Origin of the sequence: Bacillus sp. EAC (assembly GCF_002156875.1) — a bacterium.
GTDB lineage: Bacteria > Bacillota > Bacilli > Bacillales > Bacillaceae_G > Gottfriedia.
The window spans coordinates 1-57671 of record NZ_NCSY01000009.1 but is presented as its reverse complement, the minus strand read 5'-3'; the positions used below and the strand labels follow the sequence as shown (position 1 = coordinate 57671).

Below are 57671 nucleotides of genomic sequence, written 5' to 3'. Positions count from 1 at the left end.
ATAGAGAGAAATAAAGGTGTAAATTATGATAGAGATAAAAACTTCTACATTAAGTGATGGAGAATTTAATCGTGGCGTTTTTGCAAAACGTGACATTGCAAAAGGTGAACTATTACATGAGGCTCCAGTTATTGCTTATCCAAACGATCAACATGAACACATTGAGAAAACATTGCTTGCTGACTATGCATTTGAATATGGTATAAATCATACTGCAATGCTTTTAGGTTATGGTATGCTATTTAACCATTCATATGATGCAAATGCAACTTACGAAATTAATTTTGATAATCACACTTTCGACTTCTATGCTTATAAAGACATAAAAGCAGGAGAAGAAATTCTTATTAATTACAATGGTGATATCGATAATACCGATCCACTTTGGTTTGATAAGGATTATGAAGAAAGAAAAGAAGATGACGAAACCAATTAATTCAAATGAATTAATTGGTTTTTTTGCTAAGGTCTAGCAATAATTAATCTAAGTGCACATGTAAAACTTAGTTTTGTTCGATAATCTCCAAATTTTCGATCCCACTCGCCAGATTTTAAGTCGTCTTCTAAATTTTTAACGAGTCTTTCTTCTACACCTTCCTGTAAAAATCCCCAAGCAGATTGAGAATTTCGAATTTCTTTAGATAGAAACGCCTCTGGTCTACCGTAAAAAGCTTCTTGAAATCCATCTATACAATCCAAAGGTACCGGTATTTGTATCACTTCACAATTTCCACCAATTGATTCAGTAATATAGTCAATTTTGGGATATCTTAATTTCTCAACTTCAATTAGTTCAGGAAAATATTGAGCATTCCAAAAATGCTCTAATCTATCAGGATCAAAGGTTAAAATAATTACTTGATCTCTGGTTACCCTTCTAAGTTCATTTAATCCTTTTTTTATATCTGGCCAATGATGAATGGTGACCATAGCCATCGAAGCATCAAAAGAATTATCGTCAAATGGTAGTGAATCGGCTTTCCCATTTATTGCTGGCACTTTATTCATTTGTTGTCTCTGTGATCTCATAACGACTGAAGGTTCAACAGCTACAACATATTTATCCACAGGTTCGTATGACCCTGCACCTGCTCCAACATTTAAAACGGTTTTGGCAGCGCCAAGTGCATCATAAACATATTTAGCAATTCTAGGATCAGTTTTTCGATGACCTGAATAATCCTGTCCCTGTTTATCATAGTTAAAAGTTGGATTTTTAATTTCCATATAAACTCCCTTCCCTTTAAACTAAAATGAAAATGTAATGTAAAGCATTTCTCCAATACCATTTATTTAGTTTTATAACTGTATGACATCAGTAGCATCATACCACATAAAAATTTAAATATTCTAACATTTGATCTCAAAAATAAAAACCAAAATCATTGATTTTGGTTTTTAAAGGTTGATTGCACCATAAACTAACGCGCCAAGTACAATAATTGCAGGATGAACCTTTAATTTTTCCATTAGAAAAAATGTACATGCTGCTATAAAAATGACTTGTATCATACCAGATTGATGAATCGAATCATCGAAAGATTCAAACGTAAGTAATCCTAATAAAACGACGATTGTTGGCTTTACATACGAGGTCATTCGTTTAACTCGAATTGATTCTCGATTTTTATAAAGAATCCCCATTAATACGATCATTAAAATTAAAGAAGGAACAACTGTCGCTAAAACAGCAATAAATGAACCAAATACTCCACCAACTTTATAACCGATAAAACCTGCCATTTTAGTAGCAATAGGCCCTGGTAACGAGTTTCCCATCGCAAAAGCTTCATGAAACTCTTGCTGTGTTAACCAATGATGTCTGCTAACTACGTCATTTTGGATAAGGGGAATTGTTGCTGGCCCGCCACCATAACCTAATAAGTTAGTAATTAAAAATGAAATAAAAATTTTCCAATAAATCATCATACTTTCCCCTTTTTTTGTTGATAATCATTTGAGGAAGTTGATTTTACAGGCTGTAAAATGGCAAATAGTAATAGTGTAGCAATTACGATCCCAGGATGAATATGTAAAAATCGAATCAGTACAAGTCCCACAATTAGATGAATAATGATCGTTGGAGTTTTTAGTCCACTTTTTGCACTTTTATAAAATTGCCATGTTAATACGCCAAGCATTACGCCTACAACTGGGACAATTGATTCTTTCATCCCATTCACCCATTTTATATCCTTAAATGAAGATAATGAAGTTAATAAAATGATCATTAAGATTATTGTTGGTAAAACGGTCGCAATAATCGCTGTAATCATGCCAAGAATTCCACCAACTCGGTATCCAATATACCCCGCTAATTTTGTATTAATTGGACCTGGAAGCATATTTCCTATTGCTAATACTTCAGTAAATTCTTCACCTTTCATCCAATCAAATGTGTCCACCACTTCTTTGTAGATTAAAGGAATAGTTGACGGTCCGCCACCATAACCAAGCATACTACTACGAAAAAATGCTATAAATATATCCTTTTGTTTCATTCAATCAAGTCCTTTTCAAATTTACCAACTAGCGATACTACCATCTGTTCTTGATTCTGTACCACCCATTAATACGCCAGTTTCATTATTTTTCCAAATAATTTGTCCTCTTCCAAAACTACCATTATCTGAAGCAATTTTTATCTCATGACCCTTGTTTACTAATTCTTCAACAATTTCATTTGAAAAACTTTGTTCAACTTCAATCGTTTTCCCTTCGATCCATTGCCATCTTGGTGCATCTAGCGCTTCCTGTGGATTTAAATGAAAATCGATACTATTCATAATTACTTGAACATGACCTTGAGGTTGCATATATCCACCCATCACACCAAATGGTCCAATTGCTTCATTATTTTTAGTTAAAAATCCTGGAATAATCGTATGATATGTTTTCTTGCCACCAATTAGTGCATTTGCATCATGTTCATTCAAACTAAAATCATGCCCTCTATTTTGCAATCCAATTCCAGTACCTGGGACAACAATACCAGAGCCAAAGCCCATATAATTACTTTGTATAAATGATACCATGTTACCTTCACCATCAGCAGTTGCAAGGTAAACTGTACCTCCGCTCGATGGTTTCCCTGGATGTGGTAAATTCGCTGTTTCTTTTATCTCTGAATATCTTTCTTTTCCATACTTTTCACTTAACAGTTCTTCAACAGTAACCTTCATATAGTTTGGATCAGTAACATATTCCTTACCGCAAGAGAAGGCTAATTTCATTGCTTCTAATTGTTTATGATATGTAGTAACTGTTTCTTTCTCGATAAATTCATCATTTTTTAAAATATTTAATGCCATTAAAGCTACGATTCCTTGACCGTTAGGTGGTATTTCCCAAACATCGTATCCTCTATAATTTACACTAATTGGATTTACCCATTCTGGTCTAAAATTGGTTAAATCATCCTTCGATAGATAACCACCATATTTATTCGAAGAAGCAACTATTTTATCAGCTATTTCTCCTTGATAAAAAGCTTCTCCATTTGTTTCAGCGATTTTTTCTAATGTATTAGCATGATCCAAAGAAGACCATATTTCACCTACTTCAGGCGCACGACCATTTGGGGCAAACGTTTCAAACCATGATTCAAATTCTTCAGATTTTAGTTCCTTCTTATAGATCTCATATGCCCTTTTCCAAAACTTCCCTAAAGTCGGTGATATCGGGTACCCATTTCGCGCATAGTCAATTGCTGGCTGTAAAACTTCCTTTAATGCTAAATTTCCGAAACGCTTAGATAACTCTACCCAAGCTGCTGGTGCTCCTGGTACGGTAATGGGAATCCAGCCAAATTTAGGCATCTTTTCATATCCTAATGATTTCAATGCTTCAATGGATATATTTTGAGGTGCTGGACCACTTGAATCTAGTCCATATAATTTTTCTTTCATCCATACTAAAGCAAATGCATCTCCACCGATTCCATTTGAAGTAGGTTCGACTACTGTCAAACATGCTGCTGTAGCAATAGCTGCATCCACAGCGTTACCGCCCTTTTTCAAGATATCTAATCCCGCTTGAGCAGCCAAAGGTTGTGATGTAGCAACCATTCCATTTTTAGCGAATACAACATTTCTTTGAGATGTATACTTCGGTTGTAGCAACTTCATTTTCGAAATCATAATGATTCCTCCTATGTTTCAGATGAGTTTTCAGTTGAATAAACACTTATATTTAAACGCATTATTTTTTCCCTTCTATTCACTTCGACAAAATTTGTAATTTTCCCTACTAAATGACTAAAAAATGAGTTTTCTTACTAACTTCATACAGGTATTAAGAAATTAAAAGAGGGCCTCTTATATGAAAGGTCCTCTTTTAGTAATGCTTTTTATTCTGTTGACTTCAAAATATCTAAAATATTATTTCGATCGATTTTCCTCTTTTTTTGTCTTCCAAGTCCGATTACATCTTTCCCAAATTTACTTTGTAATTTATGTAATGTCTCAATTAATGGTTCCTGTTTCGCATCTTTTTCAAACGAAAATAGGTCAAGTTGTTTTGAAACTTCATCTTTAGGATTCAATTGAGATGCCGTCACACCAATGAGGCGTAGTGCTTCACCATTCCAATGTTTCTTCCACAGTTCAATTGCTTCTCTAAATATATCCTTTCCTTCTTGTATTGGCGCGGTTAGTTTTTTACTTCGATTTATCGTTTTTCGATCTCCAAATCTCATTGTAATCGTTAGTGTATCTGCAACTAATCCTTTTTTCTTTAATTTTTCACCAACACGAAGTGAAAGGCTCTCAAACTTTTCAACAATAATTGGCTCTTCAAATAAATCTATTGAAAATGTTGTAGAATGACCGATTGTTTTATAGGAAAGCATTCTGCTAGGATCCACTTCTCGTTCATCAATACCATTTGCTTTATTTCTTAATGAAATCCCATTGATACCAAGTAGTTCATGCAGTTTATCTTCTTGGCATTTGGCTAAGTCTTCAATTGTATAGATACCGATGCCATTCAATTTTTCTTCAGTTTTATTTCCAACTCCATTCATTTCCCCAACTTTTCTTGGCCATAAGATAGTTGGCACATCTCTTTTCCGAAGAACTGTAATGCCAAGTGGCTTTTTCATATCAGATGCCGTTTTTGCAAGAAATTTATTAGGTCCTATTCCAATACTGCAAGGTAAATCTAGTTCGTCTAATAACATCGATTGAATCATTTCGGCTATTTCGATAGGATGCCCCAAATTGGGATCACAATCTGTAATATCGATATACCCTTCATCAATTGATGCAACTTCAACTTTCGGACTAATTGAGCCTAATTTTTCAAAGATTTGTCTAGAAACCTTTCGGTAAGTTTCATGATTAGGGGTTTTAACAATCATCTCAGGGCATTTCTTCCTAGCTTCCCATAACGGCATTGTTGCTCGAATTCCAAATGCACGAGCTTCGTAGCTTGCAGTTACAATGATTCCTCTTCTTTCCTTTTCATTTCCGGCAACAACAACTGGTTTACCTTTTAATGATTGATCATTTGCAATTTCGACTGATGCAAAAAATGAATTCATATCAACGTGTAAAATAACTCTTCCGCTTTTTGGGGCCCATTGATTCATATCTCCACCTCCTATAACTTTAAGACCTAACCAATATTAAATACTCGTATAAGTATAATCCTATCATATTTAGGAAAAGAGATTAAATATGTTGACTATTCATTTAAGATTGAAGTCCTTACTTAAATTGAAGAAAATTGATATCGATACATTAATCCATGCTTAAGAATATAAAATTTAGTTTTTAGTTGATAATAAAAAACCTATTTTATTAAAAAATAGGTTTTTTTATGTATACTTAAATATAGGAACTTTCATTTTAACAAATATAAGTAAAATTCTTTGTATACTAATCGCTTCTCAGGCACATTAAAAAAAGATAAAATAATTTTATCTACTTAAATGTAATTTCATTTGAATTTACAAAATTATAGGAGGTAGTAACAATTGAGTAATGAAAATCAATCTATGTATGAATATATAGGAAAAGAAAAATTAGAAGAGCTTGTGGATACTTTTTATTCATATGTTTCAAAGCATGAAAGACTTGCAATTATTTTCCCAGGTGATTGGGAAGAAACAGCTCGTAAACAAAAACTATTTTTAACACAATTTCTTGGTGGTCCCCAATATTATAGTATGGAACGAGGTCATCCAAGAATGCGTGCTCGCCATATGCCTTTTCCAATAACAATTGAACTAGCTCATGATTGGTTGGATTGCATGGCAAAAGCAATGGATGATGTTGATTTAGACGAAGAAATTAAAGAGCCATTACTTCAGCACTTACGCAATGTTGCATACCATATGGTGAATCAAGAATAACAAATAAGGGGAAAAATTGTGAAAGAGAATCCAATTATTTTATTTGATGGTATTTGTAATTTTTGCAATGGTGCAGTTCAAATGATTATTAAGTACGATCGAAAAGGTATTTTCCGATTTGCGTCACTTCAATCATCTTTTGGTGAACAATTACTATCAACGAAACCAGAACTCAAGAAACTTGATACTGTCATATTGGTTTCAAATGGGAAAATAATGACTGAGTCAACAGCAGCTCTGAATATTTTAAAAGAGCTTGAAGGTTGGCCGAAAGTTTTCTACTTGTTTATTGTGATCCCACTACCTATTCGTAATTTTTTCTATAAATTATTTGCTAAATATCGTTATAAAATGTTTGGAACAAGTGTAACATGTATGATTCCAACAAAAGAAATTAGAAATCGATTCCTATCATGAAAAAGAAACCATTAATCCACTATTTGATTAATGGTTTTTTTTTTATTTTACAAGAATTCTTGTAAGGGCTAGCCCAAGAAAACCCGCTCCCATTCCAATTAACCATCCTGAGTGCGGGTCATTAAACAGTGAACCTAAGCCACCTCCTAGAAACATACAACCAACAAATACAATTCCACCTATACCTGATTTCTTATAATCCAAATAGATCCCCCCTCTCCATAATACATATGCATTGGTTTAAATAATTTACTACTTATTTTAGAACACACTTTAGAATAGATTTTTAAAAACATTATTTCAATTTTTTATTCATCAATTCTAACTTTTCATCTATTCCTATTAATAATTTTTTCATAGATTGAAAATAACTAATAACCATTATAGAAATGAATCCTAAAAAGATCGCCAGAAAAAGATAGCCAAAAACTTTAAACACAACTAATAGTTCCATAATCTCCCACTCCTAATACTATAAGCCCTTCTTACATATTAAATTTCCAAACCAATAATACCTTCTTTTTAAAAGGCTCTTTGTTTTAAAATTGTTGTTTTTGGTTCTTAAAAAAACTTAAATGAAGAAGATGATTGGAACGGAAGGTGCTAGACTCCTGTGGGAGTAGCGGGACAAATGAGACCCCACGGAAAGCAAGCATGCTGAAGTAGAAATCGACGAAATACTTTTTTTATAGCTACAAAGTTTACGAAAACAACCTTTTAAAAACAAGAATTAAAACTAAGTCTAAGCTATAGCCATAATGTCATAATTATTTTATTTATTAGAATTTTATTACCTAATCCTAATAAATCCTTTATAATATGAATTGGGTAATATAAGACTTACTTCATTTTGATTTGAAATTATTTATTTATTATACGAAGGTCTATATTACTTTAGTAAGATTTTAAAACGGAGAGTGATTATTTATGCAGAAACACAGACGACGAAACACACCAGCATTTACAATTTTAGCTTATTTCACTTTAGTTGCAGGTGTATTCTTATTTTGTATTGGTTTATATAATGCAGATATGGAGCTTAATGAAAAAGGATACTATATTGCTGTGATGTTATTAGTTGCAGTAGGATCAATTTTAACGCAAAAGGTTGTTAGAGATAATGCAGAAGATGACGATATTATCGCTGATCAAGATATTCAATTAAAATTAAAATTAGATAGCACAAAAAAAGAAAACCTTTAAACTCAAATAAAATCAAAAAATCGTATCTATTTATGTTAGATACGATTTTTTTTATTCCCAAACTCGTTTTAATTTAAAAAACTCTTGTAAATAACCATATAATGAGACTGGAGACATAATCATTTGGTAAATTAGAATAAAAGAAATAAATCCGACTTTATTTATTCTTATTTTCAAATTCAAATTCTTAAATACATAATGTTTCTGGTACATATAAAGGATCGAATAGCTAATAAAGGTTAACGGTAAGACCAATAAAGTCATTGGACCAACAATCCAATTTATACCAAAGAAAGCTAAAACTAGACCTGGCAACCAACATACAGAATAAACCAAATCTAAATATAACATCATTAAATTAATTCCAGTTAGATACTTTGTATAAACCTGTGGTTGATGCCATGGTTTTATTTCTTTTAAACCTTCTACCATTCCTCTTGCCCATCTAGAACGCTGTTTTGCAAAATGTCCTAAAGTATTCGGTGCATCCGTAAATGCCACTGCCAATGGTTCAAAAAATACTCTCCATTCTTTTTGTAACAACCTCCATGTCAGAACAATATCCTCACCTATTGCGTCTGGCCAGCCATTTACTTCTTTTACACATGAAGTTCTATATAAACTAAACGCACCTTGAGCGACTAAAGTACCTTGATATAATCCTTGTAATCTTTTTATCGAAGCAATGCCTAAGAAATAATCCCATTCTTGGATTTTCGTCCAAAACGTTTCTCTGCTATTTCGAACAAGCATCGAACCTGCAACTGCACATACATCTGATGGGCTACTTTTAATTCGTGAGACTAAATAGCGGATTGCAGAGGGATGAATTAAAGTATCTGCATCTAATGTGATAACGTAAGGTGTTTTCACATGTTCTAACCCAGTATTTAAGGCATGAAATTTTCCAGGTCTAGATTCATGCAAAATTGTGATGTTTGCTTTTAGTTCATTTTTTGCTCTAATGACTTCTTTATCTGTGCCATCAGTTGAATTATTATTTATCACAATGACATGAATATCACCTTTATAATCTTGCTCAGCAACATATTTTATTGTATTAAAAATAGCTCCTTCTTCATTATAAGCAGCTATCAATAATGTTACTGGATCTGTTGGTGACTCATTTTTAAAAGTTGGCTGACGATCAAATAATAAACTAACAACTAAAAATGAACTCATGTAACCTGGTATATATGCGATTCCACTAATGATGAAAATCGAAACAGGCATGGTAACTACATCAGCTAAATCTTCTAACCACGGTAATGACAAATAAATTGAAAAGACTAACCAAGCAAAAGATATAGAATGACTAATCCAAAACTTTTGTTTAACCGATAGATAGTATTTAACTTTTTTATGATTAATTGGTGATAAGTTCGGTTCCACAAGTATCCCCCTTATTTTTATTTGGCCGATTTCGTATTTGTTGTTGCTATTTTAGAATGTGCTTGTTGATTTCAACTCCAGGATGCTCCCTTTCCGTGGGGCTTGAGCTGAGCCTCCTCGGCAAGCCTGCGGGGTCTAAGCTTTCCCGCTACTCCCACAGGAGTCTCGCACCTTCCATTGAAATCAACTTCTCTTTGAAGAATTATGAAACCTAAAAGCAACAATTTTCTAGAAATGAGCCTGTTATTTATATAAGAAAGATGTTAATAGATATCGAACATTATACCACAATAATAACTGAAGAATAACTAACAACTTTTGGATATCAGACTAAAACAATTAATTTAGTCTGAGTTTTAGCAAAAAAAAAAAGAACCAATTAAAAAACATATGATGGTTCTTTTTTTTATTTCCCATAGATTCTGATAGTGAAGGTTATTGATTTCTACTAAAATCTTATCCATTTCCGCGGACGTACTATGGATTAGCATTAATCGTATCTCAGTGTGATGTCTTAGCTAGTTCATTTTTCCGCAAGAAGTCTCGCAAATCTACCTCGATATTATTTCGAAATATTAATATGAATTTCACAGAGCTTTCTCTTTAAACGAAAGTCCTTTTTCAGCTAATGCTTTACGTATTGTTTCTATTCCTTTTTGCCCCATGCCGTGTAGCTTCAAGACTTCTGCTTCAGTTAACTTAGTGAACTGCTCCAATTGTAAGTATCCAGCAGCTGTTAAAGCTCTTATTGCAGGCTGTGATAGGCCCGCTGGTAAATTACTTTCTAGCACTTTATTTGAATCTCCCATTTTTAAATACTCCCTTCAAATCTTTTTTCCCAGATTTTTTAATAATTCTTGGCTAACCACATTAGCAAGTCCTTTTTCATTTCAACTGTAATTGTGTGGTTAACGTCTTTATATGTAAAAAAATCTAACTGATTTTCATTAAATAAATTTTTGTAATGAGATAAAAATTCATTTTGACCGACAATCGGAATGGTTTGGTCATTTTCGCCATGCATAAATAGAATCTTTTGAGTAGGCGATAATTCCTTATATTTCGGATCATAGTGTTTAAATTGAAGTAATTGATCCTTATTCATCATTTCTTTATTATCCAATTTTCTAAAGTCTAACTCAGTTGCGATAAAGGAGCTTGAGCCATTAATATTAATTAACCCAGTGAATTCTAACTTCGAAAAAAACATGCCGCTCGCAATAAAACCGCCCATTGAACTTCCGAATAAAATGATTTCTTCACTCTTTAAATTCAAGTTAAATAAAAGTTCTTTTTGTTCATCAATACTTTCAAATATTGTTTTCCAAAAATATTTTTGTAATACTACTTTATCAAAATGATTTTTCAAAGCACCTCTTGAGTCATGGTATTTGATTTCAGGTATCACGATCGCAAATCCAAGGTTTGATAGTTCTTTTCCAAGTGCAACTTGTGAATCAATAGAGGATCCCCAACCATGAAACATGAGGATCGTTTCTTTCTTTGTTCTTTTTGTAGGTTCAATTTTTAGATAGTTTATTTCCTTATTCATTTTGTTCACCTTTATATAATCATCTTGACTAAATTTTACCATATTTACCCATAAAAAAGACGAAGTAAGTAATTACTTCGTCTTTTTTACTATTACTTAGCTACTTCTTCTACGATTGCAATAACCATTTCAGCTGTTTTTACTAATTCTTTAATAGGCATGCTTTCGTTTGTTGTATGAATTTCTTCATAACCGATTGCTAAGTTAACGATTGGGAATCCGTGACCAGCGAATACATTCGCATCAGATCCGCCACCGCTTTGTTGTAATGCAGGAGTACGACCGATTTTCTCTGCAGCGCGTTTTGCTACTTCTACTACGTGGTCTCCGTCTCCGAATTTAAATCCTGGATACATAATTTGAACTTCGACTTCAGCACGTCCACCCATTTCAGCAGCTGCTTCTTCAAATGCTGCTTTCATTTTTGCTACTTGTGCTTCCATTTTTTCTCCGATTAATGAACGTGCTTCAGCTAAGATGCTCACTTTATCGCAAACAATATTCGTAGCACTTCCACCTTCAAAACGACCAATATTTGCAGTAGTTTCTTCATCAATACGTCCTAGTGGCATTCTAGCAATCGCCTTTGAAGCGATTGTAATTGCTGATACACCTTTTTCAGGAGCAACACCAGCATGAGCAGTTTTACCATAAATTGTTGCAATGACTTTAGCTTGAGTTGGCGCAGCAACAATAATGTTTCCTACTTCCTCATCACTATCTAATGCATATCCAAATTTAGTCGTAATTAATTTTGGATCCATTGCTTTTGCACCATGTAATCCAGATTCTTCACCAACTGAAATAATGAATTGAATTTCACCATGTTCAATATTTTGTTCTTTAATTATTTTTACAGCTTCTAAGAAAGCTGCAATACCAGCCTTATCATCTGCTCCAAGAATAGTTGTACCATCAGTTACGATTTTACCATCAACAATTGAAGGTTTAATTCCTTTACCTGGAGTTACTGTATCCATATGACAAGAGAAGAAAATTCCATCAACACCTTCTTTTGTTGCAGGAATAGTAGCGATTAGATTACCTGCTCCATGACCTGTTACACCCATCGTGTCATCTTCAAAAACATTCATACCAAGAGCTTCTAATTTTTGTTTTAAAACTTTTGAAATTTCAGCTTCAAACTTAGTTTCAGAGTCAACTTGTACTAATTCTAAAAATTCTTCTACTAAACGTTGTTCATTAATCATATGTGTTACGCCTCCGTTTTGAATATGTAAAAAAATGTCTACAAAGGTATATTACCATGTTTTTTAGCTGGGCGCTTTTCATTTTTTGTTTTTAATACTTCTAATGATTGAATAAGCTTTATTCGAGTTAGCCTAGGATCAATTACATCATCAACTAATCCGTATTTCGCAGCTACATATGGATTGGAAAACTTTTCTTTATATTGGTTCATCCATTCAGCTCTTAATTTATCGGGGTTTTTACTTTGACTGATTTCTTTTCCATAAAGTATATTCACCGCTCCAGCTGCACCCATTACAGCAATTTCTGCATTAGGCCATGCAAATACTAAGTCCGCTCCAATTGATTTACTATTTAAAGCAACATAAGCTCCACCAAATGCTTTTCTAGTAATAACAGTTATTTTTGGGACGGTCGCTTCTGAATAAGCATATAAAAGTTTAGCACCATGTCTTATTATGCCTCCATGCTCTTGTTTTACACCAGGGAAAAAACCCGTTACATCAACGAAAGTGATGATTGGTATATTAAAACTATCACAAAACCTAATAAATCTTGCTCCCTTGTCTGCAGAATGAATATCAAGTCCGCCTGCCATTACTTTCGGTTGATTACAAACTAATCCAACCACCTCTCCATTTACCCTTGCAAACCCTACTACCAGATTCTTCGCGAAGTCTTTCTGCACTTCTAAAAATGTATCGTTATCCACGATCATTGTTACGATTTTTTTGACATCATAAGGTCTACTACCATCATCAGGGATAAGCTCTAATAAATCCTCTATATCTTTTTCATTTTGTTCAAATATTGGTGCCTTTTCTTCCCAATGCGAGGGAAGATAGCTAAGTAAATTTCTAACTAAACGTAAAGCTTCTTCCTCGTTTCCCGCTTGAAAATGTGCATTCCCGCTAATCTCATTATGTACTTTCGCACCGCCCAAATCTTCAGCAGAAATTTTTTCACCAGTAACACTTTCAATCACTTTTGGACCAGTTATAAACATTTGACTGCTTTCATTTACCATGATCACAAAATCAGTAATTGCTGGAGAATAAACAGCACCCCCGGCACACGGACCCATTATGACAGATATTTGCGGTACTACACCTGAATAAATCGTATTCCGATAAAACACATGTCCATATCCATCTAAAGATAAAACGCCTTCTTGAATTCGTGCCCCACCTGAATCGTTTAAACCAATTATCGGTGCTTTACATTGAACTGCCATATCCATTAACTGACTTATTTTTTTCGCGTGCATTTCACCTAATGCCCCACCAAAAACAGTAAAATCTTGAGAAAATATGAAAACCTTCCGCCCATCTATTTTTCCATAACCTGTAACAACACCGTCACAAGCACCATTTTGTTCATCCATTCCAAAATCAGTACAACGATGTTGTACAAAGCTGTAAAGTTCTACGAAACTATCTTGATCTAACAGCAGATCGATTCTTTCTCTTGCTGTATATTTTCCTCGTTCATGCTGTTTAGCTATTCGTTCATATCCGCCACCTTGTTCAACTTCAGACTTTTTTTCATATAACTCGTAAATTGAATCGTATTTATTCATCCGAAGACTCTCCTTTTTGAGAAAATTTTTATAATCAATCCGAATCCTTTTGGTTTTTACAGTTTTATATATATGTTTTCGATTATATTTTTCAAACAAATTGTTAAATCATCTTCAATTGTGAACATTACTTGTCCTTTCCTTTAATTCAAATGCATTTCTATCATACTTATGCTAAAATGGGACAAGAATTGAATAACTTTTAGAATTAATTTTTTTCAATATATATTTTATTTGTAAGGTGGTAATTTCAGATGAGAAGAAAAACACAAAAACTCGTTGTGATTATTATGTTAGTTTCGATGCTTGCAACTACATTACTTGCTGGAATTTCTTCGTTTCTTTAATCACAAAAAGGTTTCATCATCAAGACATGTTAATCTTGATAATGAAACCTTTTTTATCGAATTGCACCTTTTTCACGGGCAAGTTCTTCAAATGTTTTAGTTGTCGTTGTAATATACACTTTTGTTCCATAAGGTGTTTTATCATAAAGTTCATTCACATCATTTGTATACATTCTTACACAGCCATTTGAAATATATTTTCCTATTGAAGAAGGATTATTATTTCCATGAATCCCGTATATTGATCCATCTGTATTTAAAGCATCAAAACCTATCCATCTACTTCCTAAAGGATTTTTCGGATCTCCACCAGGTATGTTCTTTTTTTTCCAATATGGAAATTTCGCTTTTAATGTCACATTAAATGTACCTTCCGGTGTTAGATCAGATGTTTTTCCAGTAGCTACTTTCGAAATTTTTTGGATTTTCCCGTCATCAATAAAAGCTAACTGATTAATTTTTTTATTGATAATTATGAATGGCTCACCAACTCTTGGGTTTTGTCCTAATGGCCATAATGGATTAACTACTAAGAAGAATGAGATTACCAGTTTTAGCAAATAAATCTACTCCTTTTTAAGTCGATTAGAGTATTTTTCTTTATATTTAGATTCCATGACTAAAAAACTTTCCATTTCATATATAATCGTTAAGATTGCAGCTCTAGTTTCAAAGTCATCTGATGTTTGGGGTAATGGCATCGATCGAAACATATTGTATATTTCTTCCAATTGATGAAGGGAAATCACTCCACTAACTTTTGGATTAACTGAATAACATAAATCCTTAAAAAAATTTGCTAAAATAGTTGATTGTCCATTACTAACCTTAATTACACTAAGTGTTTCAATCACTCTTTTTAAAACGAATAACTGTCTTTCTCTCATTAATACATAAGCATATTCCTCGTCATCCGAAGATTTAACATAATGATTATCAATATCCAGCTTTGCTATTTTTTTTGCTTCCTCAAGTAATTGAACTGTTTCATCATATTCTACTAAATAACAATTCTTTGTTGGAACGATTAAAAAATGAGAGATTTTCTCAAAAATATAACAAAATTTCGCGTCAATCTTTTCTTTATATGTTTTTATTCGGTCTTCTAAATTAGGCATGTAAAGATTACATAATAGAGCGATACCAATTCCAACTAAAATAATACTGATTTCATTCAGTATAATCTTAAAGGTCATCTTTTCTAAACTATATAAATGGAGCATGATAACTGCACTCGAAATGACCCCTTCTTGTAGATTAAAATAAACTAAACTTGGAATAAAAAATAATAATAATAAGCCAATTCCAACTGGGTTATAGCCTATTAAATGAAAAATAACAACGCAAAAAAGTATGATTAACACGCATGCTGCAAACCTTCTTAAAGCAGTTTCAATTGAACGCCTTTTTGTAGGTTGAATACAAAGTATCGTTAATATCCCTGCAGAAGCGTAGAAATTCAAACCAATTGTTTGTGCTATAAAAATTGCAACAGCACTCCCTAAAGATGTTTTCACTACTCTTGAACCAATTCTAAACATAAGATCACCTATTCTTATGTTCTTACTTTTCCTAAATTTTCATTCTTCCAACCAAAAAATTTTCAACTAATTTCAAAAGGAATTAACCATTTGATTGAATTTCTTTAATAAGTCCTTGCAAAAAAGCTTAATAACTAATAGATTGGTAAAAATAGGATTATTCTAAAAAAAGGTGTGAGACAATGAGTTCAAAATACTGCCATGAATCACGATCAACATTAACCATTCGCGTTTTTCCAACGGATTTAAATAATCATCGAACATTATTTGGTGGCAAAATCCTTGCCGATATGGATATGACTGCATCAATTACCGCTTCAAGACACGCACGTTTAAAATGTGTAACAGCCTCTATTGACCATGTAGACTTTTTACATCCAGTTACTGAAGAAGACTGTATCTCATATGAGTCATTTATTGTATTAACAGGAAGATCATCGATGGTCATATTTGTAAAAGCCATCGCAGAAAATTTAATTACTGGAGATCGACGTGTTGCTGCTACTTCATTCTTAACATTTGTTGGAATGATGAACGATAAAACTGTTTCTGTTCCTTCTATTATTCTTGAAACGGATGAGGAGAGAGAATTGGCAGAAATAGCAAAAGCTAGATTAGAAAATAGAAAAAATAATAAGTTAATAAGTAAAAATATAGAGAATATTATTTCAACAAAGCCTTTAACATTAAGGCAAAATGAAGAGTAAATGATATTTAATCGATTTATATTGGAAAAAGAAAAAACTGAAGAGAATTTCTCTTCAGTTTTTTCTTTACTTCCTACAAGCGATAGAAACGGTTCATTCATTGTTCATACTTTATTAATTTTTGACCAAAGTAACCACCAAGTATTAAGTAAAGAGGTCTTTAATGGGTTAAAATCTGAGTCTTTTTGAAATTGTTTGTACATTCGATTAGTACTATTTTACAAAAGACGAAAACAGGTATAAAATTAGTTCACATAGTAAACAGTTTACATTGTAAACTAATAAAGGAGAATTAGTCATATGGCGGATTTACAAAAATCAATTGAAGTTTACAACTCTTTTTTTTCAGTCGCTAAGCAATTGAAAAGATTAACATACCAGTCCGCAACCGACTTAGGTATCACAGTTCATCAATTAATCATCCTTAATACATTACGCATTAATCCTGGGATTTCGCAAAAAGAACTTACTGAAAAGTTGTTTTTTAATAAGAGTAGAGTGAGTTTACATATCGACACTCTTGTTGATAAAGATCTCGTCAAAAGAGAAGTCTCTGAAATTGACCGTAGAGAGACAAAATTGTATTTAACAACAAATGGTGAGGAAATTTACCAACGCTATCGAGAGGAATCGTCTTCTTATAAGGCTCTAGGGATATCACTTAATCAATTTACTGAAGAAGAAATTGATATGCTTTTACAAATGCACAGTCGAATCGTAAATAAATTATAAAATTTTCTAAAATACTGCAAATTAAATCGAAAAAAATTTTTTCTATAAAGTGAGGTTGAATAGTTATGGTAGGTGGTCCTGGAATGGGTGGCCATGGGTTTGGCAGAATGAGATTCGATGAGAATACTCAAAAGCCTAATATTTCTAAAGCATTGCTTAAAAGAATTTCAAAATATTTTATTCCATATTGGAAACAAACATTATTTGTCATGTTTATTTTATTATTCACTTCGTTGTTAGGAATATTGCCCCCAATCATCATCCAACAAATTGTTGATAAGGCACTTCCAAACAAAGATTTGAACTTATTAATAATGCTAGTTGTAGCCTCTCTAAGTACAACAGTAATTTCGGGTTTACTTGGCGTTTGGCAAAATTATTTAAATTCGTATATATCACAAAACATTGTTTTCGATATGAAAAATCAAATGTACAAACATTTACAACGAATGCCACTACAATTTTTTTCAAGCGTAAAACAAGGTGAAGTAATTACAAGAATGACTAGTGATATTTCAGGTGTTCAAGGTGTATTCAGTAGTACAATTGTAAACTTTGCTAGCAACTTCTTTGTACTTGTTTCAACAGCTGTTACACTTCTAGTTTTTAATTGGAAGCTTGGAATTCTTGGACTAATTATTGTTCCTTTATTTATTTTCCCTACAAGGAAAATGGGTAACGTACGATGGAATATATCAAAGCAGACCCAAGAAAAAATGTCTGAACAAAATAATATTATTCAAGAAACACTTAGTATCAGTGGTTATTTACTCATGAAGCTTTTTACAAGAGAAGAAAAGGAATTTACTAGCTTTAAAACAATTAATGCAGAATCTACAAGTCTACAAATTAAAGAATCCATGGCTGGACGATGGTTCATGATGATACTAACTACATTTACTAGTATTGGACCAATGCTTATCTATTTATATGGTGGCTATCTATTCATTCAAGGAGAAATTACGGTTGGAGCAATTATTGGATTTGTTGCATTACTTAATCGACTTTATGGTCCCGTTGGTCAATTAACAAATTTATATGTAAATATAAAAAGTTCAATCGCATTATTTGATCGCATCTTTGAATACTTCGATATGGATCAAGTGATTGTTGACCCAGTAAATGCATGTAAAATGAACAATTCAAATCTGGATATTGAATTTAAGGACGTCTCATTTTCATATCAAGCAGATAAATCTGCCTTACACAACGTCTCTTTCCTTGCATCTTCCGGAACGATGACCGCTCTCGTAGGGCCAAGTGGTGCAGGTAAAACAACAATTACAAATCTTATTCCACGACTTTACGATTTAAATTCAGGTACGATTAAAATTGGTGGTATTGATATTCGCGATTTTACACTTGAATCTTTAAGGTCTCAAATTGGGTTAGTAACCCAAGATAGTTATTTATTTAACGGTACTATTAAAGAGAATTTACTTTATGCTAAAAACGAAGCGACAGATCAAGAAATTATAGAAGCATGTAAAGCAGCTTATATCCATGATTTTATTATGAAATTACCAGAAGGATACGATACTGTTGTAGGGAATCGTGGCATTAAGCTTTCTGGAGGAGAAAAACAAAGGATATCGATTGCAAGAGTGCTCTTAAAAGACCCAGCTATCATTATTTTAGATGAAGCCACTTCTTCTTTAGATACGGTGTCAGAGTACTATATTCAAAGCGCTATTCAAGTTTTATTGAAAAACAAAACAAGTATAGTCATTGCTCATCGTCTTTCAACGATAATGGCAGCTGATCATATCATTGTCCTACAAAATGGGCAAATTGTAGAAGAAGGTGAACACGAACAACTGCTTATAGAAAATGGACTTTACAGAGATTTATATAATAAGCAATTTGAACGAAAAGCTTCTGTTTAATTCGCCATTATTACCGCTATATTCTATACATCCAATAAATTAATCTAAATTAAAACAAAGGCACATCCTTCTAAAAGTGATGTGCCTTTGTTTTTCAATTATAGTACCTTTTCAAGGAATAGTTTTGCTCTATCCGATTTAGGTTTTGTAAACAATTCAATTGGAGTTGAATCCTCAACTAAGTTTCCTTCATCAAGGAAAAGAATACGATCAGCAACTTCCTTTGCAAATCCCATTTCATGAGTAACAATAACCATTGTCATTCCAGTATGTGCTAATGACTTCATAACTTCTAATACTTCTTTTACCATCTCCGGATCCAACGCTGAAGTAGGTTCATCAAAAAGCATTACTTTCGGTTCCATAGCTAACGCTCTTGCGATTGCAACACGCTGTTTTTGACCACCAGATAATTTTGGAGGATACACATTTGCTTTTTCAATAAGACCTACTTTTACAAGTAATTCTTTTGCTTTCTCTTCTGCCTTAGCTTTACTCAATCCCTTTACATTAATTGGTGCATAAGTAATATTTTCTAATACTGTCATATGTGGAAAAAGGTGAAAATGTTGAAAAACCATTCCTACATTCTCTCGCATTTTCATCATATCATTTTTACTATTAGTGATTTCCATCTCACCCATCCAAATTTGGCCCGATGTAGGAATTTCTAATAAATTCATACATCTTAAAAATGTAGATTTCCCAGATCCAGATGGTCCGATAACCGCAACAACTGAGCCTTCTTCAATAGTAGTTGAAATTCCTTTTAGTACATGGACATTTCCAAAGCTTTTATATAGATTTGAAATTTTAATCATTTGAACGTAATCTCCTTTCTACTGCTTTTCCTAGAAGTGATAGTAGCATAATGATAATATAGTAGATTCCGGCTACAAATATTAGAGGTTCCATGAATGAGTACGTCTCTCCACCGACTAAAAATGCTCTTCTCATTAAGTCTGATGCACCGATTACAGTTACCATTGCAGACTCTTTCGTTAATGTAATAAATTCATTCATCAATGCAGGTAAAATATTTTTAAATGCTTGAGGCAAGATTATTTTTGACATCATTTTACGATAAGGAATTCCTAAGGCTGATGCCGCTTCTTGTTGACCCTTATCAACAGCTAAAATTCCAGCACGTATAATTTCTGAAACATATGCCCCTGAGTTTAACCCGAAAGCTAAAACTGCAGCTGGAAATTTTTCAATATCAAATCCAATAATTTGAGGTAAACCATAATAAATAATCATTAATTGTAATACCATTGGTGTACCACGGAAAATCGATGTATAAAAATCAGCGATTAAAACGATCCACTTTGTACGACTAATTTTCATTAATGCTAATAAAATTGCTAAAACTAAACCTAATAAAATTGAACAAATAACAACAGAAAGTGTTAATTTTAATCCAGTTAATATATATGGAATCGAAGGGACAATTTGCGAAAAATCTAGATTCATAAGATAGTACTCCTTTTATTTATTCGTCTTATTCTGGGTATCCATTCGTATATTCGATTGAAGATATTTAGATAAAAAGCACTGGTTTAAAAACCAATGCCTTTTGTTTCAAATAACTCAAAACCAATTGATTGCTCATATTCTGTTAATGCTTCATCTAATATGTTTAAACCGTCATCAATTTGGCTTTTCGTGACTGTTAAAGGTGGAATCATACGAATTACTTCGCTGTTATTACCACAGAAATAGAATAAAACACCTTTTTCTAAAGCAAGATCAAGAATTTCGAAAAGTGCATCCCCATTTGGTTCTTTTGTACTTGGATTAATAATTTCGATTCCAATCATTAATCCAATTGAACGAATATCTCCAATTACGGGATGTTTTTTCTTTAATTCATGCAGTTTTTCGACTGCATATGCACCTACCTCTTTCGTATTTTCAAGTAGGTTTTCTTCTTTAATTATATCAAGTACCGCTAAAGCAGCTGAACATGCAATTGGATTTCCTCCAAAAGTTGTCCCATGACTTCCTAGTGGCCACTGTTTCATTAATTCATGTGAAGCCACTGTAGCACTTAATGGAATGCCGTTTGCAATTCCTTTTGCAATAGCCATGATATCAGGCGTAACATCAAAAGTTTGCGCTGCGAACCATTCTCCAGTTCGACCAAAACCAGTTTGCACCTCATCAAAGATTAATAGAATATTATGAGCATCACATAATTCACGAATCTTTTTCAACCACGCTTTAGGCGGAACTACATATCCACCCTCTCCCAATACAGGTTCAACGATGACCGCTGCAACTTCTTCAGGAGTAACTTGATGATTTAAAAGGCGTTTAAAGTCTTTTTCTAATTTATTTACTACATATGCTTCTTCATCATACCCTTCTGGACATTCCGATACATCCGCGTAAGGAATTTGATAAGAACCAGATGGCTGTAAAAATTTACGATATTTACTTTTTGATGTTGTCACACTTAACGCTCCCATTGATCGACCATGGAAACATCCGATAAATGAAACAATATATGGACGCTTTGTTACATGCTTCGCTAATTTAATTGCACCTTCAATTGCTTCAGTTCCACTGTTACCAAAAAAGAAACAATCTAAATTTCCAGGAAGGATTTCTGCCAATTGATCTGCTAGTTTTAAAATAGATTCATAAATAATAACTCCAGAAGGCCCATGTGCTAGTGAATCGGCACCATCTTTAATTGCTTGGACTACTTTTGGATGACGATGTCCCACATTTGTAGTTGCAATTCCTGAAGTAAAATCTAAATATTGTTTTCCATCTACTCCGTAGTAATAACAACCTTCTTCCTTCACAACTGGCAAATTAGGATGATCCTTTGACATGCTTGGTGCTAGGCGTAATGGCATTTTTTCAAGTAAATGACTCCAATCGTTATTCATCTTTAAATCCTCCCTATTGACTGAAAATATCTAACATGCAATTAAATTATTTAAGCTCACCAAACCATTTTTTTATCAATTTATCTACTGTTCCGTCTTTCTTTAATTCCGCTAATGCTTTATCAAACTTAGGAGTTAATTTACTGTCCTTTGGAAATGCTACTGCTGATCCTGATTGCTCAAAGAAATCTTCAATTAATAGGCCTTCCATTTGATCAAGCTTGTCAAGATATCCACTTGCAACTGTTTGTTCAATGATTACTGCATCAAATCGTCCAGCCTTCAGCTCTTCTACCATTTCTGGAATTCTGTTACGATCTTCTACTTTAAATCCACCAGTTTTTGCTACTTCTTTTGCCTTCGTCTCTTGAATCGAACCAGCTTGTACACCAATTGTTTTTCCTTTTAAATCTGCTAAACTCTTAATATTTGAATCTTTTTTAACAATTACTTCATTTTGATCAAGGAAATATGAATCAGTGAAGTCTGCATTTTTCGCACGTTCTGGTGTTTTTTTCATACCAGCCATAATAAAATCAACTTTGTCTGCATTCATCGCAGTGATTAATGAAGTAAAATCTATATCTTTAACTTTAATTTTGTATCCTGTCTTTTTCCCTAACGCTTTTGCTAAGTCAACATCAAAACCAATAATTTCATCATTTTTAGTATCAATAAATTCATACGGTTTATAATCCGCACTTGTTCCTAGAATAAGAGTTTTATTATCTGATTTATTACACGCTGATAACATCCCGATTGAAAGTACTGTTGCTGTTAAAACTCCGACTAATTTTTTCACTAATGTTTCCCCCAATTTTTTGTAAAATTCTAACTTCTTACTATTATTATCATTATTAGAAATCGATTAAACAACATGTTTTTTTGAATGAATAATTATTTCATAAAATGAATTTTAACACACACTAATAATTATGCAACCCTATTTAATAAGTTTTTTTCATATTCCCAATAAAAACCCCTACTTTTCAAGGATAGTATTCAAAAATATTTTTTTATTAAATTCATTATTTTTATATATTTATCCAAAATGATGAATATAACCTTTATTATTTGTGAATTCCAAATTTTAAAAAACTTTTCGACAAATCTCGCAAAAATCACACTTTAATTCTTAACAATGTTAAATTCTCTTATAAAATGAAGCGTTTTCATAGTTATACATAAAAAAAGCACCGATTAACTAACGGTACTTTCATCTAAATGAGTACAATATTCATTTATAAATTATATTATTATATTAAAACCTCTTGATCTACCTGTACGCCAATTACATGTTTTCCTTTATAATAAAAGGAATAATGATATGAACTCTCTTCATTTAATAGTATAGGAAGAAAATGTGGAATACACTCTCCTACCCCTTGATTTCGTTTATCTATTACCCATTCTATGTTTTTCCAATCTAAAATTCCTTCATCTGTCTTAATTGGCGTATTAAAAATGAGATCATTCGAAACTTCCGCTAAAAATAAATGCATTCCTCCAAAAAAATGATCATCTTCATGCCAAGTTACTCTTCCTTTATTCATAATCTGATTCATTTCAATGAAAATACCTGTTTCTTCTAAGATTTCTCTTTGGACAGATTCTTTGGTAGATTCACCATCTTCTATTTTTCCACCAACACCATTCCAAATTCCCATTGTAGGGTCTTTTATACGATTTAGCATTAATAATTCATTATTTCGTTTAATAAAGCATAATGTATACTTCAAAAGCGACACATACCTTTCAAATTATTAGTAGTTGACTCAATATAACGTTTATTATGGCATAATTTACTATTAATTTGTCATCTAAAACAACTTTACTAATTATTTAGAATATTTTAAAATTTATTTATAACCACTCGAAAGGAGAATTAAGTGTGGATCAAACAAATATTATCGACTTAAAAAAATATCGAAAATTAAAAAGAAGTAAATCAGCGTCCTTCGCTTTACGAGTACACTATGATGATTCTGCATATGATGAAGCACTCAAGTTGATTATTTTCTCATGTGCTTTCGCATCCATTTCTTTCTTTTTTATATTTTATTATCTACATAAATTTATTAACTAAATAAAGAGTCAAAATAAAAAAGCACAAAATCCTATGAAAACATACATAGAATTTTGTACTTTATTTTTTTAGATTTGATCACAAAATTCTTCAAAATAGCCTTGAAGCTTCTGGATTACTTGCATCGGGTCATGCCCTTCAATTTCATGGCGCTCTACCATCGCTACAAGCTCACCATCTTTTAACAAAGCAAATGAAGGCGATGATGGTGCTTTTCCAGTAAAGTATTCACGAGCTCTTGCAGTTGCTTCTTTATCTTGACCCGCGAAAACTGTTACTAATTGATCTGGTCTTGCATCATAATGAACTGAATGTGCTGCTGCTGGACGTGCTATACCTCCTGCACAACCACAAACAGAGTTTACCATTACTAAAGTTGTACCTTTTTTCGCTAAAGCTTCTTCTACTTCTTCAGGTGATTTTAATTCTGTATAACCAGCTGCCGTAATTTCTTGGCGCGCAGTATGAACCACATCATTCATAAAAAAATTAAAATTCATATTCATTTTATCTTCTCCTTACATACTTTTCTTCATCTTACCAATTGATTGTCACTTAATTCAAGCTTTTGAACTCAAAACAACCAGTAAACCGATGTTATCATTCTATTTTTAGTTTTTTTAAGAAATGTTACTCGAATTTAAAATAACAATTACTAAATAGAGAAATTTTAAAAAGACCGCTTAAATGGCGGTCTTAAGAATTAACAGTTAACTTAGTTTCATTTTGTAAATTGATTTTGTTTCTTTTTTGAAAAAGCCTATTAACAAATATCATCATCGGGAAACTAATAAATGCGATAATACTTATTAATACAAATGCATATCCGCCTTTATTATAACCGAAATAAGAAAGTAAACTACCACCTAATGCTGGACCAAAAACGAAACCTAGTTTAGAAAAGCCCATTGCCCCAAAATATGTTCCTTTTAAGTCTTCTGGAGCTAACTGATCAACGAATACATCAGTAAATGTGAATGCAAATATTTCACCTATTGTAAAAATAATCATAACGATCGCTAAAAAGTAAAAATTAGTAAAAAGTCCAAATCCAGCAACTGATAAACTAACAATAATATTTCCAATCATCATTGATACTGTTGGTGAAAAATTCTTCATTCGGCTTACGATCGGAAATTGTAGCAACACTACTGTAACTGCATTTATAGTCGTTAAATATGCATACATTTTAACACCGTCATGAAACTTTGGTGCATTTGCAAAGTACTGTGACATTGTAGAAAAACTTTGAGAATAACCTAAACCATAAATACAAATTGTCAGGATTGTTAATGCAAAAACAATGTCTTTTCGTAAAATTTTTAACGAGTCTTTCATCGAAACTTTTTGAGTTTGAGTCGAATTACCTTCTCCAATTTTAAATTTAGATAACATATAAAATAATGTAATGCCGTAGAAGAAATACACGATTCCAGAAAAGACAAACGGCATAGTGCTTCTTGAACTTCCTAAATATAGTCCCACTAAAGGTCCAACTGCTACCCCAACATTAATTGCAGCATAACGTAAATTAAACACCAATAATTTGGATTTTTCATCAGTTAAGTCCGAAAGTAGAGCTCTAGAAGATGGCTCAAAAAATGACGAACATATATTTAGAATTGAATTCAGAACAAAAAACCAGGCAAAGCTATCGCCAAATCCAAATCCAACTAACGTAATAGACCAAAGAAATATACTACAAAGTAATATTCGTTTCCGACCTATTCTGTCTGACAACGTACCACCTATAAAACTAAAAAAGACTCCTAAAAAAGATGAAACTGTTAACATAATACCAACCATAACTGGAGATATATGCTTAACAGAAGTTAAATAAATAGCTAAGAACGGCATACTCACTGTGCTTGCAAAACGAACAAATAATGTTCCAATTACGATATTCCATGCCACAGGATGCACTGCAGATAAATTTTTGAACATCTTATTCCCCCCTTTTCTAAGATGTCACATATTTTAAAATTATCTTACAAATATCTGTATTTATCAAGCTTTTTAGTCTAATTACATATTTGTGAATTAGGACATATAAATTTTGTACATACTCTTATATTCTAGGCATTAGTTAATAGAAACGATATAGGAAAAGAGTGGATTTTTTTCACTGATGAGTCAACAAGGTTATTAAACCAATTATTTAACCAAATCTTGTTTAAAATACAATTTAAAGATTAAATCCTAGTTACTTTTACTTGCTCAACTAGAAAATAAAAAATTTAAATAAATAGATAAACAAAAAAAGCGTGATCAAATCACGCCTTTTTATGACAACATTTCAATTTTCTTGTTTTAAAGCCTTCATATTTTTATACATATTGTCTTTAAGAATTCCCATAAATCGATTATTACTGTTATCAATTACATCAAAACCATATTTACTATATAAAGAATGGGCGTCTTTAGTGCCTAACATAAATACTCGAACTGTTGATAATCGATCATACTTCATAATCTCGTCCATAAGCCATTTTGATAGGCCCTGTTTTCGATATTCAGGAAGAATGAATACATCTGCTAGGTAAGCAAATGTTACGCTATCTGAGACTACTCTCGCGAAGCCTACTTGGTTATACTCATTTTCTGTTGGATTACCATTATATACCCCAAAGCAAATTGAGCTTTCAATAAATCGTTCAACGAATTCAAAAGGAATATCATTTGCCCAATATGAATCTTTGTCTAAAAACTGATAGATCAGATTTTTGTCTAATGAGGCTCTATTTGTAGATATGTAAAAACCATTTTGTTCAACTAGCATTCTTTCCACTCCTTCTACATCCTTTATTATTTTCAGAATAATACAATTATACAATTATTTCTATATATTAAATAGTTAAAACAGAATCAATCGAAAAAAAACCTTACTCCATAAATGAAGTAAGGCTTTATTTTTAATTAATATACATTTGTATTTTCTTTAGTAGTATTTTCAAGAATTTCTTTTACTCTTCCTAAGAATTTACCACAAATAAATCCATCGAGTACTCTGTGATCAAGAGATAAACATAAATTTACCATGTCACGTACACCGATCATACCATTAACGACTGCTGGACGTTTTACAATACTTTCAATTTGTAGAATTGCAGCTTGTGGGTAGTTAATAATACCTGCACTTTGTACACTTCCAAATGAACCAGTATTGTTAACAGTGAACGTACCACCTTGCATTTCGTCTGATTTTAATTTACCAGTACGAACTTTAGTAGCTAATTCTGTAATCTCACGCGCAATACCTTTAATTGTCTTTTCATCTGCATTTTTAATTACTGGAACGAATAAAGCATCATCAGTTGCTACAGCTATCGATAAGTTAATATCTTTCTTTTGAATAATCTTATCTCCAGCCCACATTGAGTTAATTTGTGGATAATCTTTTAATGCTTGTGCTACAGCTTTTACAAAGAATGCAAAGAATGTTAATGGGAAACCTTCTTTTTTCTTGAAAGAATCCTTTAAGCTGTTACGGTAATTAACTAAGTTAGTTACATCCACTTCAACCATCATCCACGCATGAGGTGCCTCGTGTTTACTACGTAACATATTAGCTGCGATTGCTTTACGAACACCAGTAACTGGAATTTCGATATCTCCAACTGAAGAAGTAACTGGTACAGATGGAGCAGAAGGTGACTTAACTACTTCTACAGAAGGAGCAGTAGTTTGAGTAGTTACAGGTTGAGCAGTTGTCTCAACAGCTACTGGAGCCGCTGCAGCCTCAGGTACACCATTTGCAATTGCATTTAATACGTCTTTACGTGTAACACGACCGTTAGCACCACTTCCAGGTATTAAAGCAAGATCTAGATTGTTTTCCCCCGCTAAACGAAGTACAGCTGGTGAAAAACGCACTTTACCTGATTCATCAGTTTTTGAGATTGAAACAGGTGCCGCTGCTACTGGTTTTGATACAGGAGCTGATGGCGCTACTGCCGGAGCTGGCGTAGCTTTTTCAACTGTTTTCGTTTCTTCTACTGCAGTTGCTGCAACTTCTCCTGTTGCACCTTCAACTTCAATTGTACAAATAATTTCGCCAACAGCTAAAGTTTCGCCTTCATTTGCGATTAACTCTTTAATTACACCCGAAAATGATGATGGAACTTCCGCATTTACTTTATCTGTCATCACTTCAGCAAGTGGATCGTATTTATTTACATGGTCTCCAACTTTTACTAACCAAGTACTAATCGTACCTTCTGTTACACTTTCACCCAATTGAGGCATTTTAATATTTTCGATCATAAATTATGTCCCCCTTTTTCAAACAGTGCCGTTAAAATGCTGCAAGTTCTCGAGCCGCTTTTTCAACTTTATCAGGATTTACCATAAAGAATTTTTCCATAGTAGGAGAATAAGGCATAGCTGGTACATCTGGTCCAGCTAAACGAGCGATTGGTGCATCTAAATCAAATAAGCAATTTTCTGCAATGATCGCTGCTACCTCACTCATAATACTACCTTCTTTGTTATCTTCAGTTACTAATAAAACTTTACCTGTTTTAGAAGCTGCTTCGATAATCGATTCTTTATCTAATGGATAAATTGTACGTAAGTCTAATACATGTACTGAGATTCCATCTTGAGCTAATTTTTCTGCTGCTTGAAGCGCAAAATGTACACATAAACCGTAAGTGATAATTGTGATATCATCGCCTTCACGTTTTACGTCAGCTTTTCCGATTGGAAGTACGTAATCAGTTTCTGGGACTTCACCTTTAATTAAACGGTAAGCACGCTTATGTTCAAAGAAAATAACTGGATCGTTATCACGAATTGCTGCTTTTAATAATCCTTTTACATCATAAGGAGTAGAAGGCATTACAATTTTCAATCCTGGTTGACCTGCGAAAACTTTTTCAACCGATTGAGAATGATAAAGTGCACCATGTACTCCACCGCCGTAAGGAGCACGAATTGTTATAGGACAAGTCCAATCATTATTTGAACGATATCGAATTCTTGACGCTTCAGAAATAATTTGGTTAACTGCAGGCATAATAAAATCAGCAAATTGCATTTCTGCAACTGGACGTAAACCGTACATCGCAGCACCAATTCCTACACCAGCGATCGCTGATTCTGCTAGAGGTGTATCTAATACTCGATCTTCACCAAACTGATCATAAAGTCCGTGAGTAGCTTTAAATACTCCACCTTTTAATCCAACGTCTTCCCCTAATACAAATACTTTTGGATCGCGTTCCATTTCCTCTTTTAACGCTAAAGTCACTGCATCTATATAAGAAATTACTGCCATATTGTCCTACCCCCTCTTATTTCTCTTCGTAAACAAACTTCAATGCATGCTCAGCTGCAGCATATGGAGCGTTCTCCGCATAGTCTGTTGCTTCATCAACCGTTGCTTTCATTTTAGCATCAAGTGCTTTTTCGATTTCTTCAGTAAGTACTCCAACTTCACGTAAATACGTAGCAAAAGTATATAAGCAATCTTTACTTTTAGCTTCTTCAACTTCTTCACGAGAACGATATATACGATCATCGTCATCACTAGAGTGAGCAGTCAGACGATATGATACAGCTTCAATTAAAGTAGGACCTTCTCCACGACGAGCTCTGTCAACCGCTTCTTTCGTAACACGGTATACTTCTAATGGATCATTTCCATCCACAGTAAATCCTGGCATTCCATATCCAATTGCACGATCAGATACATTTTCACAAGCTAATTGCTTCTCAATTGGTACTGAAATAGCATACTTATTATTTTCACAGAAGAAAATTACTGGTAATTTATGTACCCCAGCAAAGTTAGCACCTTCGTGGAAATCACCTTGGTTAGAAGAACCTTCTCCAAATGAAACCCATGATACGATATCTTTACCTTCCATTTTAGCAGCTAAAGAAACACCTACTGCGTGTGGAACCTGTGTAGTAACTGGAGAAGAACCAGTAACAATACGATTTTTCTTTTGTCCAAAGTGACCCGGCATTTGACGACCACCAGAGTTTGGATCTTCAGCTTTCGCAAAACCCGATAACATTAATTCTGTTGGTGTCATACCAAATTGTAAAACAACACCCATATCACGGTAATATGGTAATACATAATCCTTTGTGTTATCTAAAGCATAAGCTGAACCTACTTGCGCTGCCTCTTGACCTTGACAAGAAATAACGAAAGGAATTTTACCAGCACGATTTAATAACCACATACGCTCATCAAGACGACGTGCTAAAAGCATTGTTTCATACATACTTAAAACATCATCGTTTGTTAATCCAAGTTGGTCATGACGATTTGTAGTTGTAACCTTTTCCATAAATATCCCCCTTTTACCACACATTGTGGAAGCGTTTTAAATCATATTAAAGATCTGAAATGCAGAAAATTTATTCCTACATTTCAGATTATTTTTTTAAGAATGTATAGCTAAGCCTTCAACTGCAAGAGCTGCCTCACCAATCGCTTCTGATAAAGAAGGATGTGGGTGAATTGTTTGAGAAATTTCCCAAGGTGTTGCGTCTAATACACGAGCAAGACCTGCTTCGGAGATCATATCTGTTACGTGTGGACCAATCATGTGAACACCTAATAAGTCATTCGTTTTTTCATCAACAACTAATTTAACAAATCCATCATGTTCCCCATAAACTAATGCTTTACCAATCGCACGGAACGAGAATTTACCAGTTTTCACTGCAAATCCCTGATCTTTAGCTTCACGTTCAGTTAGACCAACAGAAGCAACCTCTGGATTACTATAAACACATTTACTTACCATTGTTGGATCAAGCGTATTTGGAGTATTACCAAAAATATGTTCCACAGCAATAGTACCTTCTCTTGAAGCAACATGTGCTAATTGTAAACCACCAATTACATCTCCAATTGCATAGATATGTGATTCTTTTGTTTGATAATACTTATTCGTTTGAATAAAACCATTTTCAACAACGATATCAGTATTTTCTAAGCCGATACCTTCAACATTTGCTTGACGGCCAACAGAAACTAACATTTTTTCAGCAGAAAACGATTTTTCATTATCTTTGTGTAATGCATTAATTGTTACGCCATCTTCAATCTTTAATGTTTCAGCAAGAACTTTTGCATCAGTAACAAGTTTAATCCCTTTTTTCTTTAATAAACGCGTCATTTCTTTTGAAATATCTTCGTCTTCTAAAGGTAAAACACGAGGGCTATATTCAATTACAGTAACCTCAACACCAAAATCTGCTAACATAGATGCCCATTCAATCCCAATTACACCGCCACCAACAATGATGATTGATTTAGGTAATGATTCCATTTTTAAAGCTTCATCAGATGACATAACATATTCACCATCAATTGTTAGTCCTGGTAAAGACTTTGGTCTTGATCCAGTTGCAACAAGTACATTTTTTGGAATTAACATTTCATTTTCACTGCCATCATTCATTTCTACTGAAATTGTACCAGGCATTGGTGAAAATATTGAAGGTCCTAAAATGCGTCCAAGTCCGCTATAAACATCAATTTTACCTTGCTTCATTAGATGTTCAACACCTTTATGAAGTTGGTCAACGATATTATTTTTACGTTGTTGAACTTTATCGAAGTTTAATGTTACACCAGAAGTTTCAACACCAAATTCTTCACTTTTCTTAGCAGTAGCAAATACTTCTGCACTTCGTAATAAAGCTTTACTTGGGATACAACCTGCATGTAAGCATGTTCCACCAAGTTTGTTCTTTTCTACAACTGCTACTTTTAAACCTAATTGAGAAGCACGAATAGCTGCTACATAGCCACCAGTACCGCCACCGAGTACGACTAAATCATATTCTGTTGCCATGATGATATTCTCCTCACATTTATACTAAAGATTTGACTGCAAATTCACCTGGATAATTTTTGGCTTCTTCTTCATCGCGAAGTACACGTAAAGCACCTTCACATAAAGCTTGAAGTTCATTTTCACCTGGTAACACGATCACACGTGCCATCCATTTAATTCGTTTTGAGATTTCGTTTACAATGAAATCACTATAAGCAATTCCGCCTGTTAAAATGATTGCATCAATATCGCCTTCTAAAACAGCTGCTGCACTACCAATTTCTTTTGCAACTTGATAAGCCATAGCTTCATAAACTAAAGCAGCTTTTTCATCGCCGTTTTCAATCATATTTTCAACTTTTATTGCATCTGCAGTGCCAAGATAACTTACTAACCCACCCTGACCTACAGTCATTTTTTGAACTTCATTAATATAGTAGTCACCAGAGAAACAAAGTTTTATTAAATCACCTACTGGTACTGTTCCAGCTCGTTCAGGACTAAAAGGTCCTTCACCATCTAAACCATTGTTAACGTCTATTACACGCCCCTTCTTATGGGCACCAACACTAACACCGCCACCCATATGGGCTATAATAAGATTTAAATCGTTATATGACTGATCTAGTTGTTTTGATACTTTTCTAGCAACAGCCTTTTGATTTAATGCATGGAAAACACTTCTTCTTTCCATAATTGATAATCCACTAATTCTTGCCACTGGTTCTAATTCATCAACCACTACAGGGTCTACTATAAATGCAGGAATATTTAAACCTTGTGCAATTTCATTTGCAATAATGCCACCTAAATTAGAGGCATGCTGCCCACTAAAACCGTTTCTTAAATCTTCAAGCATTACTTCGTTTACTGCATAAGTACCGCCTTCGATTGGCCTAAGTAACCCGCCCCGACCGCAAACAGCACTTAATTTAGAAATGTTAATTCCTTCTTTGTGTAAAACCTCTAAAATAACATGCTTTCTAAATTCGTATTGATCAATTATTGATGAAAATTGATTTAATTCTTCATCTTCATGGCGTATTGTTTGTTCAAAAATTGATTTTTCATCATCAAATACACCAACCTTAGTGGATGTGCTGCCTGGGTTTATAACTAATATGCGATGCATTGCCAACACTCCTTCTTAATTGAATTAATTTATTTTATATCCGTTCTTTGATTGCCTTATTTCCTTATCTTTATAACTAGAAAGAAAGAGCAGAATATACTCTTTCTTTCTAACTGAAAAATAAAGGATTAAAATGTATACCTTCTATATTTCAAACAATTTTATTTAATTATTTTCTGCTTAAAATGTGATGACCATTGCTTAAAAATTGGCTACGAGATTTTGCCATCGTTGCGATACGCTCTTCTGCTAAGCGGTCAGCAGCTAAATAAGTTGGGATTCCATCACGTTTAGAAATTTCAATAACTTTTGCGATGTTATCATATACACCTTCAACTTTTTTCATTGCACGTTCACGATTGTATCCGTATAATTCGTCAGCTACGTTAATAACTCCACCAGCGTTAATTACGTAATCAGGTGCATAAACAATACCTAATTCGTGAATTAAATCACCATGACGAGTTTCTTTTAATTGGTTATTAGCTGCACCAGCAATAACTTTTGCTTTAATTTGAGGAATCGTTTTATCGTTAATCGTTGCTCCTAAAGCACAAGGTGCATAAATATCACATTGTACACTGTAGATATCATCTGGATCTACTGCTGTCGCACCAAATTCTTCTACTGCACGTTGAACTGATTCTTTATTAATATCAGTTACGATTAATTGTGCGCCTTCTTCATGTAAATATCTGCATAGGTTGAATGCAACATTTCCAACACCTTGAATAGCGATTACTTTTCCTTCTAAGCTGTCAGTTCCAAAAGCTTCTTTTGCAGCAGCTTTCATACCACGGTATACACCAAATGCAGTTACTGGAGATGGATTACCTGAAGAACCGAATGAAGGTGAAATACCTGTTACAAAATCAGTTTCTTCATGGATTAAATCCATATCAGCAACAGTTGTACCAACATCCTCAGCTGTAATATAACGACCATTTAAGCCTTGAATGTAACGACCGAATGCACGGAACATCGCTTCATTTTTATCTTTACGAGGATCACCGATAATTACAGTTTTTCCTCCTCCAAGATTTAATCCAGCAGCAGCATTTTTATATGTCATACCTTTTGCTAAACGTAAAGCATCTTCAATCGCAGCTTCTTCAGACTCATAAGTCCACATTCTTGTTCCGCCTAATGCTGGACCTAAAGTTGTATCATGTATAGCGATAATCGCTTTTAAACCAGATGCTTTATCTTGGCAAAAAACTACTTGTTCATAATCGTAAGTTTCTAAGTATTTGAAGATTTCCATGTTCTAAACAGCTCCCTTTAAATTGTGTTGTGTATGTTTTATGAATTACATATAGCTAAAGCTAATGAATATAATTTAGTCATTGCAGAGTCAGAACGCGACGTTAAAACAATCGGTGCTTTTGCTCCAGCAATAAGTGCAGCAACTTCTGAATTAGCCATAAAGACTAAAGATTTATATAGGATATTTCCTGTTTCAATTGTTGGTACTAATAAGATATCAGCTTGACCAGCTACTTCACCTGTTAACCCTTTATGTTCAGCTGCCTCTATAGAAATAGCATTATCAAGTGCTAATGGACCGTCAACGATACAATTTTTGATTTGACCTCTAGTATTCATTACCGTTAATGAAGCGGCATCAACTGTTGCAGGCATAGCAGGATTTACTACTTCAACAGCTGCTAGTACAGCAACTTTAGGGGTTTCGATTCCTACTTTCCTCGCAATATCGACGCTATTTTCAATAATTTTTACTTTTTGGTCTAATGTAGGCGCGATATTCATCGCAGCATCGGTAACAATAACTGCTTTTTCTCTTCCTGGAACATCAAACATCGCTACATGGGATAAAACACTCTTACTTCTTAAGCCATATTCTTTATTTAATACTTCTTTCAGAAGAATTGATGATGAAAGATTACCTTTCATTACAATTGAAGCATCTCCGGAGCGAACAGCTACTACAGCATTTTTAGCAGCTTCCTGCATCGTATTACAATGAACAATTTTTAATCGTCCATTAAATTTATTATTTGTTAATAAATCTTCATACAATTCGTAAATAGCTTGCTCATTTCCGAAAAGTAAAAAATTTGCTAAGTCATTATCTAATGCTAATGAAACTGCTTCTTTCACTTCAAAATCCTCAGCTACTGCAACAGCTACAGTTTGCATTGAATGACTTTTCGCTCGTAACATTATATCTGTTAAATTCATTGAAAGCCCTTCCTTTCATCCCCCTACACAATATAAAGCAATTACCGTGCCAACTTTCAAAGAGAATTGAACTATTTTTAAAAAATAGTTGAAAAGCCTTACATAACTGAGAATTTAGTACCAAGTCCTAGTAAAAGACGCTAAATACATAATACACTATAATTTTGAAAAGTCATAGTAATTTGTGTGCAGAATTATTCATAGCACGCAAATTATTGCGTGCTATTTTTTGCAGACTCGTATTTTTCTATCTTATAGTAAAGGTTTCTAACTGATAATCCTAGCTCTTTAGCTGTTTTCGTTTTATTTCCATTATTGTTCTTTAAAATCTTCTCGATTATTTCACCTTCAAACATCGAGACCATTTCATCAAGCGAAAGATTTTGAGAAGACTCGATTATAGGCTTATCTATTATTTGCGGAGCTTTTGTCCCATTTGTCTGTTCTTGTTTCACCTGTGTAATGGCTGATAAGTGTTCAGGAAGTATTTGTTTTTCATGGAATTTCATAAAGATTACTGCTCGTCCTAAGACATTTTCTAATTCTCTTACATTTCCTGGCCAATTATATAATTTCAAACTTTTTACAGCAGATGAGGAAATCCCCTCAACATTTCGACCATAATCCTGATTAATTTTAGCGAGTAATCTTTCCCCGATTGGTAATATATCTTCTACTCGTTCACGCAATGCAGGTATTAGTATTGGTAGTTTATTTAAACGATAATAGAGATCTTCGCGAAACTTCCCTTCAACGATCGCTTCTTCCAAGTGTACATTTGTAGCAGCAATCACCCTCACATTGATTGGAATTGATTTCGTACCACCAACTCGTCTTATTTCTTTTTCTTGTAAGACCCTTAATAGTTTGGCTTGCATTGCAGGTGATAATTCTCCGATTTCATCTAAGAAAATACTACCATTGTTCGCTTCCTCGAATAGCCCTCTTTTACCGCCACGCTTAGCTCCAGAGAATGCTCCTTCTTCATAACCAAATAATTCACTTTCCAATAACGATTCAGAAATAGCTGCACAGTTCACTCGAACGAATTTATTATATTTCCGATCACTTTCATTGTGAATTGCATGAGCAAACAACTCTTTTCCAGTTCCTGATTCTCCACGCAACAATACAGTTGCCGGTGTACTTGCAGCCAACTTTGCCTGCATGATTGCAAGTTGGATACCTTCTGACTCACCAGCAATATCTTCAAATGAATATTTAGCTTCTAATGTTCGGATAATTTGCCTTGCCCTGTGGAGTTCATTTGTCAGTTGTGATATTTCAGAAACATCGTGAATTACACCAACGCTACCTTTTAACTTACCATCAACTATTACAGGCGCAACATTTACAAGTACATCTCTATTTTGCTTACCAACTTTCATTCGGACACCACGGACGGCTTGCTTTGTTTTCAAAACTTTCAAATGGACACTTTCACCTTCAGAAATATCAATTGTCGCATGCTTTCCTATTACTTGATCAGTTGATAACCCAGTCAATCTTGTATATGCAGGATTAATAATGATCCCATTTCCTTTTTCGTCTACAACCGAAATCGCTTCATCAGAACTTTGAATAACCGCTTCAAGCATACTATAAACTTCTTTTAAGTTCGTCACTTCTTCAGCTAAATTTAATACTTCTGTATCATCCTTAAAAACAGATATTGCTCCTTCAAGTTCTCCGTCCTCACGAAAAATCGGAATTCGAGTTGTGAAAATTTTACTACCATTTAGTAAAATATGTTCTTGGTTTATTTCCTTCTTTTTTGTTTGAAGTACTCGAGGCAATTTACTTGTAGGTACGACTTCTAAGATATCTCTACCAATTGCATCTTCTTTATTCGTTTGAAGTATACTTTCTGCGGATCGATTAAATAGTAGGATTTTCCCCCATTTATCTACAACAATCATCCCATCATGTGTATTATCCAAAATTAATTCTTGCTGCCTATTTTTATTACTCAGAATATGAAATAGCGATTCTTTTTCTTGCACTAGTTCGGCAATAATCCTTGCAACTGTACCTGGAATGGCAAGTGTATGCTTTGGTTTATGTACGATTAACTCCTGATGTAATATCTCATCCCCAGTAGTGTTGAAAATCACATCAATATCATCAGTTAATATTTCTTTCCAATCGTTTAATACAGGTATATGTAAATTTTTAGCAATTTCATTCCCTTGTGCTTCAATTCTACTATCTACTACAGCTACAATATTAAATAAATCTGAATGAGAAAGCAGTTTCAATACAGCAGTACCACCGGCTCCCATCCCTACAATCATTACATTTTGTTTCATTTAGTTCACCTACTAAATTCAGCTTATTTCTAATCATCGAATAATTATATAAACATTTTTCCCTTTTCGTCTATTTCTAAAGTCTTGACAACACTTTTCTTGTATAAGATTATGAATGAAGAGAGAATATCGAAAATGATTATTCATGCACATAAAATCGGGGGTAAAAATAATATGAAAGAATCTTTTACTCGAATGCTTGCATTCGTTGTTATAGTTATACCTATAGCTTTAGCAGTTATCGGAATAAAATTACTTCGTGATACAATGTTTCTAATCCATTCATTTGGTATTCCTAATATTCCATTACAAGGTTTTATCGGTCTAATTTCATTAGCAGTAGGATTTTATTTAGTTGGAAGCTTCGTTTTATTCAGAGACCGAAAACACGAAAAAGTTCAAGGTCGTTTCATGAAACGCAAAGTTTAAAATAATCCCATTAGAATGACATGTTAAAAGTGCTTACAAAATGCGTAAGCACTTTTTATTTTTAAGCATTGTTAAATTACTTTTTATTCAGCCTATACCTTTAAACTTTCTCTTACTTGAAATGCTACTTCTGGATAATCCGTAATAATTGCAGTACAATTGTCCATTATTAACCGTTTCATTACACTAGGATCGTTTACTGTATATGGTCGAACTGCAATATTTTTATCAAGTGTTTGTTTAATTAGTCCATCTGTAATGATTCGATAATTTGGATGAATTGCTTTCGCCTTATTATCTTCAGCAATTTTCCATGGTTCTTTTTTTCTCTTATTATAAAGGACAGCCGTTTCTATATCAGGAGCCATCAAATAAAATTTAAGCATACTTTTATGATTAAAAGACGATAACACAATTCTTTTTTCCATTTCAAACGAACGAATTAAATTAATCACTCGCTCTTCTAGTCCATGGTATTCTATTTTATCATTCTTTAACTCAACATTGATACTAAATGTATTTCCCTTTGCCCATTCAAATACTTCACGTAAAGTAGGAATCACACAATTACTAAATTGTCCCTTGAATTTATAACTTGCATCAAACTGTTTAATTTCCGCTAATGTAAAATCCTTTACGAAACCTTTTCCATTCGTTGTTCGATTAATTGTTTCATCATGTATAACAACAATTTCACCATCTTTTGTTAAATGGACATCTAGTTCGATTCCATCTGCTCCAAGTTTTTCGCACGCCATGAAAGAAACCATTGTATTTTCTGGATATGTTCCAGCTGCACCTCTGTGCCCAATAATATCTACCATCTTATTCCTCCTGGAAAAATATGTACTTTCGTCTTTTTATTATTGTATACTAATTTTACGAAACAAAGGAGGGATATTATGCGTCCATTGCAAATTTCGCCAGAAACAGCGATTCTACTTTCTAAAAAATTAAATGTTCCTTTAGAACAAATTATGCATATGCCACAACACATATTAATGAAAAAGTTAATGGAATTAGAAAAACAAGAACCAGAAACAAACAGCGAAGAAAACTAAATGTTTCTTTTAATCCGACAAGAACCCCCTTTAGATTAAGGTGGTTCTTTTTAATTGTGTGATTAATTAAAGTATGTTGGTTTTTAAGTAGAATCTTGGTTGATTTCCACTTCAGGATGCTTGCCTTTTCCGCGGGGCGAGCGTTGAGCCTCCTCGGCATTAAGCCTGCGGGGTCACAACTGTCTCGCTTCTCCCACAGGAGTCTTCGCACCTACCGTTCCGATCAACTTATTTTCAGCTTGTTTGGTGGATTCTACTTGATTCCCAATCCAGGATGTTTACTTTCCTAAGGGCGAGCGTTGAGCAATCATTATAAAATGAGCTTATTAAACAAACAGTAATTAAATAATATGCACAAATTAGATTTTTTTAACGATCTCAGACTTTCATAAAACAACGATTTCAAGTAAAATGTAAAGTATTGTAATTAAGACAAGCTTTTAATGGAGGTTAATAATGTTAGCTGATTGGATAATTGGAATAATTATGGGAATGGTTGAAGGTTTAACAGAGTTTTTACCTGTTTCTTCAACTGGTCATATGATATTGGTTGCAGATTTGTTAAATTTTACAGGTGCAAAAGCATCGGTATTTGAAGTAGTTGTACAACTCGGTTCAATTTTGGCTGTTGTAGTAGTTTTTTGGAAAAGATTATGGTCAGTTCTTGGGATTAAATCAGAAGGATACAGACATACAAACTTAAATTTAGGTCACATCTTTATCGGAGCAATTCCTGCTGGTGTTGTAGGTCTTTTATTACATGATTTCATTAAAGATGTTTTATTTTCACCTAAAACAGTAGTTATCGGTTTAGTAGCAGGAGGTATTTTACTTATCGTCGCTGAAAAAGTATCTAAAAATCCAAAATCATCTGATTTAGATCATATTTCATATAAACAAGCTTTTATTATCGGATGTTTTCAAGTATTAGCTCTTTGGCCAGGATTTTCTAGATCAGGTTCAACAATCGCAGGCGGTTTACTTTTCGGCTTAGATCGTAAAACTTCAGCTGAATTTACGTTTATATTGGCAGTACCAATGATGATAGCTGCTAGTGGTTTAGATTTAGTTAAAAACTTGGATATTTTAAGCACATCTGATTTACCTTTATTTGCTTCAGGATTTATCACAGCGTTTGTTGTAGCACTTCTAGCAATCGTTACTTTCTTAAAATTACTAGAACATGTAAAACTGACTGGATTTGCTATTTATCGATTCATTGTCGCGATCGTGTTCACAATCGTTTTTATATTCTAATGAAAAAATAAGTAAGACAGCCTATAACTGTCTTACTTATTTTTTTGCTTTAATGGAGTTAGCTCCCGGTTTTCAAATGAAAAAAGGCTATTCGCACAACGTATACGAATAACCTTTTATATATATAAGTTAGTTAATTATTTTTTAATTGTTGTTTGTTGGCGAAAGCCCTACCTCTCTTTCGCAATTTCGGCTCCAGGGCCGTTCCATTAGGCAGCTTGTTTCACAACAATCTTCACTAACAGACACTACTACAAATTTTAGAAAAGGTCGAAATGGATGACGCGTCATGGAATGCGTCCGATTTTCTTCCAATTTCTCTAGTAATAATATCGTTTTTCTATATGATCAGTGGCGCAGAAAATAGTATACCATATCTAATTTAATAATGCAAAGGGAAATTTTATATGAAGGATCTTTTCAAATGTATTTCAGTAATCGAAATACACAATCCTTCTATTCAATTTCATCAGATTCATCATTTTCATGATAATTCTTTATAAAAACAGTAGTTGTTTCGTAATTACTTGAAAACTCACTCCAATTATTATTTACCATCATCATTAAATTATAACCACTATAGCTTTTGTTCGATTGAGGTACAATCTTTTTAATTTTCCTTAGATGGTTCTGATCATCCAAAAGTAGATAATCCCCTTCATATCCAATCTCTTCATCCATTCCTGACGATCGTATCATAGTATACTTTTTATTATTTTTATTTAAGAGTCCTTTAGTTGTTAAGGTATCAATTTTAGAAAAAAATTCCTTCGCGTTCATTAAATTTTCATACTCACTGTAAGTATCCATTGTATATTTTGAAATATGTACACCATTATCTTCTTTAAATTCACAAGAAAGACATTCTCTGTAATCATATTTAATATATTTGCTATTTGTTTTATCAACAATATGAAAGTTTAGCGATTTAATTTTATCTTTATATAAAATAAAATTAACATCCTCAATTTTCGAATCATTATTCGAGATATTTAATTCTCTTCTAAATTTTTCCCAGTTTTCGTTAAATGATATATTTGTAATCTCCTTTTTATTGATTAACGAAAAATGAGAGACATAAATTAACTTTTGATAGCTTATAAAGACGTAAATAATCATTAAAAGTACAACTAGCCACAATGTTAGTTTCAATTTCCAATTCAATTTATCACTCCTATTATCGATAAACTAATTCTCTAATTATATGAAGTATCATTGAAGAACTATCCTTTCAAATTCAATATAAAAGCAATTCTTCCTGCAAATAGAAAAAATGCTTTTTTAAATAAGGCTCAGTTAGTGACTATGGAATAAAGGCTTCCTTTGAAAAGATTGTTTTTAGTTAGGTTGACATAAAAATAACAATTGATAAATAGTAGAATTTGATTGGGAGCGTAAGGTGCTCGACTCCTGTGGGGGACTTGAGACAGTTGAAACTAAGCGAAGCAAGCATTCTGAAGTGGAAATCATTATTTTTTTAACAGAGATAAAAATAAAAACGTCGTCTAAAAAAGACAACGTTTCTGCGATCATATATAATTGCTATTGCGATAAATATCGATAATTTCTTAAGAAGTTAGTCGCTATAACGAATTTGAATTTCAGTTCTTTCAGCTAGCTTTGTGCTCTAAACGTAATTTATCAGCAACCATTGCGATAAATTCTGAATTAGTTGGTTTTGCTTTAGACATAGAAATTGTGTAGCCAAATAATGTAGAAATGCTATCGATATTTCCACGGCTCCACGCTACTTCAATAGCATGTCGAATCGCACGCTCTACACGACTTGCTGTAGTATTAAACTTTTTAGCGATATCTGGATACAATACTTTCGTAATCGATCCTAATAACTCGATATCATTGTATACCATCGAAATTGCTTCACGTAAGTACATGTATCCTTTAATATGTGCCGGAACACCAATTTCATGGATAATACTTGTGATACTTGCATCTAAGTTACGTGGCTTGTTTTCATAATTAGATACTAATGATGGAGAATTACGTTTTGTGATTGAAGAACCTTTTCCAACAACTTGACGGATATTACTAATTAAATGTTCCATATCAAATGGTTTTAAAATGAAATAAGATGCGCCTAGGTCAACTGCTTTTTTCGTAACATCTTCTTGACCAAACGCTGTTAGCATAATTACATTTGGAATTTTTTCAACAAGTCCACCACGTAAACGATCTAATACTGCTAAACCATCTAAGTGAGGCATAATAATGTCTAACACTAACACATCGGGCTTTTTATCCTTCACTAGAGGTAAACAATCTTGTCCATTAAATGCTACACCTACTACTTCCATATCAGCTTGTGCGTTTATAAAGTTTTCTAACATGATAACAAGCTCTTTATTATCATCAACTAATACTACTTTTATTTTCTCCACAACCGTTCCTCCCTATATCCTCTATAGTGAATTTCATATCTTATTACCGATTATTTCGACAATAAAAATTTATTTCCTGTTTTTATTATAAATTCTGAATATTTTTATTAATATAGATAGTTTTCTTCATTTTCTTCTAGCATTCGACGATTGTATTAAAAACCATTATGTAATAAGTCGAATTTTACATATAATTCATTATATAAAAAATTAAATAGTATGTAAATTTATAATTTTTAATAAAAAGTTACAATAACATTACAAGATTCGTTAAATTTTTAATATAACAAATTTATCTTCTTTAGTTCAACTCAATTTATTTTCTAAAAAATTACTCGCATCTAGGTACATATAAGCTGATATGAATACGTTTTAAAGCTATTTTCATTTAAAACTCTTGTTAAATTTTGATCAAAAAAACCTGAAGAAAACACCTAACAATTTAGTTAGGTGTTTTGTTTTATATGATTATTATTTATGAAGCTTTTTTCAGCTGATAGTCATAAATAGGTACTTTTGCCTCATCTAACATCCACTCTATATGGACACCATATCCACTTGTCGAATCATTTACGAAAACATGTGTAACTGCGCCAATTAATTTTCCATTTTGAATAATTGGCGATCCACTCATACCTTGGACAATTCCACCAGTTTCTTTTAATAAACGTTTATCTGTTACTTTTAAAATTATCCCTTTAGTCGAAGGGAATTTTTGTTGGATACTACTTACAATTTCTATGTCAAAGGATTCCACTTTATTATCGTGAATTACAGTAAGTATTTTGGCTGGTCCTTTTTTAACTTCATTTGATAAAGCTATCGGTAAAGGCTTCGACATAATACCATTATCAATTTTGCTATTTACTTTTCCAAATATACCGAACGGGCTATTTGAAGTAATATTTCCAATCGTACCTCTGTCTAGTGCAAAGTGTGCAATTTTTTCGCCTGGTGAGCCATCAGAACCTTTTTCAATTGATGTAACTGTAGAGTATACGATATGTCCATCTTCTACTTCAATTGCTTTTCTTGTATCACTATCTGAAATGACATGGCCTAATGCGCCATATTTTAATGAATTTGGCTCAATAAAAGTCATCGTACCAATACCAGAAGCAGAATCTCTTATATATAAACCTATTCTATAATTATTTTGTCCTTGATCACGAATAGGTTGTAAAAGTTTTGTATAGTATTTACCTTCTCTTTTCACTGTTATTTTGATTGGTCGACCATTTTTACCTGCTTTTTGAATAAACGGTAATACATCAGACATTTTTTCAATCTGTTTACCATTCATTTTAATAATCATGTCTCCAACCTTGATTCCTGCTATTTCCCCAGGTGATTTTTGACCTTGGTGCGTATTTACTAAATGGTGACCTACAACTAAAACACCCACAGAATTAAGCTTAACTCCGATTGATTGACCACCTGGTATTATTCTTAAATTGTTTAATACTTTTACATCTACTTTTTTAATTGGGATTTCATTAATACCTAGTGCTACATCAATGATATCTCCATGTTTATCATGAGAACTAATCGTAGATGAAAATACATTTTTTTGATTTATATTAAACACGCTAATACCAACTACTATTGAAAGGAGAAGAATAGTTATTATTCGTTGAACATTTACATTTTTCACAAGCGAATCACTCTCCTTAGTGCCAGATTTAATTTTATTTAGTTCATGGCTATATAGTTAATGTTAGCTTCATAAAAGCAAATTATAATTGTAAAAATATGATATCTGTTTGAAGGTATAATGTTGTCTTAGTATGTTTCATTTCCCATTTTCCAATTACTAAATTTTCAATAATTCCCACAAAAAAAAGAGAATATTTAATGAATAATCAAATTCGATTTTTCATTAAATATTCTCGTACTTTTATGAATGTGATTGATACTTAGTTGAAGTTGCTTGTTCAATCAATTCTTTCGCATGTTGAATAGTCACATCTGTTATTTCTACACCTGCAATCATTCTTGCGATTTCATTTATCTTTTGTTCATTTTGTAAAGGAGTAACAGAAGTCTTCGTTCGATTACCAACAATCACTTTGGCGATAAATAAATGCGTGTCAGCCATAGAAGCAACTTGAGGTAAATGAGTGATACATAATACTTGTGAGTTAACTGATACTTTATGGATTTTCTCGGCAATCGCTTGAGCAACTCTACCACTGACACCAGTATCAACTTCGTCAAAAATAATCGATGTAATCCCTTGATGCTTCGTAAAAATACTTTTTAACGCCAGGAACATCCTCGATAATTCTCCTCCAGATGCAACTTTTGCTAAAGGCTTTAACGGTTCACCAGGGTTAGTAGAAATGTAAAACTCCACATGATCAAATCCATCTTTATTAAACCTAATATGTTTGTTCTCAAAATAAGGATCCGTTTCTAAACCTTCTTCAACTGAAAATACAATTTCAAAGGTTGTTTTTTCCATGTAAAGTTCTTTAAGCTCTTTATGTATATCTGCAGTTAATTTTTTAGCTAGTTCTTTTCGTTTATTCGAAAGAATGTTTCCTGACTCAATTAAACGAGTAGTTACATTTTCTAATTCTTTTTCTATTTGTTCAATATGTTTATCTTTATGCTGAATTTTATCAAGCTCTTGCTCAATTCCTTGAGCATAAGTTAATATATCTGCAACACTGTTTCCATATTTTTTCTTCAACATTGAAATTTCACTTAATCGTGTTTCAATTTCATTAAGTCTCATTGGATCATATTCCATTTGTTCAATTGAATCTCTTAAACGATATGAAATATCTTCCAATAAATAAAAACTACTGCTTATTCCTTCATGCATTTCTTTAATATCAGGATCAATTGAAGTAACTGATTCCAAAGAATACATACTCGATCTGACAGAGTCTAATCCAGATCCATCTTGAGATAAACTTTGATAAGCTTCTACAAGTGATTTATAAATACGTTCAAAATTAGCAATTTTATATCTTTCTTCTGTTAGCTGCTCATCTTCATTTTCAATTAGATTTGCATTTTGAATTTCAGTAAGTTGAAATTGAATTAAATCTAACCGGTGTGCCATTTGTTGTTCATTTTCAGTAAGCTGTTTTAACTGCTTTTTTAACGAAACAAACTGATTAAAAACTTCTTTATAATCTACAAACAGAGGCAAAATTTCTTTTTCATCATATTGCTGTAGCATTGCCAAATGATGTTCTTGTTCCATTAAGTCTTGGCTTTCATGTTGTCCATGAATATCGACTAATAGACCACCAATTTCTTTTAAAATTGAAGTTGTGACAAGTTTACCGTTAATACGGCAAATGCTTTTCCCAGACGCAGTGATATCTCTCTTTAAAATCATCATCTCATCTTCAATGTCAAAGCCTAACTCTTCACATCTCGCATAAATCGGGTGGTTTTCATCTTCTATATGAAACAATCCCTCTATCTCTGCTTTTTCAGTGTCATACCTTACAAATTCTGCAGAACCACGTCCTCCAAGTAGCAGACCAATCGCATCAATAATAATTGATTTACCTGCACCAGTTTCACCACTTAAAACAGTTAATCCTTTTTCAAATGAAATTGAAACTTCTTCAATGATTGCAAAATTTTTAATAATTAATTCAGATAACAACAGGTTTCTCTCCTCTTAAAACCATTCACCTATTGAAGCATGTCAATAAATTTTTCTTTTAAATTTTCAGCATCTTCAGGTGAACGACAAATTATTAGAATAGTGTCGTCTCCACAAATTGTACCCATAATTTCTAGCCATTCAAGGTGATCAATTAAAGCTCCAACTGCATTAGCATTACCCGGTAAAGTTTTCATAACAATTAAATGACTAGAACTGTCTATTTTTATGAAAGAGTCAATTAATAATCTTTTCAACTTTTGAAGTGGGTTAAAACGCTGATCTGCAGGCAAGCTATACTTATAGCGACCATCTGATAATGGAACTTTCACTAAATGCAATTCTTTTATATCACGTGATATTGTTGCCTGTGTTACTTTAAAACCTAAGTCACGTAATGATTGTACTAGTTCATCTTGTGTTTCAACTTCATTTTTAGCGATTATTTCACGTATTTTTATATGACGCTGACCTTTATTCATAATACACCTCTTTGCAAATTGCGACAAATATCTTACATATGTAAGATTATCTTATCGAATCTAATAGTTATTGTATACAATTTTTTAACCGTTTCCATAAAATACGATTTTCAAAACTAATTTTTATATCTTTTTTTGATTTTGATTGATTATATTCGGGCGCATTTGTTTCCTAAAAAAGCAATTCAAAATAAAATGAAGACTTTTTAATTAATACGCTCTGTAAAAAAAGATTGTTGATTGGAACGAAATGTTGCTCCCTTTCCGCGAGGCGTGAGATGAGCCTCCTCGAAGCCTGTAGGGTCTCACCTTTCCCGCTACTCCCACAGGAGTCTCGAAAAGCCTATTTAAAAGCAATAATCTTTTAGAAAAGAGTCATTTTTAAAATATCAGCAATTTACATTAACAGAGCCTAATAATATATAAGTAAAAAGGAAACCTTTATGGTTTCCTTCAATCATTTTGCCTTCTTTAATTCAATATGAGCTTCATTTACAATATCTTTTGGTGTACGAACTAGTTCATTATCTCCTGTTTCTTTCGTACCTTCCCAATGAAGATGAATCAAGAATTCAATATTGCCATCTCCACCAGTAATAGGTGAATAGGTTAGTGCTTTAATATCATATCCTTGTCGTAATGAGAAATCGATCATCATTTCGATGACTTCTTCATGTACTTTTGCATCTCGAACAATACCTTTTTTTCCCACTTGTTCTCTACCCGCTTCAAATTGTGGTTTTATTAAAGCTACTACATCACTTGATGAAACTAATAACGTCTTTAAAACCGGTAAAATTAATCTTAATGAGATGAATGATACATCAATCGAAGCAAATTGAGGTAAGCCTTCGATTAAATCTTCAGGTTTAACATATCGAAAATTTGTACGTTCCATGACAATGACTCTTTCGTCTTGTCTCAATTTCCAAGCTAATTGATTATACCCAACATCAAGTGCATAAGATTTCTTTGCTCCATTTTGAAGTGCACAATCTGTAAATCCACCTGTAGACGAACCGATATCAATCATTATTTTATCTTCAACAGTAACATCGAAAGTTTTAAGCGCTTTTTCTAATTTATAGCCACCTCGACTAACATACGGCATTACCTCACCTTTAATTTGAAGAGGATTCTCTATATCAATCTTTTCACCAGGCTTATCTAGTCTTTGTTCATTTGTATACACAAGACCCGCCATTATGGCACGCTTTGCTTTTTCACGTGTTTCGATTAAACCACGTTCAACTAAAAGTACATCTACACGTTCCTTTTTCGCCATTTATATTACATCCTCTTATTTTTTACAAACCATTTCTCGGATTTTCTTAACAGATTCTTCTTTTGTTAAATGGATTTCTGCTAATAGTTTATCTACATCACCATGTTCAACATAGACATCTGGGATTCCAATTCGATCTACTCGTACGTTTTGGTAGTTATTTGAACTTGCAAATTCTAATACCGCACTTCCAAATCCACCTTGTAACATAGCTTCTTCAATCGTTAAGATTGGTTTTCCATCTCTAAATAAATCATGTAGCATTGCAGTATCCATCGGTTTAATGAATCTAGCATTAATCACTTTAACTGAAACATTTTCTTTTTCTAACTCCTCTGCTGCATCAAGAGCCATTTGAATAGTCGTTCCAAATGTTAATATAACTGCATCAGAACCTTCTTTTAAAACTTCCCATGAGCCAATCGGAATTTCTTTTAACTGTTCATCCATTGGCACACCTAAACCATTCCCCCTTGGGAAACGTAAAGCGATAGGACCATCATCATATTTAATGGCAGTATTGACCATATGTTGTCCTTCATTCTCGTCTTTAGGCATCATCAATACAAGATTAGGAATATGACGTAAAAATGCGATATCGAATACACCTTGATGTGTTTCTCCATCAGCACCAACTAAACCAGCACGATCAATCCCGATAAATACATTTAAATTCTGTCTACAAATATCATGTAAAACTTGATCATAAGCTCTTTGAAGGAATGTTGAATAAATCGCTAAAAACGGCTTCATTCCTTGAGTCGCTAAACCAGCTGAAACTGTAGCAGCATGCTGTTCCGCTATACCAACGTCAAAAATGCGATCAGGTAATTGTTGTTGGAAATTTTCTAATTTTGAACCAACAGGCATTGCAGGAGTGATCGCTACAATTCGTTCATCTTTTAATGCTAATTTTAGAACAGTGTCACTTACTAGTTTACTCCAAGCTGGAGGAGCTTTATCCGGCTTAATAAGTTTACCAGATTCCACTTTATAAGGACCTGTACCATGCCACGTACCCACATCATCACTTTCTGCTGGTTTATATCCTTTTCCTTTTTTCGTAAGGACATGTATTAGTACTGGACCTTTTGTTTTCTTAGCATATTCTAAGCTCTCAAATAAGTCCTCATAATTATGTCCGTCCACTGGACCAAAATAAGTAAAGCCCATTTCTTCAAAAAACATACCTTGAGTAACTAAATATTTAAGACTATCTTTAAGTTTCTTTGATGTACTTGATAATTTATCGCCGATACCAGGAATTTTTTTAATTACACCTTCTAATTCACCTTTTGCCCAACGATATTTACCAGTTGTTCTAAGTCTTCCTAGAATACTATGTAATGCACCTACGTTTGGAGCAATAGACATTTCATTATCATTTAAAATGACAATCACATCTTTTTGTTCATGTCCGATATGATTCATAGCTTCTAATGCCATTCCACCTGTTAAAGCACCGTCACCTATAATCGGAATAATGTATTCATTCGTCTTCTTTATATCTCTAGCAATTGCCATTCCCATTGCTGCAGACAACGAAGTAGAACTATGTCCAGTTTCCCAAACATCATGCTCACTTTCAATTCGCTTCGGAAATCCACAAAGTCCCTTGAACTGTCTAAGTGTTGAAAATTCTTTTGCTCGACCCGTTAAAATTTTATGTACATAAGATTGATGCCCAACGTCCCATAGAAATTTATCTTTTGGTGAATTAAAAACTTTATGTAATGCAATCGTTAATTCGACTACTCCTAAGTTAGGCGCAATATGACCACCTGTCTCAGAAAGTTGCTGGATAAGGAACGCACGAATCTCTTCACTTAATTCCTCTAACTCTTCAATCGATTTATTTTTTAAAAAACTTGGATTTTCAATTGTCGTAAGATCCATCTTGGATCACTCACCTTCCTAGATGTTAAATCTATTTAAATAATACATTATTATGTAAACTTATCTATAAATGATTTTACCATACTTGAAGTTAAACGCTAACCTTCGAGCACTAACTCTTAACACCACGTATCATAATACCATGTAAAGTGGAATATGCATCTTATTTTATTTAAAAGCAAAGAAAGCCGCTAGCACATTTGTGTTAACGGCCTACATTTCTGTATATTCTATTAACATCATTGCGATTAAAGTAGTTACATTATACCTAAATGTGCTTATCTATTCAATGCAGATCAATTATATATTACCCAATCAGTGCTTAAAAACTTCGATTTTCAACAAAATCACAGATGGAAATTAGGAAATCATCCTTAATACCACATGCTCGAATGTGTCGTTTTGCATCATTGATAAACGTATGTAATCGTTCCTTTGCACCTTCAACCGTATATAGTTTTACGTATGTCGTTTTATCATTTTCAATATCACTACCGACTGGCTTTCCTAAGACATCTTCATCACCAATTACATCTAAAATATCATCTTGAATTTGGAATGCGATGCCAAGCTTATAGGCAAATTGCGTTAAATGTGATAGTTGTTCAGCTGTAGCTCTTGAAAGAATAGCACCTGCAATTACTGGATACATAAGCATTTTCCCTGTTTTTCTTTCGTGAATAAACTGTAATTCTTCACCAGAAAGTTGTTTTCGTTCGCCTTCCATATCCGCCACTTGTCCTGCAACCATTCCTTCTGGACCTGCAGCAATAGCTAATTCACTAATTAATTGCAATTTAACTTGATCAGAAACACCAACATCATTTATTTCCGTTATTAATTGAAATGCATAAGTTAGCAATCCATCACCAGCTAAAACAGCTAAATCTTCGCCAAATACTTTATGGTTCGTCGGTTTTCCTCTTCGTAAATCGTCGTCATCCATACATGGAAGATCATCATGAATTAATGAATAGGTATGAATCATTTCTAATGCACATGCAGGCTTAATCCCGATTTCCGGATCTTTTCCGAAAGCATCTAATGTTGCAAATAAAAGCAATGGGCGAATACGTTTGCCCCCTCCTTGTAAGGAGTATGCCATCGATTCTTTTAATCTCTCAGGAGCCTTTAGCTTCCCAATGGATTCAATCATTGCTTCACTTACAAGTTTAGTGGAATACTCCATAAATTCTTTAAAGTTACTCATTCTATTCCTCCTCAATTGTAAAAGGAGTTTGTTCACCTTGTTCATTTAAAATGGACGTCATTTGCTTTTCAACTTTAGTTAATTTGTCTTTGCATATTTGTGAAAGTTTGATGCCCTCTTGAAAATACTCTATTGCCTTCTCAAGTGGAACGTCACCTTGTTCAAGTTTCTGAACGATTGTTTCAATCTCTTTTATCGCCTCTTCAAATGATAAAACATTTTGTTCCATATTTATTTCACTGCTCCTTTACTTCAAGTACTTCACAGTTTAATTTTCCATCAGTCATTTGTAATTGGAACCTATCTCCGTCTTTTACTTGTTTGACGGATTTAACTAATTCATTATCTTCTTTATAAGCTAATGAATATCCTCTAGCCATTACTTTTAAAGGACTAAGAGCATCTAGTGTATGGATGGCTTTTTCCATCTCGAACTGTCTTTGTGTAAGCAGGCGCTTAAATTCACTTTGCAATGTCAAATACAATTGATGATGCTTTTGCTTTTCAAGCTGCACCCTATTTCTTGGATGATGAATCAGTAGGGTAGAACTTAACTCTTTGTATTTATTCGAATTTGATTTAATGATTTCATTCATCGACATTTGAAGTTTTTCATACGTCCGATCAAATTCCTCTTGCTTAGGATTTAAAAGGGAATTTGGATATCTAAACACATAAGCATCCTGAACCGTTTTTAATTGAGCCTGTTTACGTTCAAGGATTGTATTCATTGTTTTGTTTAATCTCGCTTCACGTACGGTAAATTGTTCAATGATCTCTCGTTGACTTAAAGAAACTAATTCTGCCGCAGCAGTAGGAGTAGGAGCTCTCAAATCTGCTACATAATCTGCGATTGTCGTATCTGTTTCATGTCCGACTGCTGAAATAATAGGGATTTTAGATTCGAATATCGCCCTAGCGACCTTCTCGTCATTAAATGCCCAAAGTTCCTCAATAGAGCCTCCGCCACGCCCAATGATTAATACATCAATTTCTTTTAATGTATTAGCCGTTTCAATTGATTTAACGACTGACATAGGAGCTTGTTCACCTTGAACAAGTGTGGGGAAAACGACAATCTTACCGATTGGGTATCTTCTTTGAATCGTTGTGATAATGTCTCGAACAGCTGCTCCCGTAGGTGATGTTGCTACCCCAATTACACTAGGAAAAGAAGGAATCTTTTTCTTGAATTTCTGGTCAAAGAGTCCTTCTTCTGATAATTTTTTCTTTAATTGTTCATAAGCAACAAATAGGCCACCTACACCATCAGGTTGCATATCTCTTATGTAAATTTGATAGCTACCAGACCCAGGGTATACAGTTATTTCACCTTGGACAATAACCTGCATACCATCAGTCGGCTGGAAACTAATCGTTGAATTATAGGATTGAAACATGACCGCGGCAATTCTAGCTCCATCATCTTTTAATGTAAAATAATAATGTCCACTAGATGAATGACGTTTAAAATTTGAGATTTCACCACGAAGTAGGATATTTTGCAAATTTCGGTCAGCCTGAAATTTTGCTTTTATATACTTAGTTAATGCGGTTACTGTAACTGGTAGCTTTTCTGTCATGCCTACCCCTTCTTTCATTCATACAAATGCAAACAATTAAAGCTTCATACTCAAGTTATACTTATGTTCAATTTGAGATGCCGCTTTTAATGTATTGTGAAGTAACATTGTAATCGTCATCGGTCCAACTCCACCTGGTACAGGTGTAATGTAACCAGCAATGTTTTTCACATTTTCAAAGTCTACGTCACCACATAATTTACCATTTTCATCTCTGTTCATTCCAACATCAATTACGATGGCACCCTCTTTTACAAAATCAGTTGTGATTAATTTAGCGACTCCGATAGCTACAATTAATATATCAGCTTGCTTTGTAATATTTTTTAGATCTGTTGTATGTGAATGTGTATAAGTAACAGTGGCATTTTCATTCAAAAATAATTGACCTACTGGTTTCCCTACTATATTACTACGTCCAATAACAACAACGTGTTTTCCATTAATCGGGATATTTATATTTTCAATTAATTTTAATATCCCAAAAGGAGTACATGGTAGTAGAGCATCTTGATTTGTCATCATTCTTCCGATATTTATTGGATGAAATCCGTCAACGTCTTTTAATGGCGAAATGGTTTCAATTACTTTCGTCTCTGAAATATGTTCAGGTAAAGGCAATTGTACTAAAATCCCGTGAATCTGCTGATCGTCATTAAGTCTTTTTACAATCGTTAATAATTCATCTTCAGATATAGTATCTTCTAGTTCAATTACTTCAGAATACATACCTAGTTCATTACATGCTTTATGTTTTGAATTAACATATGTCCTTGAGGCAGAATCCTCTCCAACTAACACAACAGCTAAACCAGGTATCACACCTTGATTTCTTAATTCGGTTACGCCTTGTTTTAATTCCTCACGTATTGAAATTGAAACTTCTTTCCCATTAATTAATGCTGCTACCATTTTAGTTTCCCCCTATGCATATAAACACTTTATCTATTTAGAATTTTGATAATACCGCATTGATAAATTTACTTGAATCATCGTCTCCGTAAATTTTTGCAATTTCAATTGCTTCGTTGATTGATACACTTTTAGGAACATCCTCTAAATAGTCCATTTCAACTAAAGCGATTCGAAGTATATTTCGATCAACATTGCCTAAACGATCAATTGTCCAGCTTTCAATATTAGAAGATAATTTTTGGTCTATTTCATTTTTGTGATTAACAAAGTTTGATATGATTGACTCTAAAAATAAATCTTCCTTTTCATCAGCTTCTTCTAATACATGTTGTAATGCATCTGAAGCATTTGCTTCTCCTAAATCCATTTGAAATAAAGCTTGTAATGCAAGTTCCCTTGCTTTTCTACGTTTCATCAAAATAATAAACTCCTTTAAGCTAATTTAACAATTCGTTGCATAGGTATAACGAATTCTAATTTTTGTATAGTAACACGTTATTTTACCATTTTTTTTTACAAGTTCCAACGATGTATCTATTAACTATTGTTTTTATTATTATTAACGTTTCTAAGCAAACTCCATACTTTTTAAAGCATTTTCTACATTTTAACTTAAAATCTAAAAAAATAATAGTTTAATGTATGTGTTTTTAGTACTTTTTTTTATTTTTTTATACATTACTCACTTAAACATCGGCAAAACACGAACATTAAATTATCTGATTAGGCAAAAAACAGTGCACTTCAAACAAAATATAATCTTATTTTTTTCCAAAACATTAAAAACATAAGCCTTTTTAGTAAACATATTGGATACGTAGAAAAAGTTATTCGTGTCTTTCCGTTCAATGTTGTTCTTTTTCAATAGAACTGGTGGTCATCTTCCTTTAGCTCTACGCAAGAAAGTTTTTACTTCTACTGAAGTACCTAAAGAAGATTCACATCTTCCATTGTAGATCCAAATGTAAAAGACTCTGATATCATATAATGTAGATTTTCAAAAAAATTGATAAAAAAGAGCTAGAAAAAAAAGAGAGTTCCAATAAATTGGATACTCTCTTTTAAATAAATCATTTTAAAGTTCAATTGGAGCTTCTTGTTCAGCTTTCGTATCGAATTGAACACCTACAACGTGAACATTAACTTCAGATAATTCAAGACCAGTCATTGTTAGTAAAGCTTGACGAATATTGTCTTGTACATTACCTGCAACAGTTGGAATTGATTTACCAAATTTAACTAGAATATACACATCAATTGTAATTCGATCATCTGATAAATCTACTCGAACACCTTTACCATGATATTTCTTACCAATAATTTCAGAAATACCAGATGCAAGGTTTCCACGCATACTAGAAACGCCCTCAACCTCAGCAGCTGCTATACCAGCAATAACTTCAATTACTTCAGGAGCAATTTCAACTCTACCTAAAGTTGCGCTACCCATTTCTAACATTTGATTATCATTCATGTAGATCCCTCCACTTTATCTTTTAGTCACAAGCTCATGTTCCTCAAGGAATTTAGTATTATACTTCCCTTTAACGAAGATTTCATTTTGCAGTAAATTTAAATGGAATGGTATTGTTGTGTGAATTCCTTCAACTACAAATTCTTCCAGTGCTCTTATCATTATAGCAATTGCTTCGTCTCTTGTCTTGCCGTGAACGATAACTTTTGCAATCATTGAGTCATAATATGGCGGAATTGTGTATCCGGTATAAACTGCAGAATCAACACGAACATTAGGACCACCTGGTGGTAAATACGTAATAATTTTACCAGGAGAAGGCATAAAGTTTTTATCTGGGTTTTCAGCATTAATACGACACTCAATTGACCAACCTTTTAAAGAAACGTCTGCTTGTGTAATCTTTAATGGATGGCCTTTTGCTATTAATAATTGTTGTTTAATTAAATCAACACCAGAAATATATTCAGTAACAGGATGTTCAACCTGAATACGTGTATTCATTTCCATGAAGAAGAAATTTTTAGTATGCGGCTCATAAATGAACTCAACTGTACCAGCACCCCAGTAGTTTACAGCTTCAGCTGCCTTAACTGCTGCAAGACCCATTTTTTCACGAGTAGCATCATCTAAAACTGGAGATGGCGCTTCTTCAACTAATTTTTGTAAACGTCGTTGAATTGTACAATCACGTTCACCTAAATGAATCGTATTGCCATGCTCATCAGCTAATACTTGAATTTCAACATGTCTAAAATCTTCAATGTATCTTTCAAGATAAACACCAGGATTACCGAAAGCAGTTTGTGCTTCTTGTTGAGTAATCTGGATACCTTTTTCTAACTCTTTCTCATCTCTTGCTACACGGATACCTTTTCCGCCCCCACCAGCAGTCGCTTTAATGATGACAGGATATCCTATATCAGCAGCAATTTTCTTACCATCTTCAACACTTGCAATAATACCTTGAGATCCCGGTACTACTGGAACTCCAGCTTCTTTCATCGTTTCACGAGCAACATCTTTTGTTCCCATTTTTGAAATCGATTCAGCTGTAGGACCAATAAACTTCACATTACATTCAGTACATAATTCTGCAAAACTAGCATTTTCTGATAAGAAACCATAACCCGGATGAATTCCTTCGCAGCCTGTTAATTTTGCGATACTAATAATGTTAGTCATATTTAAATAACTATCTTTTGATAATTTTGGACCGACACAATAAGCTTCGTCTGCCATTTGTACGTGCAATGCTTCTTTATCGCCTTCAGAATAAATTGCAACTGTTTCAATATTCAATTCTTTGCAAGCTCGAATAATACGAATCGCAATTTCCCCACGATTTGCAATTAAAACCTTTTTCATTTCTTCACCTTCTTAAGTAAAGTACTGTAAATTAATTTCTGTATATTAGTTCTTAACTAAAAATAATGGTTGACCGTATTCAACTAATTGGCCATTTTTAGCTAGTATTTCAACTATTTCTCCATCGATTTCAGCTTCAATTTCATTAAATAGCTTCATTGCTTCAACGATACAAACAATTGAATCACTCTTAATTCGATCACCAACTGCTACATACTCTGCAGAATCTGGTGATGGTGATGCGTAGAACGTACCAACCATTGGAGAAGTAATTTTATGTAAATTACTAGTATCTTCTTTTTCTACTACTGGAGCTGCAGCTTCAACAGCAGGTCTTTCTAATGTTGCAACTGGAGCTGCAACAGGAATAGCTTCTTGATGGATAACTGGAGCAACAGCTTGAGTTACAACTGTTTGTCCGCCTTTTTTAATTTTAACAATTGCACCATTGTTTTCAAATTCAAATTCATTTATTGTCGTTTGGTCAATTAGTTTAATTAATTCTCTTATTTCATGAATTTTCATAAAGTCCACTCCTTAAAAACATATAGTCTAATCTTATAACCTAATACTAAACTTTTCAACAAATTATTTTAGGCAATCGTTTACCATACTAATTTTATCCATTTTTAATGGAAAATAATTAATTTATTCCTTACCAAAAATTAATTCAATTAAACCCACTAATGAACTACTTCTTTATTATAACAGTTATGTAGGAAAAAATAGGAACAAGCAAGCAAAAAATAGCTAAATAATAACTCGATTAAAAGATTTAAACAAAATAAAGCCAGTAGAGAAGCATTCTCTACCGACTTTTTTATCTTTCCTTATAGGATAGATTTTCATCATACTTGTGGGCCCACAGGATGTGGGTCATGCATGCGTTACGACAGGACGTCGTGAATTTAGCATGCCATCCACTTTGACCAAGGCGCTTCCACTTTTCTTATTGTCTAGTTCCACGAGCTAGCTCTTCGGTAATATTCCAATAATCTTTGAAGTGGAAAAATCGCCACTTCAAAGATTATTGGAGATATTCCTCTCAGAGCTGAGCAAGCTCGTTCCACTTTTCTTATTTCGTCATGAAGCTTACTACTACTAGTTTTTCTCCAAGTACACTTCTAGTCATTTGGATAATGTCGTTTGCTTCTTTTTTGCTATGTTTTGTTGATTTAACCGCTACATTTACTTCATTTTCGTTTGAACGTACTAATACATCTTTGTATCCAGCTTCTTTAATCATTGTTTCTACATCAGATTCTAATGCAGTTAGTTTTTCAAGTTCTTTCATATTTGTAAATGCTTGACTTCTTTCTTCTGCAGA

At 33.2% G+C, this 57671-nt stretch carries 58 protein-coding genes and 1 pseudogene; 12 read left to right on the top strand and 47 right to left on the bottom strand.

All coding sequences use genetic code 11. The annotated features are described in order from the left end of the window. The first annotated feature begins 25 nt into the window (after positions 1-25). Positions 26-436 carry an SET domain-containing protein gene (locus B7R65_RS15100; RefSeq protein WP_088043623.1) on the top strand — a complete coding sequence of 137 codons (411 nt, stop codon included), beginning with the start codon at positions 26-28 and terminating at the stop codon, positions 434-436. A gap of 26 nt (positions 437-462) precedes the next feature. On the opposite strand, the gene B7R65_RS15095 is transcribed toward B7R65_RS15100, so the two are convergent. The 5 genes from B7R65_RS15095 to B7R65_RS15075 form a co-directional block, all read right to left on the bottom strand. Further along, positions 463-1227 (bottom strand): class I SAM-dependent methyltransferase, encoded by a 765-nt coding sequence (locus tag B7R65_RS15095; RefSeq protein ID WP_088043622.1) that lies wholly within the window; start codon positions 1225-1227, stop codon positions 463-465. Between the two features lie 171 nt (positions 1228-1398). Beyond that, the gene (locus B7R65_RS15090) at positions 1399-1926 is read right to left on the bottom strand and encodes a chromate transporter (RefSeq protein ID WP_088043621.1); all 528 of its coding nucleotides are present in this window, start codon (positions 1924-1926) and stop codon (positions 1399-1401) included. Further along, positions 1926-2501 carry a chromate transporter gene (locus B7R65_RS15085; RefSeq protein ID WP_088043620.1) on the bottom strand — a complete coding sequence of 192 codons (576 nt, stop codon included), beginning with the start codon at positions 2499-2501 and terminating at the stop codon, positions 1926-1928. The genes B7R65_RS15090 and B7R65_RS15085 overlap by 1 nt, the downstream gene beginning before the upstream one ends. A gap of 21 nt (positions 2502-2522) precedes the next feature. Beyond that, positions 2523-4127 (bottom strand): gamma-glutamyltransferase, encoded by a 1605-nt coding sequence (ggt, locus tag B7R65_RS15080; protein ID WP_088043842.1) that lies wholly within the window; start codon positions 4125-4127, stop codon positions 2523-2525. Between the two features lie 221 nt (positions 4128-4348). Beyond that, the gene (locus tag B7R65_RS15075) at positions 4349-5590 is read right to left on the bottom strand and encodes a DNA polymerase IV (RefSeq protein ID WP_088043619.1); all 1242 of its coding nucleotides are present in this window, start codon (positions 5588-5590) and stop codon (positions 4349-4351) included. 387 nt (positions 5591-5977) lie between these two features. On the opposite strand from B7R65_RS15075, the gene B7R65_RS15070 reads away from it, so the two are divergent. Together B7R65_RS15070 and B7R65_RS15065 are read left to right on the top strand one after the other, a co-directional pair. Then, a complete protein-coding gene (locus tag B7R65_RS15070) occupies positions 5978-6355 on the top strand; it encodes a globin domain-containing protein (protein WP_373419589.1) in 378 nt (125 codons plus the stop codon). 18 nt (positions 6356-6373) lie between these two features. Further along, a complete protein-coding gene (locus tag B7R65_RS15065; RefSeq protein ID WP_256941340.1) occupies positions 6374-6772 on the top strand; it encodes a thiol-disulfide oxidoreductase DCC family protein in 399 nt (132 codons plus the stop codon). Between the two features lie 42 nt (positions 6773-6814). Here B7R65_RS15065 and B7R65_RS21380 read toward each other — a convergent pair whose 3' ends face one another. Both B7R65_RS21380 and B7R65_RS21375 read right to left on the bottom strand, forming a co-directional pair. Beyond that, positions 6815-6976: a hypothetical protein gene (locus B7R65_RS21380; protein WP_179194888.1), complete on the bottom strand. Its 162-nt coding sequence runs from the start codon at positions 6974-6976 to the stop codon at positions 6815-6817. Positions 6977-7067: 91 nt separating this feature from the next. Then, positions 7068-7226, bottom strand: a complete 159-nt coding sequence (locus B7R65_RS21375; RefSeq protein WP_179194892.1) for a hypothetical protein — start codon at positions 7224-7226, stop codon at positions 7068-7070. 473 nt (positions 7227-7699) lie between these two features. On the opposite strand from B7R65_RS21375, the gene B7R65_RS15060 reads away from it, so the two are divergent. After that, positions 7700-7975, top strand: a complete 276-nt coding sequence (locus B7R65_RS15060; protein WP_088043617.1) for a YiaA/YiaB family inner membrane protein — start codon at positions 7700-7702, stop codon at positions 7973-7975. Positions 7976-8026: 51 nt separating this feature from the next. Here B7R65_RS15060 and B7R65_RS15055 read toward each other — a convergent pair whose 3' ends face one another. From B7R65_RS15055 to B7R65_RS15035, 5 genes are all read right to left on the bottom strand, one after another. Further along, positions 8027-9367, bottom strand: coding sequence for a glycosyltransferase family 2 protein (locus B7R65_RS15055; RefSeq protein ID WP_088043616.1), 1341 nt, complete (start codon positions 9365-9367; stop codon positions 8027-8029). A 587-nt stretch (positions 9368-9954) separates the two neighbouring features. Next, on the bottom strand, positions 9955-10176 hold the full coding sequence (locus B7R65_RS15050) for a helix-hairpin-helix domain-containing protein (RefSeq protein ID WP_088043615.1): 222 nt from the start codon (positions 10174-10176) through the stop codon (positions 9955-9957). A 38-nt stretch (positions 10177-10214) separates the two neighbouring features. Continuing rightward, positions 10215-10919, bottom strand: coding sequence for an alpha/beta hydrolase family protein (locus B7R65_RS15045; protein WP_179194891.1), 705 nt, complete (start codon positions 10917-10919; stop codon positions 10215-10217). 92 nt (positions 10920-11011) lie between these two features. Further along, positions 11012-12130, bottom strand: a complete 1119-nt coding sequence (locus B7R65_RS15040; protein WP_088043613.1) for a M20/M25/M40 family metallo-hydrolase — start codon at positions 12128-12130, stop codon at positions 11012-11014. Between the two features lie 38 nt (positions 12131-12168). After that, complete coding sequence (locus B7R65_RS15035) at positions 12169-13710, bottom strand: acyl-CoA carboxylase subunit beta (protein ID WP_088043612.1); 1542 nt, start codon at positions 13708-13710, stop codon at positions 12169-12171. Between the two features lie 254 nt (positions 13711-13964). On the opposite strand from B7R65_RS15035, the gene prli42 reads away from it, so the two are divergent. Then, the gene (gene prli42, locus B7R65_RS21370; protein WP_179194890.1) at positions 13965-14057 is read left to right on the top strand and encodes a stressosome-associated protein Prli42; all 93 of its coding nucleotides are present in this window, start codon (positions 13965-13967) and stop codon (positions 14055-14057) included. A gap of 53 nt (positions 14058-14110) precedes the next feature. On the opposite strand, the gene B7R65_RS15030 is transcribed toward prli42, so the two are convergent. Together B7R65_RS15030 and B7R65_RS15025 are read right to left on the bottom strand one after the other, a co-directional pair. Then, positions 14111-14623 carry a L,D-transpeptidase gene (locus B7R65_RS15030; protein WP_088043611.1) on the bottom strand — a complete coding sequence of 171 codons (513 nt, stop codon included), beginning with the start codon at positions 14621-14623 and terminating at the stop codon, positions 14111-14113. Continuing rightward, the gene (locus B7R65_RS15025; protein WP_088043610.1) at positions 14624-15598 is read right to left on the bottom strand and encodes an aromatic acid exporter family protein; all 975 of its coding nucleotides are present in this window, start codon (positions 15596-15598) and stop codon (positions 14624-14626) included. 182 nt (positions 15599-15780) lie between these two features. On the opposite strand from B7R65_RS15025, the gene B7R65_RS15020 reads away from it, so the two are divergent. The 3 genes from B7R65_RS15020 (at position 15781) to B7R65_RS15005 (ending at position 18923) form a co-directional block, all read left to right on the top strand. Then, the gene (locus tag B7R65_RS15020) at positions 15781-16305 is read left to right on the top strand and encodes an acyl-CoA thioesterase (protein ID WP_088043609.1); all 525 of its coding nucleotides are present in this window, start codon (positions 15781-15783) and stop codon (positions 16303-16305) included. Positions 16306-16605: 300 nt separating this feature from the next. After that, on the top strand, positions 16606-17037 hold the full coding sequence (locus B7R65_RS15010) for a MarR family winged helix-turn-helix transcriptional regulator (RefSeq protein WP_088043607.1): 432 nt from the start codon (positions 16606-16608) through the stop codon (positions 17035-17037). 83 nt (positions 17038-17120) lie between these two features. After that, on the top strand, positions 17121-18923 hold the full coding sequence (locus B7R65_RS15005; protein WP_088043840.1) for an ABC transporter ATP-binding protein: 1803 nt from the start codon (positions 17121-17123) through the stop codon (positions 18921-18923). A gap of 98 nt (positions 18924-19021) precedes the next feature. Here B7R65_RS15005 and B7R65_RS15000 read toward each other — a convergent pair whose 3' ends face one another. The 5 genes from B7R65_RS15000 to B7R65_RS14980 form a co-directional block, all read right to left on the bottom strand. After that, positions 19022-19744, bottom strand: a complete 723-nt coding sequence (locus tag B7R65_RS15000; protein WP_088043606.1) for an amino acid ABC transporter ATP-binding protein — start codon at positions 19742-19744, stop codon at positions 19022-19024. Beyond that, positions 19737-20396: an amino acid ABC transporter permease gene (locus B7R65_RS14995; protein WP_088043605.1), complete on the bottom strand. Its 660-nt coding sequence runs from the start codon at positions 20394-20396 to the stop codon at positions 19737-19739. Before B7R65_RS14995 ends, B7R65_RS15000 begins: the two co-directional genes overlap by 8 nt. 86 nt (positions 20397-20482) lie before the next feature. Further along, a complete protein-coding gene (locus tag B7R65_RS14990; RefSeq protein ID WP_088043604.1) occupies positions 20483-21823 on the bottom strand; it encodes an aspartate aminotransferase family protein in 1341 nt (446 codons plus the stop codon). A gap of 46 nt (positions 21824-21869) precedes the next feature. Beyond that, on the bottom strand, positions 21870-22625 hold the full coding sequence (locus B7R65_RS14985) for a transporter substrate-binding domain-containing protein (protein ID WP_088043603.1): 756 nt from the start codon (positions 22623-22625) through the stop codon (positions 21870-21872). 454 nt (positions 22626-23079) lie between these two features. Further along, on the bottom strand, positions 23080-23562 hold the full coding sequence (locus B7R65_RS14980; RefSeq protein ID WP_088043602.1) for an NUDIX hydrolase: 483 nt from the start codon (positions 23560-23562) through the stop codon (positions 23080-23082). 152 nt (positions 23563-23714) lie between these two features. Between B7R65_RS14980 and B7R65_RS14975 the strand changes: the two genes are divergently transcribed. Further along, a complete protein-coding gene (locus tag B7R65_RS14975) occupies positions 23715-23909 on the top strand; it encodes a hypothetical protein (protein ID WP_088043601.1) in 195 nt (64 codons plus the stop codon). 68 nt (positions 23910-23977) lie between these two features. Here the strand turns inward: B7R65_RS14975 and B7R65_RS14970 are convergent, their stop codons facing one another. The 11 genes from B7R65_RS14970 to B7R65_RS14920 form a co-directional block, all read right to left on the bottom strand. Further along, on the bottom strand, positions 23978-24415 hold the full coding sequence (locus B7R65_RS14970) for a BrxA/BrxB family bacilliredoxin (protein WP_088043600.1): 438 nt from the start codon (positions 24413-24415) through the stop codon (positions 23978-23980). Between the two features lie 190 nt (positions 24416-24605). Beyond that, on the bottom strand, positions 24606-25853 hold the full coding sequence (locus B7R65_RS14965) for an MDR family MFS transporter (RefSeq protein ID WP_088043599.1): 1248 nt from the start codon (positions 25851-25853) through the stop codon (positions 24606-24608). Positions 25854-26205: 352 nt separating this feature from the next. Then, a complete protein-coding gene (locus B7R65_RS14960; protein ID WP_088043598.1) occupies positions 26206-26688 on the bottom strand; it encodes a GNAT family N-acetyltransferase in 483 nt (160 codons plus the stop codon). Positions 26689-26825: 137 nt separating this feature from the next. Continuing rightward, positions 26826-28172 (bottom strand): dihydrolipoamide acetyltransferase family protein, encoded by a 1347-nt coding sequence (locus B7R65_RS14955; protein ID WP_088043597.1) that lies wholly within the window; start codon positions 28170-28172, stop codon positions 26826-26828. A 31-nt stretch (positions 28173-28203) separates the two neighbouring features. Then, positions 28204-29187: an alpha-ketoacid dehydrogenase subunit beta gene (locus B7R65_RS14950; protein WP_088043596.1), complete on the bottom strand. Its 984-nt coding sequence runs from the start codon at positions 29185-29187 to the stop codon at positions 28204-28206. Between the two features lie 16 nt (positions 29188-29203). Then, positions 29204-30211, bottom strand: coding sequence for a thiamine pyrophosphate-dependent dehydrogenase E1 component subunit alpha (locus B7R65_RS14945; protein ID WP_088043595.1), 1008 nt, complete (start codon positions 30209-30211; stop codon positions 29204-29206). A 96-nt stretch (positions 30212-30307) separates the two neighbouring features. After that, positions 30308-31729, bottom strand: a complete 1422-nt coding sequence (lpdA, locus tag B7R65_RS14940; protein ID WP_088043594.1) for a dihydrolipoyl dehydrogenase — start codon at positions 31727-31729, stop codon at positions 30308-30310. A 19-nt stretch (positions 31730-31748) separates the two neighbouring features. Then, positions 31749-32849 carry a butyrate kinase gene (gene buk / locus B7R65_RS14935; protein WP_179194889.1) on the bottom strand — a complete coding sequence of 367 codons (1101 nt, stop codon included), beginning with the start codon at positions 32847-32849 and terminating at the stop codon, positions 31749-31751. A gap of 163 nt (positions 32850-33012) precedes the next feature. After that, positions 33013-34107 (bottom strand): branched-chain amino acid dehydrogenase, encoded by a 1095-nt coding sequence (gene bcd, locus B7R65_RS14930; RefSeq protein ID WP_088043592.1) that lies wholly within the window; start codon positions 34105-34107, stop codon positions 33013-33015. Positions 34108-34145: 38 nt separating this feature from the next. Continuing rightward, positions 34146-35045, bottom strand: coding sequence for a phosphate butyryltransferase (gene yqiS, locus B7R65_RS14925; RefSeq protein WP_088043591.1), 900 nt, complete (start codon positions 35043-35045; stop codon positions 34146-34148). A 212-nt stretch (positions 35046-35257) separates the two neighbouring features. Next, positions 35258-37354: a sigma-54 interaction domain-containing protein gene (locus B7R65_RS14920; protein WP_088043590.1), complete on the bottom strand. Its 2097-nt coding sequence runs from the start codon at positions 37352-37354 to the stop codon at positions 35258-35260. Positions 37355-37528: 174 nt separating this feature from the next. Between B7R65_RS14920 and B7R65_RS14915 the strand changes: the two genes are divergently transcribed. Then, the gene (locus B7R65_RS14915; protein WP_088043839.1) at positions 37529-37783 is read left to right on the top strand and encodes a DUF2627 domain-containing protein; all 255 of its coding nucleotides are present in this window, start codon (positions 37529-37531) and stop codon (positions 37781-37783) included. Positions 37784-37875: 92 nt separating this feature from the next. On the opposite strand, the gene B7R65_RS14910 is transcribed toward B7R65_RS14915, so the two are convergent. Further along, complete coding sequence (locus B7R65_RS14910) at positions 37876-38607, bottom strand: glycerophosphodiester phosphodiesterase (protein WP_088043589.1); 732 nt, start codon at positions 38605-38607, stop codon at positions 37876-37878. Between the two features lie 78 nt (positions 38608-38685). On the opposite strand from B7R65_RS14910, the gene B7R65_RS14905 reads away from it, so the two are divergent. Then, on the top strand, positions 38686-38844 hold the full coding sequence (locus tag B7R65_RS14905; RefSeq protein WP_088043588.1) for a YycC family protein: 159 nt from the start codon (positions 38686-38688) through the stop codon (positions 38842-38844). Positions 38845-39300: 456 nt separating this feature from the next. Then, the gene (gene bacA, locus B7R65_RS14900; protein ID WP_088043587.1) at positions 39301-40101 is read left to right on the top strand and encodes an undecaprenyl-diphosphate phosphatase; all 801 of its coding nucleotides are present in this window, start codon (positions 39301-39303) and stop codon (positions 40099-40101) included. A 456-nt stretch (positions 40102-40557) separates the two neighbouring features. Here the strand turns inward: bacA and B7R65_RS14895 are convergent, their stop codons facing one another. The 16 genes and pseudogenes from B7R65_RS14895 to B7R65_RS14820 all read right to left on the bottom strand — a co-directional run. Next, positions 40558-41265 (bottom strand): hypothetical protein, encoded by a 708-nt coding sequence (locus B7R65_RS14895; RefSeq protein ID WP_088043586.1) that lies wholly within the window; start codon positions 41263-41265, stop codon positions 40558-40560. 446 nt (positions 41266-41711) lie between these two features. Continuing rightward, a complete protein-coding gene (gene spo0A / locus B7R65_RS14890; protein WP_088043585.1) occupies positions 41712-42500 on the bottom strand; it encodes a sporulation transcription factor Spo0A in 789 nt (262 codons plus the stop codon). Positions 42501-42975: 475 nt separating this feature from the next. Beyond that, positions 42976-44109, bottom strand: a pseudogene (gene spoIVB / locus B7R65_RS14885) (SpoIVB peptidase); the annotation flags it as partial. A 288-nt stretch (positions 44110-44397) separates the two neighbouring features. Next, positions 44398-46131 (bottom strand): DNA repair protein RecN, encoded by a 1734-nt coding sequence (gene recN / locus B7R65_RS14880; protein ID WP_088043583.1) that lies wholly within the window; start codon positions 46129-46131, stop codon positions 44398-44400. Between the two features lie 29 nt (positions 46132-46160). Then, positions 46161-46613, bottom strand: a complete 453-nt coding sequence (gene ahrC, locus B7R65_RS14875) for a transcriptional regulator AhrC/ArgR (protein WP_088043582.1) — start codon at positions 46611-46613, stop codon at positions 46161-46163. Positions 46614-47070: 457 nt separating this feature from the next. Next, positions 47071-47898: a TlyA family RNA methyltransferase gene (locus B7R65_RS14870; RefSeq protein WP_088043581.1), complete on the bottom strand. Its 828-nt coding sequence runs from the start codon at positions 47896-47898 to the stop codon at positions 47071-47073. 15 nt (positions 47899-47913) lie between these two features. Next, a complete protein-coding gene (dxs, locus tag B7R65_RS14865) occupies positions 47914-49794 on the bottom strand; it encodes a 1-deoxy-D-xylulose-5-phosphate synthase (protein ID WP_088043580.1) in 1881 nt (626 codons plus the stop codon). Positions 49795-50116: 322 nt separating this feature from the next. After that, on the bottom strand, positions 50117-51004 hold the full coding sequence (locus tag B7R65_RS14860) for a polyprenyl synthetase family protein (RefSeq protein ID WP_088043579.1): 888 nt from the start codon (positions 51002-51004) through the stop codon (positions 50117-50119). Between the two features lies 1 nt (position 51005). Next, on the bottom strand, positions 51006-51233 hold the full coding sequence (locus B7R65_RS14855) for an exodeoxyribonuclease VII small subunit (protein WP_088043578.1): 228 nt from the start codon (positions 51231-51233) through the stop codon (positions 51006-51008). A 7-nt stretch (positions 51234-51240) separates the two neighbouring features. After that, positions 51241-52587, bottom strand: coding sequence for an exodeoxyribonuclease VII large subunit (xseA, locus tag B7R65_RS14850; RefSeq protein WP_088043577.1), 1347 nt, complete (start codon positions 52585-52587; stop codon positions 51241-51243). 36 nt (positions 52588-52623) lie between these two features. Beyond that, a complete protein-coding gene (gene folD / locus B7R65_RS14845; protein WP_088043576.1) occupies positions 52624-53499 on the bottom strand; it encodes a bifunctional methylenetetrahydrofolate dehydrogenase/methenyltetrahydrofolate cyclohydrolase FolD in 876 nt (291 codons plus the stop codon). A 37-nt stretch (positions 53500-53536) separates the two neighbouring features. Beyond that, entirely contained in the window at positions 53537-53917 is a 381-nt protein-coding gene (gene nusB, locus B7R65_RS14840) for a transcription antitermination factor NusB (RefSeq protein WP_088043838.1), read from the bottom strand. Between the two features lie 660 nt (positions 53918-54577). Continuing rightward, entirely contained in the window at positions 54578-54976 is a 399-nt protein-coding gene (locus B7R65_RS14835) for an Asp23/Gls24 family envelope stress response protein (protein WP_088043575.1), read from the bottom strand. Positions 54977-54991: 15 nt separating this feature from the next. Then, positions 54992-56344, bottom strand: coding sequence for an acetyl-CoA carboxylase biotin carboxylase subunit (accC, locus tag B7R65_RS14830; protein WP_088043574.1), 1353 nt, complete (start codon positions 56342-56344; stop codon positions 54992-54994). Positions 56345-56389: 45 nt separating this feature from the next. After that, positions 56390-56869 (bottom strand): acetyl-CoA carboxylase biotin carboxyl carrier protein, encoded by a 480-nt coding sequence (gene accB / locus B7R65_RS14825; RefSeq protein WP_088043573.1) that lies wholly within the window; start codon positions 56867-56869, stop codon positions 56390-56392. 550 nt (positions 56870-57419) lie between these two features. Further along, a partial coding sequence (locus B7R65_RS14820) for a SpoIIIAH-like family protein (RefSeq protein ID WP_142288260.1) occupies positions 57420-57671 on the bottom strand: 252 nt, incomplete at its 5' end.

What these genes read in the sequence shown, in the direction of transcription:
- B7R65_RS15100 (WP_088043623.1), top strand. Translation starts at nt 26, where the DNA reads ATGATAGAGATAAAAACTTCTACATTAAGTGATGGAGAATTTAATCGT.
- B7R65_RS15095 (WP_088043622.1), bottom strand. Translation starts at nt 1,227, where the DNA reads ATGGAAATTAAAAATCCAACTTTTAACTATGATAAACAGGGACAGGAT.
- B7R65_RS15090 (WP_088043621.1), bottom strand. Translation starts at nt 1,926, where the DNA reads ATGATTTATTGGAAAATTTTTATTTCATTTTTAATTACTAACTTATTA.
- B7R65_RS15085 (WP_088043620.1), bottom strand. Translation starts at nt 2,501, where the DNA reads ATGAAACAAAAGGATATATTTATAGCATTTTTTCGTAGTAGTATGCTT.
- ggt (WP_088043842.1), bottom strand. Translation starts at nt 4,127, where the DNA reads ATGAAGTTGCTACAACCGAAGTATACATCTCAAAGAAATGTTGTATTC.
- B7R65_RS15075 (WP_088043619.1), bottom strand. Translation starts at nt 5,590, where the DNA reads ATGAATCAATGGGCCCCAAAAAGCGGAAGAGTTATTTTACACGTTGAT.
- B7R65_RS21375 (WP_179194892.1), bottom strand. Translation starts at nt 7,226, where the DNA reads ATGGAACTATTAGTTGTGTTTAAAGTTTTTGGCTATCTTTTTCTGGCG.
- B7R65_RS15060 (WP_088043617.1), top strand. Translation starts at nt 7,700, where the DNA reads ATGCAGAAACACAGACGACGAAACACACCAGCATTTACAATTTTAGCT.
- B7R65_RS15050 (WP_088043615.1), bottom strand. Translation starts at nt 10,176, where the DNA reads ATGGGAGATTCAAATAAAGTGCTAGAAAGTAATTTACCAGCGGGCCTA.
- B7R65_RS15045 (WP_179194891.1), bottom strand. Translation starts at nt 10,919, where the DNA reads ATGAATAAGGAAATAAACTATCTAAAAATTGAACCTACAAAAAGAACA.
- B7R65_RS15040 (WP_088043613.1), bottom strand. Translation starts at nt 12,130, where the DNA reads ATGATTAATGAACAACGTTTAGTAGAAGAATTTTTAGAATTAGTACAA.
- B7R65_RS15035 (WP_088043612.1), bottom strand. Translation starts at nt 13,710, where the DNA reads ATGAATAAATACGATTCAATTTACGAGTTATATGAAAAAAAGTCTGAA.
- prli42 (WP_179194890.1), top strand. Translation starts at nt 13,965, where the DNA reads ATGAGAAGAAAAACACAAAAACTCGTTGTGATTATTATGTTAGTTTCG.
- B7R65_RS15025 (WP_088043610.1), bottom strand. Translation starts at nt 15,598, where the DNA reads ATGTTTAGAATTGGTTCAAGAGTAGTGAAAACATCTTTAGGGAGTGCT.
- B7R65_RS15020 (WP_088043609.1), top strand. Translation starts at nt 15,781, where the DNA reads ATGAGTTCAAAATACTGCCATGAATCACGATCAACATTAACCATTCGC.
- B7R65_RS15010 (WP_088043607.1), top strand. Translation starts at nt 16,606, where the DNA reads ATGGCGGATTTACAAAAATCAATTGAAGTTTACAACTCTTTTTTTTCA.
- B7R65_RS15005 (WP_088043840.1), top strand. Translation starts at nt 17,121, where the DNA reads ATGGGTGGCCATGGGTTTGGCAGAATGAGATTCGATGAGAATACTCAA.
- B7R65_RS15000 (WP_088043606.1), bottom strand. Translation starts at nt 19,744, where the DNA reads ATGATTAAAATTTCAAATCTATATAAAAGCTTTGGAAATGTCCATGTA.
- B7R65_RS14995 (WP_088043605.1), bottom strand. Translation starts at nt 20,396, where the DNA reads ATGAATCTAGATTTTTCGCAAATTGTCCCTTCGATTCCATATATATTA.
- B7R65_RS14990 (WP_088043604.1), bottom strand. Translation starts at nt 21,823, where the DNA reads ATGAATAACGATTGGAGTCATTTACTTGAAAAAATGCCATTACGCCTA.
- B7R65_RS14970 (WP_088043600.1), bottom strand. Translation starts at nt 24,415, where the DNA reads ATGAATATGAATTTTAATTTTTTTATGAATGATGTGGTTCATACTGCG.
- B7R65_RS14965 (WP_088043599.1), bottom strand. Translation starts at nt 25,853, where the DNA reads ATGTTCAAAAATTTATCTGCAGTGCATCCTGTGGCATGGAATATCGTA.
- B7R65_RS14960 (WP_088043598.1), bottom strand. Translation starts at nt 26,688, where the DNA reads ATGCTAGTTGAACAAAATGGTTTTTACATATCTACAAATAGAGCCTCA.
- B7R65_RS14955 (WP_088043597.1), bottom strand. Translation starts at nt 28,172, where the DNA reads ATGATCGAAAATATTAAAATGCCTCAATTGGGTGAAAGTGTAACAGAA.
- B7R65_RS14950 (WP_088043596.1), bottom strand. Translation starts at nt 29,187, where the DNA reads ATGGCAGTAATTTCTTATATAGATGCAGTGACTTTAGCGTTAAAAGAG.
- B7R65_RS14945 (WP_088043595.1), bottom strand. Translation starts at nt 30,211, where the DNA reads ATGGAAAAGGTTACAACTACAAATCGTCATGACCAACTTGGATTAACA.
- lpdA (WP_088043594.1), bottom strand. Translation starts at nt 31,729, where the DNA reads ATGGCAACAGAATATGATTTAGTCGTACTCGGTGGCGGTACTGGTGGC.
- bcd (WP_088043592.1), bottom strand. Translation starts at nt 34,107, where the DNA reads ATGGAAATCTTCAAATACTTAGAAACTTACGATTATGAACAAGTAGTT.
- yqiS (WP_088043591.1), bottom strand. Translation starts at nt 35,045, where the DNA reads ATGAATTTAACAGATATAATGTTACGAGCGAAAAGTCATTCAATGCAA.
- B7R65_RS14920 (WP_088043590.1), bottom strand. Translation starts at nt 37,354, where the DNA reads ATGAAACAAAATGTAATGATTGTAGGGATGGGAGCCGGTGGTACTGCT.
- B7R65_RS14915 (WP_088043839.1), top strand. Translation starts at nt 37,529, where the DNA reads ATGAAAGAATCTTTTACTCGAATGCTTGCATTCGTTGTTATAGTTATA.
- B7R65_RS14910 (WP_088043589.1), bottom strand. Translation starts at nt 38,607, where the DNA reads ATGGTAGATATTATTGGGCACAGAGGTGCAGCTGGAACATATCCAGAA.
- B7R65_RS14905 (WP_088043588.1), top strand. Translation starts at nt 38,686, where the DNA reads ATGCGTCCATTGCAAATTTCGCCAGAAACAGCGATTCTACTTTCTAAA.
- bacA (WP_088043587.1), top strand. Translation starts at nt 39,301, where the DNA reads ATGTTAGCTGATTGGATAATTGGAATAATTATGGGAATGGTTGAAGGT.
- ahrC (WP_088043582.1), bottom strand. Translation starts at nt 46,613, where the DNA reads ATGAATAAAGGTCAGCGTCATATAAAAATACGTGAAATAATCGCTAAA.
- B7R65_RS14870 (WP_088043581.1), bottom strand. Translation starts at nt 47,898, where the DNA reads ATGGCGAAAAAGGAACGTGTAGATGTACTTTTAGTTGAACGTGGTTTA.
- dxs (WP_088043580.1), bottom strand. Translation starts at nt 49,794, where the DNA reads ATGGATCTTACGACAATTGAAAATCCAAGTTTTTTAAAAAATAAATCG.
- B7R65_RS14860 (WP_088043579.1), bottom strand. Translation starts at nt 51,004, where the DNA reads ATGAGTAACTTTAAAGAATTTATGGAGTATTCCACTAAACTTGTAAGT.
- B7R65_RS14855 (WP_088043578.1), bottom strand. Translation starts at nt 51,233, where the DNA reads ATGGAACAAAATGTTTTATCATTTGAAGAGGCGATAAAAGAGATTGAA.
- xseA (WP_088043577.1), bottom strand. Translation starts at nt 52,587, where the DNA reads ATGACAGAAAAGCTACCAGTTACAGTAACCGCATTAACTAAGTATATA.
- folD (WP_088043576.1), bottom strand. Translation starts at nt 53,499, where the DNA reads ATGGTAGCAGCATTAATTAATGGGAAAGAAGTTTCAATTTCAATACGT.
- nusB (WP_088043838.1), bottom strand. Translation starts at nt 53,917, where the DNA reads ATGAAACGTAGAAAAGCAAGGGAACTTGCATTACAAGCTTTATTTCAA.
- B7R65_RS14835 (WP_088043575.1), bottom strand. Translation starts at nt 54,976, where the DNA reads ATGAATGATAATCAAATGTTAGAAATGGGTAGCGCAACTTTAGGTAGA.
- accC (WP_088043574.1), bottom strand. Translation starts at nt 56,344, where the DNA reads ATGAAAAAGGTTTTAATTGCAAATCGTGGGGAAATTGCGATTCGTATT.
- accB (WP_088043573.1), bottom strand. Translation starts at nt 56,869, where the DNA reads ATGAAAATTCATGAAATAAGAGAATTAATTAAACTAATTGACCAAACG.